47 protein-coding genes (1 of these 47 running past the window's edge) are annotated in these 47,248 nt (G+C 73.1%); 21 read left to right on the top strand and 26 right to left on the bottom strand.

The genetic code is table 11. The features are described from left to right. Nucleotides 1-12 precede the first annotated feature (12 nt). Together Q8W71_RS18365 and Q8W71_RS18360 are read right to left on the bottom strand one after the other, a co-directional pair. A protein-coding gene (locus Q8W71_RS18365) for an IS630 family transposase (protein WP_305526835.1) occupies nt 13-1,094 on the bottom strand; the annotation gives its coding sequence in 2 pieces (ribosomal slippage) (nt 13-608 and nt 608-1,094; 1,083 coding nt in all). A 307-nt stretch (nt 1,095-1,401) separates the two neighbouring features. Further along, on the bottom strand, nt 1,402-1,617 hold the full coding sequence (locus Q8W71_RS18360; protein ID WP_305526834.1) for a hypothetical protein: 216 nt from the start codon (nt 1,615-1,617) through the stop codon (nt 1,402-1,404). A gap of 367 nt (nt 1,618-1,984) precedes the next feature. On the opposite strand from Q8W71_RS18360, the gene Q8W71_RS18355 reads away from it, so the two are divergent. From Q8W71_RS18355 to Q8W71_RS18345, 3 genes are read left to right on the top strand one after another with little or no spacing between them, the layout of a single operon-like run. Next, a complete protein-coding gene (locus tag Q8W71_RS18355) occupies nt 1,985-3,109 on the top strand; it encodes a S1C family serine protease (RefSeq protein WP_305526833.1) in 1,125 nt (374 codons plus the stop codon). Continuing rightward, nucleotides 3,106-3,345, top strand: a complete 240-nt coding sequence (locus Q8W71_RS18350) for a hypothetical protein (protein WP_305526832.1) — start codon at nt 3,106-3,108, stop codon at nt 3,343-3,345. Before Q8W71_RS18355 ends, Q8W71_RS18350 begins: the two co-directional genes overlap by 4 nt. Before the next feature lies 1 nt (nt 3,346). After that, nucleotides 3,347-4,063, top strand: a complete 717-nt coding sequence (locus Q8W71_RS18345) for a J domain-containing protein (protein WP_305526831.1) — start codon at nt 3,347-3,349, stop codon at nt 4,061-4,063. Nucleotides 4,064-4,184: 121 nt separating this feature from the next. Here the strand turns inward: Q8W71_RS18345 and Q8W71_RS18340 are convergent, their stop codons facing one another. After that, nucleotides 4,185-5,645 carry a D-alanyl-D-alanine carboxypeptidase gene (locus Q8W71_RS18340; protein ID WP_305526830.1) on the bottom strand — a complete coding sequence of 487 codons (1,461 nt, stop codon included), beginning with the start codon at nt 5,643-5,645 and terminating at the stop codon, nt 4,185-4,187. Between the two features lie 261 nt (nt 5,646-5,906). Here Q8W71_RS18340 and Q8W71_RS18335 point away from each other — a divergent pair, with 261 nt between their 5' ends. From Q8W71_RS18335 to Q8W71_RS18315, 5 genes are all read left to right on the top strand, one after another. Further along, the gene (locus Q8W71_RS18335; protein WP_305526829.1) at nt 5,907-6,218 is read left to right on the top strand and encodes a phasin family protein; all 312 of its coding nucleotides are present in this window, start codon (nt 5,907-5,909) and stop codon (nt 6,216-6,218) included. Between the two features lie 181 nt (nt 6,219-6,399). Beyond that, complete coding sequence (clpS, locus tag Q8W71_RS18330) at nt 6,400-6,789, top strand: ATP-dependent Clp protease adapter ClpS (protein WP_370875460.1); 390 nt, start codon at nt 6,400-6,402, stop codon at nt 6,787-6,789. Nucleotides 6,790-6,826: 37 nt separating this feature from the next. Next, the gene (gene clpA / locus Q8W71_RS18325; RefSeq protein WP_305526827.1) at nt 6,827-9,310 is read left to right on the top strand and encodes an ATP-dependent Clp protease ATP-binding subunit ClpA; all 2,484 of its coding nucleotides are present in this window, start codon (nt 6,827-6,829) and stop codon (nt 9,308-9,310) included. 92 nt (nt 9,311-9,402) lie between these two features. Further along, a complete protein-coding gene (locus Q8W71_RS18320) occupies nt 9,403-9,666 on the top strand; it encodes a hypothetical protein (RefSeq protein ID WP_305526826.1) in 264 nt (87 codons plus the stop codon). 55 nt (nt 9,667-9,721) lie between these two features. Further along, nucleotides 9,722-11,023: a flavin monoamine oxidase family protein gene (locus Q8W71_RS18315; RefSeq protein WP_305526825.1), complete on the top strand. Its 1,302-nt coding sequence runs from the start codon at nt 9,722-9,724 to the stop codon at nt 11,021-11,023. Nucleotides 11,024-11,084: 61 nt separating this feature from the next. On the opposite strand, the gene egtD is transcribed toward Q8W71_RS18315, so the two are convergent. Further along, on the bottom strand, nt 11,085-12,044 hold the full coding sequence (gene egtD / locus Q8W71_RS18310) for an L-histidine N(alpha)-methyltransferase (protein WP_305526824.1): 960 nt from the start codon (nt 12,042-12,044) through the stop codon (nt 11,085-11,087). A gap of 28 nt (nt 12,045-12,072) precedes the next feature. Next, nucleotides 12,073-13,338, bottom strand: a complete 1,266-nt coding sequence (gene egtB / locus Q8W71_RS18305) for an ergothioneine biosynthesis protein EgtB (RefSeq protein WP_305526823.1) — start codon at nt 13,336-13,338, stop codon at nt 12,073-12,075. A 226-nt stretch (nt 13,339-13,564) separates the two neighbouring features. On the opposite strand from egtB, the gene murI reads away from it, so the two are divergent. Next, on the top strand, nt 13,565-14,440 hold the full coding sequence (murI, locus tag Q8W71_RS18300; RefSeq protein ID WP_305526822.1) for a glutamate racemase: 876 nt from the start codon (nt 13,565-13,567) through the stop codon (nt 14,438-14,440). Nucleotides 14,441-14,530: 90 nt separating this feature from the next. On the opposite strand, the gene Q8W71_RS18295 is transcribed toward murI, so the two are convergent. The 4 genes from Q8W71_RS18295 to coaBC form a co-directional block, all read right to left on the bottom strand. Further along, nucleotides 14,531-15,154, bottom strand: coding sequence for a DUF4194 domain-containing protein (locus Q8W71_RS18295; protein ID WP_305526821.1), 624 nt, complete (start codon nt 15,152-15,154; stop codon nt 14,531-14,533). Then, on the bottom strand, nt 15,147-16,517 hold the full coding sequence (locus Q8W71_RS18290) for a Wadjet anti-phage system protein JetA family protein (RefSeq protein ID WP_305526820.1): 1,371 nt from the start codon (nt 16,515-16,517) through the stop codon (nt 15,147-15,149). The genes Q8W71_RS18295 and Q8W71_RS18290 overlap by 8 nt, the downstream gene beginning before the upstream one ends. Before the next feature lie 35 nt (nt 16,518-16,552). Continuing rightward, the gene (locus Q8W71_RS18285) at nt 16,553-16,972 is read right to left on the bottom strand and encodes an FKBP-type peptidyl-prolyl cis-trans isomerase (RefSeq protein ID WP_305526819.1); all 420 of its coding nucleotides are present in this window, start codon (nt 16,970-16,972) and stop codon (nt 16,553-16,555) included. Between the two features lie 62 nt (nt 16,973-17,034). Next, on the bottom strand, nt 17,035-18,297 hold the full coding sequence (gene coaBC, locus Q8W71_RS18280) for a bifunctional phosphopantothenoylcysteine decarboxylase/phosphopantothenate--cysteine ligase CoaBC (protein WP_305526818.1): 1,263 nt from the start codon (nt 18,295-18,297) through the stop codon (nt 17,035-17,037). A gap of 84 nt (nt 18,298-18,381) precedes the next feature. On the opposite strand from coaBC, the gene Q8W71_RS18275 reads away from it, so the two are divergent. After that, a complete protein-coding gene (locus Q8W71_RS18275) occupies nt 18,382-19,257 on the top strand; it encodes a GNAT family N-acetyltransferase (RefSeq protein WP_305526817.1) in 876 nt (291 codons plus the stop codon). 38 nt (nt 19,258-19,295) lie between these two features. Here the strand turns inward: Q8W71_RS18275 and Q8W71_RS18270 are convergent, their stop codons facing one another. From Q8W71_RS18270 to Q8W71_RS18250, 5 genes are all read right to left on the bottom strand, one after another. Then, a complete protein-coding gene (locus Q8W71_RS18270) occupies nt 19,296-20,030 on the bottom strand; it encodes a di-trans,poly-cis-decaprenylcistransferase (protein ID WP_305526816.1) in 735 nt (244 codons plus the stop codon). Between the two features lie 91 nt (nt 20,031-20,121). Beyond that, the gene (locus tag Q8W71_RS18265; protein ID WP_305526815.1) at nt 20,122-20,511 is read right to left on the bottom strand and encodes a transcriptional regulator; all 390 of its coding nucleotides are present in this window, start codon (nt 20,509-20,511) and stop codon (nt 20,122-20,124) included. Then, nucleotides 20,498-21,112 carry a hypothetical protein gene (locus tag Q8W71_RS18260; RefSeq protein ID WP_305526814.1) on the bottom strand — a complete coding sequence of 205 codons (615 nt, stop codon included), beginning with the start codon at nt 21,110-21,112 and terminating at the stop codon, nt 20,498-20,500. Before Q8W71_RS18260 ends, Q8W71_RS18265 begins: the two co-directional genes overlap by 14 nt. A gap of 196 nt (nt 21,113-21,308) precedes the next feature. After that, nucleotides 21,309-21,695 carry a type II toxin-antitoxin system VapC family toxin gene (locus tag Q8W71_RS18255; protein ID WP_305526813.1) on the bottom strand — a complete coding sequence of 129 codons (387 nt, stop codon included), beginning with the start codon at nt 21,693-21,695 and terminating at the stop codon, nt 21,309-21,311. Continuing rightward, nucleotides 21,692-21,931 (bottom strand): type II toxin-antitoxin system Phd/YefM family antitoxin, encoded by a 240-nt coding sequence (locus tag Q8W71_RS18250; RefSeq protein ID WP_305526812.1) that lies wholly within the window; start codon nt 21,929-21,931, stop codon nt 21,692-21,694. Before Q8W71_RS18250 ends, Q8W71_RS18255 begins: the two co-directional genes overlap by 4 nt. A 112-nt stretch (nt 21,932-22,043) precedes the next feature. Here Q8W71_RS18250 and uvrB point away from each other — a divergent pair, with 112 nt between their 5' ends. The 4 genes from uvrB (at nt 22,044) to Q8W71_RS18230 (ending at nt 29,309) form a co-directional block, all read left to right on the top strand. Continuing rightward, nucleotides 22,044-24,731 carry an excinuclease ABC subunit UvrB gene (gene uvrB, locus Q8W71_RS18245; protein ID WP_305526811.1) on the top strand — a complete coding sequence of 896 codons (2,688 nt, stop codon included), beginning with the start codon at nt 22,044-22,046 and terminating at the stop codon, nt 24,729-24,731. Between the two features lie 168 nt (nt 24,732-24,899). Continuing rightward, nucleotides 24,900-26,234 (top strand): MFS transporter, encoded by a 1,335-nt coding sequence (locus tag Q8W71_RS18240; protein WP_305526810.1) that lies wholly within the window; start codon nt 24,900-24,902, stop codon nt 26,232-26,234. Between the two features lie 70 nt (nt 26,235-26,304). Next, on the top strand, nt 26,305-26,850 hold the full coding sequence (locus tag Q8W71_RS18235; protein WP_305526809.1) for an ankyrin repeat domain-containing protein: 546 nt from the start codon (nt 26,305-26,307) through the stop codon (nt 26,848-26,850). Between the two features lie 722 nt (nt 26,851-27,572). Continuing rightward, nucleotides 27,573-29,309: a pyrroloquinoline quinone-dependent dehydrogenase gene (locus Q8W71_RS18230; protein WP_370875458.1), complete on the top strand. Its 1,737-nt coding sequence runs from the start codon at nt 27,573-27,575 to the stop codon at nt 29,307-29,309. A gap of 28 nt (nt 29,310-29,337) precedes the next feature. On the opposite strand, the gene Q8W71_RS18225 is transcribed toward Q8W71_RS18230, so the two are convergent. The 7 genes from Q8W71_RS18225 to flgF form a co-directional block, all read right to left on the bottom strand. Beyond that, nucleotides 29,338-29,865, bottom strand: a complete 528-nt coding sequence (locus Q8W71_RS18225; protein ID WP_305526808.1) for a GNAT family N-acetyltransferase — start codon at nt 29,863-29,865, stop codon at nt 29,338-29,340. After that, nucleotides 29,862-30,140: a type II toxin-antitoxin system TacA family antitoxin gene (locus Q8W71_RS18220; protein ID WP_305526807.1), complete on the bottom strand. Its 279-nt coding sequence runs from the start codon at nt 30,138-30,140 to the stop codon at nt 29,862-29,864. The genes Q8W71_RS18225 and Q8W71_RS18220 overlap by 4 nt, the downstream gene beginning before the upstream one ends. A gap of 271 nt (nt 30,141-30,411) precedes the next feature. After that, nucleotides 30,412-31,737, bottom strand: coding sequence for an O-antigen ligase family protein (locus Q8W71_RS18215; RefSeq protein WP_305526806.1), 1,326 nt, complete (start codon nt 31,735-31,737; stop codon nt 30,412-30,414). 186 nt (nt 31,738-31,923) lie between these two features. Further along, the gene (flgH, locus tag Q8W71_RS18210; protein ID WP_305526805.1) at nt 31,924-32,661 is read right to left on the bottom strand and encodes a flagellar basal body L-ring protein FlgH; all 738 of its coding nucleotides are present in this window, start codon (nt 32,659-32,661) and stop codon (nt 31,924-31,926) included. A gap of 29 nt (nt 32,662-32,690) precedes the next feature. Then, a complete protein-coding gene (flgA, locus tag Q8W71_RS18205) occupies nt 32,691-33,824 on the bottom strand; it encodes a flagellar basal body P-ring formation chaperone FlgA (protein ID WP_305526804.1) in 1,134 nt (377 codons plus the stop codon). Nucleotides 33,825-33,847: 23 nt separating this feature from the next. Continuing rightward, the gene (gene flgG / locus Q8W71_RS18200) at nt 33,848-34,639 is read right to left on the bottom strand and encodes a flagellar basal-body rod protein FlgG (RefSeq protein WP_305526803.1); all 792 of its coding nucleotides are present in this window, start codon (nt 34,637-34,639) and stop codon (nt 33,848-33,850) included. A 13-nt stretch (nt 34,640-34,652) separates the two neighbouring features. Beyond that, nucleotides 34,653-35,393: a flagellar basal-body rod protein FlgF gene (flgF, locus tag Q8W71_RS18195; RefSeq protein WP_305526802.1), complete on the bottom strand. Its 741-nt coding sequence runs from the start codon at nt 35,391-35,393 to the stop codon at nt 34,653-34,655. A gap of 251 nt (nt 35,394-35,644) precedes the next feature. Between flgF and fliL the strand changes: the two genes are divergently transcribed. The 4 genes from fliL to Q8W71_RS18175 are packed head-to-tail and all read left to right on the top strand — an operon-like array spanning nt 35,645 to nt 38,751. Next, entirely contained in the window at nt 35,645-36,154 is a 510-nt protein-coding gene (gene fliL / locus Q8W71_RS18190) for a flagellar basal body-associated protein FliL (RefSeq protein WP_305526801.1), read from the top strand. A gap of 7 nt (nt 36,155-36,161) precedes the next feature. Continuing rightward, on the top strand, nt 36,162-37,376 hold the full coding sequence (fliM, locus tag Q8W71_RS18185; RefSeq protein WP_370875455.1) for a flagellar motor switch protein FliM: 1,215 nt from the start codon (nt 36,162-36,164) through the stop codon (nt 37,374-37,376). 2 nt (nt 37,377-37,378) lie between these two features. Next, a complete protein-coding gene (locus Q8W71_RS18180) occupies nt 37,379-37,903 on the top strand; it encodes a DUF6468 domain-containing protein (protein ID WP_305526799.1) in 525 nt (174 codons plus the stop codon). Then, a complete protein-coding gene (locus Q8W71_RS18175) occupies nt 37,900-38,751 on the top strand; it encodes a MotE family protein (protein ID WP_305526798.1) in 852 nt (283 codons plus the stop codon). Before Q8W71_RS18180 ends, Q8W71_RS18175 begins: the two co-directional genes overlap by 4 nt. A 5-nt stretch (nt 38,752-38,756) precedes the next feature. On the opposite strand, the gene Q8W71_RS18170 is transcribed toward Q8W71_RS18175, so the two are convergent. From Q8W71_RS18170 to Q8W71_RS18155, 4 genes are read right to left on the bottom strand one after another with little or no spacing between them, the layout of a single operon-like run. Further along, on the bottom strand, nt 38,757-40,085 hold the full coding sequence (locus Q8W71_RS18170) for a leucine-rich repeat-containing protein kinase family protein (RefSeq protein ID WP_305526797.1): 1,329 nt from the start codon (nt 40,083-40,085) through the stop codon (nt 38,757-38,759). A 2-nt stretch (nt 40,086-40,087) separates the two neighbouring features. Beyond that, nucleotides 40,088-40,279, bottom strand: a complete 192-nt coding sequence (locus Q8W71_RS18165; protein ID WP_305526796.1) for a DUF1192 domain-containing protein — start codon at nt 40,277-40,279, stop codon at nt 40,088-40,090. A 17-nt stretch (nt 40,280-40,296) separates the two neighbouring features. Further along, a complete protein-coding gene (locus tag Q8W71_RS18160; protein WP_305526795.1) occupies nt 40,297-41,517 on the bottom strand; it encodes a phosphopentomutase in 1,221 nt (406 codons plus the stop codon). Nucleotides 41,518-41,520: 3 nt separating this feature from the next. Beyond that, nucleotides 41,521-43,170 (bottom strand): ABC transporter ATP-binding protein, encoded by a 1,650-nt coding sequence (locus Q8W71_RS18155; protein ID WP_305526794.1) that lies wholly within the window; start codon nt 43,168-43,170, stop codon nt 41,521-41,523. 86 nt (nt 43,171-43,256) lie between these two features. On the opposite strand from Q8W71_RS18155, the gene Q8W71_RS18150 reads away from it, so the two are divergent. Both Q8W71_RS18150 and Q8W71_RS18145 read left to right on the top strand, forming a co-directional pair. Then, on the top strand, nt 43,257-44,633 hold the full coding sequence (locus tag Q8W71_RS18150; RefSeq protein WP_305526793.1) for a CoA transferase: 1,377 nt from the start codon (nt 43,257-43,259) through the stop codon (nt 44,631-44,633). Nucleotides 44,634-45,105: 472 nt separating this feature from the next. After that, nucleotides 45,106-45,354, top strand: coding sequence for a hypothetical protein (locus Q8W71_RS18145; RefSeq protein ID WP_305526792.1), 249 nt, complete (start codon nt 45,106-45,108; stop codon nt 45,352-45,354). A gap of 18 nt (nt 45,355-45,372) precedes the next feature. Here the strand turns inward: Q8W71_RS18145 and Q8W71_RS18140 are convergent, their stop codons facing one another. Next, nucleotides 45,373-46,359, bottom strand: coding sequence for an alginate O-acetyltransferase AlgX-related protein (locus tag Q8W71_RS18140; protein ID WP_305526791.1), 987 nt, complete (start codon nt 46,357-46,359; stop codon nt 45,373-45,375). Nucleotides 46,360-46,431: 72 nt separating this feature from the next. Between Q8W71_RS18140 and Q8W71_RS18135 the strand changes: the two genes are divergently transcribed. Continuing rightward, nucleotides 46,432-47,248 carry the 5' portion of an SPL family radical SAM protein gene (locus tag Q8W71_RS18135; protein ID WP_305526790.1) on the top strand. It continues 302 nt past the right edge of the window, so the window shows 817 of its 1,119 coding nt (coding positions 1-817); it begins with the start codon at nt 46,432-46,434; its stop codon lies off the right edge, out of view.

Here is a 47,248-nt window from a genome sequence, read left to right as displayed (position 1 = left end):
ATACCAATGGCCCTAGATGTTGACCTGTGCCCAGTCACGCGAGGTCATGGATGTAACGAGGTCTGGGTCGTTGGCGAAGAAGTTCCAAGCGTCGCAGCAGGCGTCGACGATCTGTCGGTAGTCGCGGAAGACCCGGTTGGCGAGCTTGTTCTGGCGCAGGTACTGCCAGACCAGCTCCATCGGGTTCAGCTCGGGCGATGAGGCCGGCAGGTGGAGCAACGTGATGGTGTCCGGGACCACCAGGCCACGCGGTCGGCGCGTCTTGGCGGTGCCGTGATAGCCGGCACCGTCCAGAACCAGGATCGCGTGCGCGCCGGGCGCGACCTGCTTGCTGATCTCAGCCAGATGCAGCGACATCATCGTGGTGTTGACCGTCGGCAGCACCAGGGCCGCGCTGGTGCCGCGCGCTGGGCAGGCCGCCCCGAACACATACGTCCACTTGTAGCGTTGGTCGCGCGGCGCCCGCGGGCGCGTGCCCTTGCGCGCCCAGACCCGCGTCAGCGTGCCCTGCTGGCCGACGCGCGCCTCGTCCTGGAACCAGATCTCGAGCGGCTTGTCGCGGGCGGGCTCGGGCAGGATCTCCGCCACGCGCGCGGCGAAGTTTTTTTAAAAGCCTGCTGGGTCTCGTCGGTGGCCTTGGGATGCTGCGGGCGCACCGACAGCCGCACGAAGCCCAGTGCCGCCAGGTGCTTGCCGACCGTGCGCTCGTGCATCTCGACCCCGAACAACTCCTTGATCCGCGCCTGCAGGTCGACCCGGCGCCAGCGCACGACGCCATCCTTGTCGACGTCCGGCCCCGCCTCGACCAGGGCCGCCAGTTGCTGCTTCTGCTCGGGCGTCAGCTTGGCGGAGCGGCCCGGTGCCTGGCGGTCGCGCAGACCCGCCAGCCCCTCGGCGTTGTAGCGGTGCACCCAGTCGCGCAGGGTCTGGCGGTCCATGCCGCAGGCGCGGGCGGCGGTGGTGCGATCAGCGCCCTCCAGCACCAGGGCGAGCGCCAGCATGCGACGGGCCGCCGGGATGCTGGGCGCCTTGGAGGCGGCGGCGCGCAACCCCTCGGCGCTCAGATCCGTGCGGGTGATCGCGATCCCGGACATGGCGTGTCCTCCTGATCCGCCAAACGAATCAGAAGCCAGCTCAACCCGCAACCCGCCGAGTCACCCTCACAGGCCGTTGGTATGATCCTGTTCCCGGCTGAAGGGTTCGGGATCGCCTCTCTGCCGTCTTTGCGAGCGGAGCGACGCAACCCAGCGGCGCCACGTCCGGTGAGGTCGCGCTGCCCTGGGTCGCGTCGCTGCGCTCGCGATGACGGCGTGGTTCCGGATCACCGAACGGTGCAAACGGAAGCGATATGAGGGGGGACCGGGGAGGCGCGAGACGCGCCGTCCCCGGAATCCCCGTTGATCAGTTCAGGTAGGTGCGGATCCAGTTCGGGGAGAGGATCTCGCCCTCCTCGGTGATGATCCAGGGCTGCTTGGCCGGGTCGGTCAGGGCCGAGGCCGCGGCGGCGATCGCCTCGCGCAGGGTGTGGTACCGCTCGGGCTGCGCGAGCGGGGCGCTCGCCGGGGCCGTGCGCCAGATCGTGAGATCGGCCGGCCGTTCGAGGGCTTGGGTTTCCATCGCAGGTACTCTCTGTCTCCGAACCGTTTGGGACCGTTCAGACGCCCGGTCGCGGCCGGATGGGCCGCGGGGGCGCCGCATGGGTAGCGGCGAATGCAAGCATCTCTGCGGCAGATTTGCGATCAATTCGGGCCGCGGTACGGCCCGCGATTGCACCTTGTGCGCGAGATGATTGTTCAGCCGGGTCGATCATTGTCGCCATCGAAAGATGACCATTCCGTTATGCGGAGTGGTCGCCCCGCCGCGGTGCGCCGCGGCACATCGGCGGCCTCCGACCGCCCTGTGTTGACGCTTCCAGCCTGAACACGCACTTAAGGGATCGGCCCCGGGCCGCGCCGCCCGTCCCATCCCCTTGCCGGAGACCCCCGTGCCGGACCGCACCGTGCGCCTCGTGCTCGTGGCGGTCGTCGTCCTGCTGACGCTGGCCGTGGCGCAGCCCTACCTCGTGCCGCTGCTCTACGCGGTCGACACGCCGCGCGCGGTCACCGCCCGCGGCGACCTCGCCCCCGCCGAGCAGACCACGGTCGCCATGTTCGAGCGGGCGAGCCCGTCGGTGGTCCACGTCTTCGCCCAGGGCGCGGCGCAGGGCCGCGACCTGTTCGACCAGGAGGGCGAGGGCGAGGAGGGCGGCGGCACCCAGACCGGCACCGGCTTCGTCTGGGACGCGGCCGGCCACGTCGTGACCAACACCCACGTGGTTCAGGCCGCCGCCCAGGCCGGCGGCTCGGTCTCCGTCCGGCTGAGTTCCGGCGCGGTGGTGCCGGCCACGGTCGTCGGCATGGCCCCCGCCTACGACCTCGCGGTGCTCCAGCTCGGCCGGGCCGCCCGGGTGCCGCCGCCGCTGGCGATCGGCAGTTCCGCGGACCTCAAGGTCGGCCAGGCGACCTTCGCCATCGGCAACCCGTTCGGCCTCGACCACACGCTGACCACCGGCGTCATCTCCGCCGTGCGCCGCCGCCTGCCGACCAGCGCCGGCCGCGAGCTGCCGGGGGTGATCCAGACCGACGCCGCGATCAACCCGGGCAATTCCGGCGGGCCCCTGCTCGACTCCGCCGGGCGGCTGATCGGCGTCAACACCGCCATCGTCTCGCCCTCGGGCGCGGGGATCGGCTTCGCCATCCCCGTCGACGTGGTCAACCGGGTCGTGCCGGAGCTGATCCGGGCGGGCCGGGTGCGCAACCCCGGCATCGGCATCATCGCCGGGCAGGAGGCCACCGCCGCCCGGCTCGGGATCGACGGCGTCGTGGTGCTGCGGGTGCTGCCCGGCTCCCCCGCCGCCCGGGCCGGCCTGCGCGGGGTCGATGCGGCGACGGGCACGGTCGGCGACGTGATCGTCTCCGCGGGCGGCCAGCGGCTCCACCGGCTCGCCGACCTCACCACCGCCATCGCGGAGGCCGGGCTCGACGCCGCCGTGGAGCTCGGGATCCTGCGCGACGGGCGCCTGCGCCAGGTCCGCGTCACCACCGCCGACGTCGCGGAGAACCGCCGGTGAGATTTTTTTTGATACTCGGCGCCTTCGTGGTGGCGACCGCCGCCGGGGCGGCGGAGGCGCCGGCCCGCGCGCGCCTGTGCCCGGAGAACCTGCCCGAGGGCGTCCGCCTGCCCCCGCCGCCCGGCTGCGCGGCGGCCCCGGCGGCCAAGCGGCGCGACGACGGCTTCCGCGACCTCGGCGGCGTGTCGGTGCGCGTGACCGGCCGCGCCGCCGCCGAGTTCGGTGCCGGGCGGTAACATGAGCCTCGCCCTCGGACTGCTCGCCTGCCTCGCCCTGTGGTGGCTGTCGCGCAACCGCGGCCGGCTGCGGCCGCTGATCGGGACGTGGCCGACGCACCGCCTCGCCGGCTGGGCGGCGCTCGCCGCGGCGGCCTTCCTGCTGCTGCGCGGCAACGTCGTGCTCGCCGCCCTGCTCGGCCTCGGCGGCGTCTGGATGCTGGAGGGGGCGGAGGGCGTCGCGCGCCGGGCGCGGCGCACTTTCTCCTTCGCCGCGCGGCCCGCCCCGGGCCGCAGCTACCGCACGGCGCTGATCGCGGTGGAGCTGCGGCCCGACGGCAGCTTCGGTGAGGGCCGGGTGATCGGCGGACCCGCCGCGGGAGCCCGGCTCGACGACCTCGCCCCGGCGGCGACCGCGGAGCTGCTGCGCCTGTGCCGCGTCAACGATCCGGAGGGCGCCGCCCTCCTAGAGGCGTATCTCGACCGCCGGTCGCCCGGATGGCGTGTAGACGCTGAGGGCGACCGAGACCCGCGGCCGGGCCGTCCGGCGAAGCCAGGGACGATGACGGAGCAGGAGGCGCACGAGATCCTGGGGCTTCAGCGCGGGGCGTCCGCCGAGCAGATCCGGGCGGCCCACCGGGCGCTGATGAAGAGCGCCCACCCCGACCAGGGGGGCAGCGCCGAGCGGGCGGCCCGCGTCAACGCGGCCCGTGACAGGCTTCTGAACCGACATCGCTGAACTCCACGCGCGTTGTCAGATTTTTTCGAGGTGAACGTCCGCCGCGGCCGGCTCCGGTCGCGGCGCATCTCGGTTCTGTCCGTCCGGGCGTCCTCGAACGCGACGCCGGATCATGAGAAAACTAGCTGCGGGTGGCGAAGCAACTGAAGCCGTTGCGCTTCAGCGTCGAGCAGGCGCTCTGGGCCGCGTCCTGCTCGGAGAATCCGGAGAAGCGGGCGCGGTAGAGGGTGGCGCCGCCGTGCTCGACCTTGACGGTGTAGGGGGCGGCCTTCGACAGGCTGCCGCCGACCTTGGCGCGCGCCTCGCTCAGCATCGAGCGCGCCTTGTCCTCGTCGTCCATGGCGCCGAGCTGGATCACCCAGGCGGTGGGCGTCACCCGGCCGCCGCCCACGGGCTTCGGCGCCTCGTCCCGCTCGTTGGAGGCGACGCGGGCCTGCACCTTGCCGGCACCCGGGAACGACGCCGGGGCGGCGGAGCCCGCGTAGGCCTGGGCCGCCTTCGGCAGGGCCTGCGGGCCGGGCCGCCACGTGCCGCCGGGGGTCGTGGTGCGCGCGGGCGAGATGTCGAGCGGTTCACTCATGGCGCTCGTCGTCTCGACATCGTCCTCTTCGGCCGAGGCGACCTGGGTGCGGGTGCGCGAGACCGCGTCGGCGACCACCGCCGGGCGGGCGCGCTCGGCGACCTCGACGGTCGGCGCCGTCTGGCGGGCGCCGGCATAGGCGCGCGGCAGGTTGGCGCGCACGAGGTCGGCCATGATCCGGTCGCGGCTCGCCCCCGACTTGCCGCCGAGCACGATCGCCACGATCTGGCGCCCCTCCGACTTCGCCGCGGTCATCAGGTTGAAGCCGGAATCGCGGGTGTAGCCGGTCTTGATCCCGTCGACGCCCTCGACGTTGCCGAGCAGGCGATTGTGGTTGCCGATGGTGCGGCCGCGGAAGGCGAAGGCGCGGGTCTGGAAGTAGCGGTAGTAGCGCGGGAAGCGGTCCTGGATGGCGCGGGCGAGGATCGTCAGGTCGCGGGCGGTGGTGATCTGCTCCGCGTCCGGCAGGCCCGACGCGTTGGCGTAGCGCGTCCGGCTCATGCCGAGCGCGTGGGCCTTGACCGTCATCATCTGCGCGAACCGGTCCTCCGATCCGGCGATGTTCTCGCCGATGGCGCAGGCCACGTCGTTGGCCGACTTGGTGACGATCGCCTTGATCGCGTCCTCGACCGAGATGGTCTGGCCGGGGCGCAGGCCGAGCTTCGACGGCGCCTGGGCGGCGGCGTGGGCGGAGATGGTCAGGTCGGAATCCAGGGCGAACCGGCCGCGCTCCATCTGCTCGAACAGCATGTAGAGCGTCATCACCTTCGTGATCGAGGCCGGGTGGCGCAGGGCGTTCTCGTTGACGGCGTGCAGCGTCTGGCCGCTCTTCACGTCGACCACCATCGCCGCGTAGGGCGGGTTGTAGCCGCCGCCGGCCGGGCGGTGGTGCCGCCCGCGCCGCGCCTCGGCCGGGGAGGCCAGGGCGGTGAGCACCGCGGCCGCGAGCAGTGCGGCGGGGATCGCGGGAACCGCCGGAGGGCGGCCGACAACGCTACGCATCACGATCGATCGTCCCCGTCAGACCGGCGCCGGGCCGGGCGGATCCCTCGCGGGCCAGCCATCGGGCGTGGCGCCGCCGCATCGCCAGAGGATTAGGGGGGCGCAGTTACAGGCCCGTTAATGCGGTCCGCCCGCGGGCCCGATCCGCGCGCTCCGCCCGCGGCTTGACGCTGGCTGCTGCGGCGCACACAACTCGGCCACGCGGTTCCGGGCCGGAGCCGGCCTCCCGCGCCGGCGCGGCCCCCGATCTGGAGACCGGCCATGTTGCAGCCCCCCTTCGCCGTTCCCGTCGGGCCGGGGCGCGCGGCCCTGCGCGGCTTCGGTGCCTCGGTCCGCACAGCCCAGGCCATCGGGATCGAGTGGTTCGACTACCTGAAGCAGAGCTACGACGACGCCTCCTGCGCGGTCGAGCGCCTCTCCAGCGCCGCCACGCCGGCCGACGCGCTCGCGGTCCAGACCGCCTACCTGCGCACCGTCGCGGAGCGCTTCACCGCGCGCTCGGCGGTGTTCGGCGGCCTCTACGCGACCCTCTGGACCGAGCTGGCGGAGGCGGCCCGGCCGCGCTCGGCCTGAGTCCCGTGACCGCCGCCGGCCCGCGCGCGGACAAGTGCGCGCAGGCGTCTGGCGAAGTCGGCTCACGGTCTGTAGATTACCGCCGACGGATCCGAGGGCCCGGTCCGACGGGTCCGCGGACCGGGCCCGGATCACCCGCTCCGCGACAGGGATCGACGCGACGGACATGACACAGGTCCCGATGCAGGGCACCGCAGGCAGGCAGGGCGTCGGCGCGGCCGGGCCGAGGGCGCCGGTCACGGCCGCGGGCCAGCGCGGCCCGGGGGGCGACGATCGCGCCAACACCGCGATCATCACCCGCACCAAGCCGCGGACCAAGCGGCCGAACCTCTACCGCGTGCTGCTCCTGAACGACGACTACACGCCGATGGAGTTCGTCGTGCTCGTGGTCGAGCGGTTCTTCAACAAGAGCCACGAGGACGCCTACCACATCATGATGCACGTGCATCAGAACGGCGTGGGCGAGTGCGGCGTGTTCACCTACGAGGTGGCGGAGACCAAGGTGACGCAGGTCATGGACTTCGCCCGCAAGCACCAACATCCTCTCCAGTGCGTTATGGAAAAGAAATAGGCGCCGCACGCGGTAGGCACCCAGACAGAGGCCAGCTTTGCCCAGCTTCTCACGCAGCCTAGAACAAGCCCTCCACCGCGCCCTGGCGCTCGCCGGCGAGCGCCGTCACGAGTACGCGACGCTGGAGCATCTCCTCCTGGCCCTCGTCGACGACCAGGACGCCGCGGCGGTGATGCGGGCCTGCAACGTTGACATCGACACCCTCAAGCGCAGCCTGATCGAGTACGTCGACACCGAGCTGTCGAACCTCACCGGCGACGGGCGGCAGGACGCCAAGCCGACGGCGGGCTTCCAGCGGGTGATCCAGCGGGCGGTGATCCACGTCCAGTCCTCCGGTCGCGAGGAGGTGACGGGGGCGAACGTGCTGGTGGCGATCTTCGCCGAGCGCGAGAGCCACGCCGCCTACTTCCTGCAGGAGCAGGACATGACCCGCTACGACGCGGTCAACTACATCAGCCACGGCATCGCCAAGCGCCCCGGCGCCTCCGAGACGCGCCCGGTGCGCGGCGCCGAGGAGGAGAGCGCGGCCGAGCGGCCGAGCGACGAGGGCGAGGCCCGCGGCGCCAAGAAGAAGGGCGACGCGCTCGACGCCTACTGCGTCAACCTCAACAAGAAGGCCCGCGACGGCAAGATCGACCCGCTGATCGGCCGCGGCGCCGAGGTCGAGCGCACGATCCAGGTGCTCTGCCGCCGCCAGAAGAACAACCCGCTGCTGGTGGGCGACCCCGGCGTCGGCAAGACCGCGATCGCCGAGGGGCTCGCGCGCAAGATCATCCAGCACGAGGTGCCGGAGGTCCTGGCCGACGCCACCGTGTTCTCCCTCGACATGGGCACGCTGCTCGCCGGCACCCGCTACCGCGGCGACTTCGAGGAGCGCCTCAAGCAGGTGATGAAGGAGATCGAGGCGCACCCGAACGCGATCATGTTCATCGACGAGATCCACACCGTGATCGGTGCGGGCGCCACCTCCGGCGGCGCGATGGACGCCTCGAACCTGCTGAAGCCGGCGCTCGCCTCCGGCACCCTGCGCTGCATCGGCTCGACGACCTACAAGGAGTACCGCCAGTACTTCGAGAAGGACCGCGCCCTGGTGCGGCGGTTCCAGAAGATCGACGTCAACGAGCCCTCGATCCCCGACACGATCGAGATCGTGAAGGGCCTGCGCCCGTACTTCGAGGAGTTCCACAAGCTCAAGTACACGACCGACGCCGTGAAGGCGGCCGTCGAGCTGTCGGCGCGCTACATCAACGACCGCAAGCTGCCGGACAAGGCGATCGACGTGATCGACGAGACCGGTGCCTCGCAGATGCTGGTGCCGGAGGCACGGCGGAAACGCACCATCGGCGTGAAGGAGATCGAGGCGACCATCGCCACGATGGCCCGCATCCCCCCGAAGACCGTGTCGAAGGACGACGCGGTCGTGCTCCAGAACCTGACCGAGAACCTGAAGCGGGTGGTCTACGGCCAGACCGGCGCGATCGAGGCGCTGACCTCGGCGATCAAGCTGGCCCGCGCCGGCCTGCGCGACCCCGACAAGCCGATCGGCTCCTACCTGTTCGCCGGCCCGACCGGCGTCGGCAAGACCGAGGCCGCCAAGCAGCTCGCCGCCTCGCTCGGCGTCGAGATGCTGCGCTTCGACATGTCCGAGTACATGGAGCGCCACACGGTCTCGCGGCTGATCGGCGCCCCGCCCGGCTACGTCGGCTTCGACCAGGGCGGCCTGCTGACCGACGGGATCGACCAGCACCCGCACTGCGTGCTCCTCCTCGACGAGATCGAGAAGGCGCACCCGGACCTGTTCAACATCCTCCTGCAGGTGATGGACCACGGCAAGCTGACCGACCACAACGGCAAGCAGGTCGATTTCCGCAACGTCATCATCATCATGACCTCGAACGCGGGCGCCTCGGATCTGGCGAAGTCGGCCTACGGCTTCACGCAGACCAAGCGCTCGGGCGACGACGTGGAGGCGATCAACCGGCTGTTCGCGCCGGAATTCCGCAACCGCCTCGACGCGATCATCTCCTTCGGCCACCTGCCGAAGGAGGTCGTGGCCAAGGTGGTCGACAAGTTCGTCCTCCAGCTCGAGGCGCAGCTCGCCGACCGCAACGTCACGATCGAGCTGTCCGACGAGGCCCGCGACTGGCTGGTCGAGCACGGCTACGACGACGCGATGGGCGCCCGCCCGATGGCCCGCCTGATCCAGTCGACCATCAAGACGCCGCTCGCCGACGAGGTGCTGTTCGGCAAGCTGAAGGACGGCGGCGCGGTGCGCGTGGTGGTGCGCAAGCCCGAGGATGCCGAGGCCAAGGCCGGGGCGAAGGACAGCCTGGGCTTCGAGTTCCCGGCGGGTCCCGTCACCCCGAAGCCGGAGAAGGACGTCACCGCCGCCGCCAAGCGCCACAAGCGCGCCAAGCCGCGGACGGCCGCCCGCAAGAAGACGCCGAAGGACGGCAAGGGCGGTGGCGGCTCGGGCGGCGGCGTCCGCACTGTGCCCAAGGTGCCGCTGGTGCGGGCCTGATCGCCCGCCGTCCGGTCCCCGGGCTTCCCGAACGGAGCCCGCCCGGTCTATGACCGCCGCGACGCGAACGCGCCGCGGCGAGGAGGCGCCCGATGAACCACGACCTGCACGAGGAGTCCCTGACCCCCGTCGCGCATCCGGCGGCTCCGAAGCCCCTGACCCGGCGCGAGCAGCGCCGCCGCCGCCGCCAGCGCCGTCGGCGGGGCGAGGAGGTGCTGGCCTGGGTGCTCGTGCCGCTGATCTGCTTCGGGATCTACTGGGGCATCAGCGCCGGCTTCGAGGTCCTGGGCACGTCGCCGGGTCAGGTCTGGGACCAGCTCATGCAGGTCAAGGCGATGATGCAGAAGCGCACCTGACGCGCGCGGGCTGGGCCGGCGCGGGGTCTTCGCAGGGGCTCGCCGGGAAGGGAGCATGGGGCCGAATCGTCGCGCGCTGCTGATCGGGTCGGCGCTGCTGGCGGCGCCGGCCCTGCGCGCCGCGGCCCGCACCGGTCCCGTCGTGGTGGTCGGGGCCGGCGCGGCGGGTCTCGCCGCGGCCGACGTCCTGCGCCGTGCCGGCCGCGCGTTCCGGATCGTCGAGGCTCGCGACCGGATCGGCGGCCGGGCCTACACCGATCGCAGCCTCGGGGCGGACCTGCCGTTCGACGCGGGCGCCGAGTACATCCACTGGTCCGAGCGCAATCCCTGGGCGCCGATCGCCCGGGCGTCCGGCGCCCGCTTCGCCGGGCAGGAAGGCTGGGCGCGCACCCTGGTGATCGACGGCCGCCCGGCGACGGAGGCCGAGCGGGCGCGGCGGCGGGCCGGCTTCGCCGGGCTCGACGCGCTGCTCGTGCCCCAGGGGGCCGACACCTCCCTGGCCCAGGCCGCCCGGGCCGGCGGACCCGACGCCGAGACCGCCGCGGCCGGGCTCAGCCGGCTGTCGCTCGGCGAGGATCCCGAGCGGGTCTCGGCCGCCGATTACGGACGGCTGTGGTCCGGGGGCGATCTCTGGGTCGACGGCTACGGCGACCTCGTCGCCCGCCACTTCGCCGCCCTGCCCGTCGACCTCGGCTGCCCGGTCACCGGTCTCGACTGGTCCGGCGACGGCGTCCGTGTCGAGACCGCGCGCGGGCCGATCGCGGCGGCGGCGGCGATCGTCACGGTGCCGGTGGGCGTGCTGCGGGCCGGCGCGATCCGGTTCACCCCGGGGCTGCCCGACGCGGCGGAGGCGGCGCTCGCCGGCCTCGGGATGGGCGCCTACACCAAGATCGCCCTGCGCCTCGATCCCGCCCGGATCGATCCGGTCGCGCTCGGCGACGCGGTGTCCGTGGCCCGCGACGGGGCGACCCTGTACTTCGAGATGGCGCCGTTCGGCCGGCCGCTGGCGGTGGCCAATCTCGGCGGCGACCTCGCCCGCGACCTGTGCCGGGCGGGGGAGGACGCGGCGGTGGCGCTGGCCACCGAGCGGCTCGCCGCGATCCTCGGCGGGAACGCGCGCGGCGCCGTGACCGCCGGCCGGCTCGCGGGCTGGTGGACCGACCCGCACGCCCGCGGCTCCTACTCGGTGGCGCGGCCGGGCCACGCCGACGCCCGGGAGGCCCTGCGCCGGCCGATCGGCGACCGGATCTTCCTCGCGGGCGAGGCGCTCGGCGACGGCGGCGCGATGACGGTGGGCGGGGCGACCCTCGACGGCGAGCGCGCCGCCCGCGCGGTGCTGGCGGCACTGCCGGCCTGACGTCCGGTGTCACGCGCGCTCTTATCGCCGGACCGGCATCCGCTTCGGCGAAAGAGCGCTCTCAGCGCCTGCGCAGGGCGTGGACGGAGAACAGGCCCGCCGGGTCGGTCCAGGCGGTGGCGGGCTCCCAGCCGGCGCGCCGAGCCAGCGCCCCGAAGCTCGCGAGCGTGTACTTGTAGCTGCTCTCGGTGTGGATCGTCTCGCCGGCCGCAAAGGCGAAGCGGTCGCCTCCGACCCGCACGGTCTGGGCCACGCTGGCGACGAGGTGCATCTCGATCCGCGAGGCCTGGGCGTTGAACACCGCCCGGTGCGCGAAGGCGCCGAGATCGAAATCACCGCCCAGTTCGCGGTTGATCCGGGTCAGGAGGTTGAGGTTGAACCGGCCCGTCACCCCCGCGGCGTCGTCGTAGGCCGCCTCCAGCACCCCCGCATCCTTCACGAGGTCGATGCCGACGATCAGCATGGCCCCCGTCCCCAGGATCGCGCCGAACTGGCGCAGCAGCGCCTCGGCCTCCTCCGGCTCGAAGTTGCCGAGCGTCGAGCCCGGGAAGAACCCGGCCCGGGGCGCGGCGCCGAGCCCGTCCGGCAGCGCGAACGGCCGGGTGAAGTCGGCGACCACCGGCAGCACCGGCAGGTCGGGGAAATCGGCCCGCAGAACCTCCGCCTGATCGGCCAGGAATTCGCCGGACACGTCCACGGGCACGTAGGCGGCCAGATCCGGCCGGTGGCGCAGGAGCCGCCGGAGCTTGGCGGTCGAGCCGCTGCCGAACTCGACCAGGGCGGCGCCCGGCGGCAGCAGCGCCGCGATCTCGGGCCCGCGCGCGTCGAGGATGCCGATCTCGGTCCGGGTCGGGTAGTATTCCGGCAGCCGGGTGATCGCCTCGAACAGGTCGGAGCCGGCGGCGTCGTAGAAGTATTTCGGCGCGAGGTGCTTGCGCGGCGCCGAGAGGCCGGCGCGCACGTCCGCCAGGAAGGCCGGGTCGGTCGGCAGCGCCTCGGCGAAGGTCGGGTTGACGGTCAAGGGAGACTCCGGGGCGCGGGGGAGGGGGTCAGGCCTGCGGGTCGGCGAGCCGGACCCCGGTGAACTGCCAGCGCTGGTGCGGGTAGAAGAAGTTCCGGTAGGGCAGCCGGGCGTGGCCCTCCGGCGTGGCGACCGACGAGCCGCGCAGCACGAACTGGTTGGCCATGAACTTGCCGTTGTACTCGCCGAGCGCCCCCGGCAGCGGCCGGTAGCCCGGGTAGGCGACGTAGGGGCTGCGCGTCCATTGCCACACGAGGCCGAACGCGTCGGGCAGGCCGGCGGCGACGGTCTCCCACTCGAACTCGGTCGGCAGTACCCGGCCGGCCCAGCGGGCGTAGGCGTCGGCCTCGTAGTAGCTGACATGGGTGACGGGCGCGTCCGGATCGATTGGGCGGAGGCCGCCGAGCGTCATCGTCGCCCAGTCCCCGCCCTCCCGGCGCCAGTAGCCCGGCGCCTCCCAGCCGTCCCGCTGGCTCGCGTACCAGCCGTCGGAGAGCCACAGCTCGGGCTTGGCGTAGCCCCCGTCGGCCATGAAGGCGAGCCAGTCGCGGTTCGTCACCAGCCCGCGGTCGATCCGGCCGGGCTGGATCAGCGTCTCGTGGCGCGGAGACTCGTTGTCGTAGGAGAAGCCGTCGCCTGCGTGCCCGATCCGGGCGATGCCGCGGGGCAGTTCGACCTGCCCGGGCTCGGATACGGCCCGGGGGAAGCGCCAGCCGGCGTCGTAGACCGGCCCGAGCGGGCTCTGGGCGAAGGCATGGAGGATGTCGGTCCACAACAGCTCCTGGTGCTGCTGCTCGTGGTAGAGCCCGATCTCCAGGATCGGCAGCACCGCCTCCAGCGTGCCGTCGGCCGCCTGTCCCAGCAGCGCCTCCACCGCCCGGTCGACGTGGGCCCGGTAGGCGGTCACCTCGTCGAGCGTCGGCCGCGTGATCAGGCCGCGTTGCGTGCGCGGCTGCCGCGGCCCCGCGGCCACGTAGTACGAGTTGAACAGGTAGTGCAGCCGCTCGTCGTGGATGCGGTAGCCCGGCAGGTGCTCCCGCAGCAGGAACTGCTCGAAGAACCACGTCACGTGCGCCCGGTGCCACTTGGTCGGGCTCGCATCCTCCATCGACTGGACCTGCTGGTCCTCCGCCGACAGCGGCGCGGCCCGGCGCTCGGTCTCTGCGCGCACGTGCCGGTAGGCGGCGATCCAGGCCGCCCGGTCGATCGGCCGGGCGGTGACCGGCGGCGGGGGGAAGGCCGGCGCCGCGGGGGCGCGCGCGTCGTCCGTGCGGAGTGCCGCCGTCGCTGCCATGCGGATCTGTCCCTCTCCGGACGGCCCCGGGGAACCGTCTTCCGCCTGTAAGGCCGGGCGCAGCACATATGTTCCTCGCGGGCGCCGACAAGCTGTGCGCGACGCGCGCGCCCTCCGCGCCCGACGGTTGCCGAAATCCCGGGCCTTTCTCTCGCCGCAGTGAGGGGGCCTTAACCGTCGCGCCCGACACTCCTGCCGCCCGCGACGGGGAGAGCTGAGCGTTTCGATGCGGATCGATCTGATGGCCGGTGCCACCCTGTCCGCCGCCGCCCTCCGCGCCGCGCCGGAGCCGACGATCCTCGTGTTCGACAGCGGGATGGGCGGCCTCACCGTCCTCGACGCGGTGCGCCGCGCCCGGCCGGACGCCCGCTACGTCTACGCCGCCGACGACGCCGCCTTCCCCTACGGCCGCCTCACCGAGGCGACCCTGGTGGCCCGGGTGCTCGCGGTGATGGACCGCCTCGTCGCGACCCACCGGCCGGATCTCGTGGTCATCGCCTGCAACACCGCCTCGACCCTGGTGCTGCCGGCCCTGCGTCAGCGCTTCACCACGCCGTTCGTCGGGGTGGTGCCGCCGATCAAGCCGGCGGCGGAGGCGACCCGCTCGCGGCTCGTGACCCTGCTCGCCACCCCGGGCACGGTCGCCCGCTCCTACACCCGCGACCTGATCGCCACCTATGCCGGCGCCTGCGCGGTGACGCTCGTCGGCTCGCAGCGTCTGGCCGGGTTCGCCGAGGCCGAGATGGCCGGCGCGCCGGTCGACGACACGGCGCTCGCCGCCGAGATCGCCCCGTGCTTCGTCACCGCCGAGGACGGGCGGCGCACCGACGTAGTCTGCCTCGCCTGCACCCACTACCCGCTGCTGCTGCCGCGCTTCGAGGCGCTCGCCCCCTGGCCGGTGACCTGGATCGACCCCGCCCCAGCGATCGCCCGCCGGGTGGTGCAACTCCTCGGGCCCGCACCCCGGGAGGCCCCCCGCGACGGTAGCGTGCGCGCCGCCTTCACCGCCGGCACCGGCCTCACCGCACCGCTCCGCGACGGCCTCGCCGCCCGCGGCATCGGCGAGGTCGCCGTCGAGGCGATGCCGCTGCCGTTGCAGTGATCCTTCTCGGAGGCCGTCCGTCGTTGGGTGCGTGAGCGGCCCGCGCCGCGCAAGGACGATGGTGCCGGGCAGAACCGGTTCGCAGCCGCGTCATTCCCGCGCGTCCGACCACGCCCGCAGGCGCTCCAGCCACGCGTCGGAGGCGAGCACCGTCAGGCCCGGCAGCAGGGACAGCGGCGTGACGCGCTCGATCCGGTCGCGCTCGCCGAGCTTGAGGCCGCCGCGGCGGCCGAACAGGCGGAGGATGTCGGCGAGGCGCCCCTCCTCGGGGGGATCGTTTCGGGCGACGCCGCGAATCTTCTCGACGATCTCGTCGGTGGTGCACTCGACCACCCCGTCGGTGCCGACACGGCCCCCGCGCAGGCCCTCCTCGTACAGGAGGCGCAGCGCCAGCAGCACCAGGGTCTCGTCCTTGCGCAGGCGCTCGGAGACGATGTCGTGGCGCGGGGCGCCCGGGGCGGGGCTGAGGCTCACCATCTGGTCCCGGTGCGAGACGGCCAGCGCGTAGCCGAGACAGGCGAAGTAGTCGGTGAAGAACGGCGCGTAGTGCCGGGCCAGCTCGTAGGAGCGGCCGATGCCGGGGGTGTCGGCGTAGATCACCTGCGTTTTGAGCAGTACCTGGAGGGCCCGGCTCAACTCGTCCGCGTCGGGCGCGCGGGCGCCGGGCGGGGCCGGCTCGTCGCCGTCGACGATGGCGCGGAATCCCTCAAGCACCGGCGCGGCGCTCCAGCAGGAAGTCGGGGCAGTCGAGCCAGCCGTTGGCGAGGCGGTCGGTGAGATGGGTGACGCCGTAGCGGGCGCCGAGCCGCCCCTCGAACAGCAGGTCGATCTCGCGCAGGCGCTGGAACACCACGAAATCGTCCACGCCGTCGATCGCGATGCCGGAGCCGCGCAGGGCCCCGCGCCGGCCGAGCCGCGCCTCGACGAAGGCGGCCATGGTCTCGGGCGTCACCGTGGTCCGGCGGCGGAAGGCGGCCTTGGCCTCGGCGAAGCGGTCGATCGCCGGGTCGGGCTCCAGGTCGGGCAGCGGATCGATCGGGATCTCGGCCCGGCGCGCCCGGGGCGTCTGCAGATGCGCCTCGCCGAGCGGCGGGCGCAGCACCGTCAGCGCGGCGGCGACCAGCGGCGCGTCCTCGGCGGCGCCGACCGCGCGCAGCAGCGCGGCCACGCGCTCGACGGCGCCGGGATCGGGCGCGTCCATGAAGAGCACCGCCGCGCCGATGCGGCGTTCCAGCCGGGCGACCACCGCGTCGACGGCGTCGAGATGGCCGTCGAGGCCCTCGAACACGGACAGGATGCCGGCGAGGTCGCCGCGCACCGCCCGCTCGGCGGCGTCGAGGTCGGCGGCGCGGCCCTCGCGGATCAGCCCTTCCGCCAGCGCCCGCACGGTCAGGGCGTCGCGCAGGGCGCCGCTCGCCTCGCGGATCACGCTGGCGCGGAAGCGGAACGGGTTGAAGCGGGTGTGCAGCGTCCGGTAGTCGCTGATCAGGTGGCGCTCGACGAAGTCCTCGAAGAACAGCCGGACGCTCTTGGCCCGGTCGGGCTCGCGCAGGATGCGCTCCTCGACCTTGCGCATGCCGGCGGCGAGGCCGCGCACGTGGGCGAGGAAGGCGGAGGCGGCCCGGGCGGCGTTGGTCAGGGCCTCGGAGCGGTTGCCGGGATCGCCGAGCGCGCTCTCCAGCCCGCCCAGCACCTCCAGCACCGCGCCGCCGTAGCTGCGGGTCTCGCCCCGCTCCAGCCGCGACAGCTCTTCGAGCAGCAGCCGCGCCTCGGGGTCGAACTCGACCACCGGCACGTAGCGCTCGCGCCGCTCGATCAGCCAGCCGGACTCCGCCAGCCGGCGGTAGAGGGCGGCCCGGCGCTCGGCCGGATCCGGCGGCACCGGCTCGTCGCCCGCGACCTCCGGCTCGCTCCAGCCGGAGGCGAAGTCGCCGATCTCGGCCAGAAGCTCCGCCTTGCGCACCGGCTCCGCGCCCAGCACCCGTCGGTGCAGGTGCAGGAGGAGCGCCGCGTTGAAGGCCCGGCTCGGCGAGGCAAGCGGCCGGAACAGGTCGTCCGGAAGCTGCGCGAACAGCATTCTTTTGGGACTTTCGCCGTCGCGCAGCCGGACCGTTACTTCGCGCCGAGCAGCTCGACGTCGAAGATCAGGGTGGCGTTCGGCGGGATGACGCCGCCGGCGCCGCGGGCGCCGTAGCCGAGCTCCGGCGGGATGATCAGAGTGCGCTTGCCGCCCTGCTTCATGGTCGCGACGCCGAGGTCCCAGCCCTGGATGACCTGGCCGGCGCCGAGCGGGAAGGAGAAGGGCTGGTTGCGGTCGCGCGACGAGTCGAACTTCTTGCCCTTCTTGCCGCCCTCGTCGAGCCAGCCGGTGTACTGCACGGTGACCTGCTGCCCCGGCTTGGGCTGCGGGCCGGTGCCGACCACCTCGTCCTGGTACTTCAGGCCCGAGGGCAGGGTGACGGTCTCGGCGGCTTGAGCGGAAGCGGTCATGGCGATCAGCGCGGCTCCGGCGATCAGGGACAGGCGAGGCATGGATTCTCCCCGTGGCCGGCAGGGCGCCGGCCGTCGCGGGCCTTCTAGCTGTCCGGGCCGCCTCAGGCCAGCAGCCCGGCCAGATGCGCGACGAGGCGGGCGGCGACCGCGTCCTTGCCGGCCCGCGGCCAGGATTCCACCGCGCCGTCGCGGTCGATCAGGTGGACGGCGTTCTCGGTGCCGCCCATCACCGCCCCCGCGGCGGAGACGTCGTTGGCGACGATCAGGTCGCAGCCCTTGCGGGCGATCTTGGCCCGGGCGTGCTCCAGCACGGAATCGGTCTCGGCGGCGAAGCCGACCACGAGGCGCGGCCGCCCGGCCGCCATCCGGGCGACGGTGGCGAGGATGTCCGGGTTCTCGGCGAGCGCCAGGGGGGCGGGGCCGCTGCCGTCCTTCTTGATCTTCTTCGTCCCGGCCTCGACCTCCGGCCGCCAGTCGGCGACCGCGGCGGCGAAGATCGCGAGGTCGACGGGCAGGGCCGCCTCGACCGCGGCCAGCATCTCCCGCGCGGTCTCGACCCGCACGACCGTCACCCCCTCCGGATCCGGGATCGACACCGGTCCGGAGACCAGGGTGACCGCGGCGCCGGCCCGCGCCGCGGCGGCGGCGATGGCATGTCCCTGCCGGCCCGAGGAGCGGTTGGCGATGTAGCGGACCGGGTCGATCGGCTCGTGGGTCGGGCCCGAGGTGACGAGCACCCGCCGCCCCGCCAGCGGGCGCGGCGCGGCGTCCCGGCCGGCGAGGAAGCCGAAGCCCGGTGCGTCGGCGGCGGCCTCGGCCAGCATCCGCTCGACGGCGTCGGCGATCTCGGTCGGCTCGGCCATGCGGCCTGGGCCGGATTCGGGCTCGGCCATCGCCCCGGCATTGGGGCCCACGACGCGGACGCCGTCGCCCTCCAGGGTCGCGAGGTTCCGGCGCGTGGCCGGATGCGCCCACATCCGCACGTTCATCGCCGGGGCGATCAGGATCGGCAGGGTGGTGGCGAGCAGCACCGTCGAGGCGAGGTCGGGCGCGTGTCCGCCTGCCATCCGCGCCATCAGGTTGGCGGTGGCCGGCGCCACCACCACCGCGTCGGCCTGCCGGGCGAGCTTGATGTGGCCGATGTCGGCCTCCTCCGCCCGGTCGAACAGGTCGGTGTGCGCGCGCTCCCCGGCGAGCGCGGCGGCGGCGAGCGGCGTCACGAATTCCTGCGCCCCTTGCGTCAGCAGCGGGCAGACGCTGGCGCCGCGCTCGCGCAGGCGCCGGATCAGGTCGAGGCTCTTGTAGGCCGCGATGCCCCCGCCGATGACAAGGAGGATCCGGCGGCGGGCGAGGGCGGTGGTCATGGCGCGACTTCGGCGCGCCGCGGCCGCCCCGTCAAGCGCTTGCCGGGATTGATCGCGCGGGATGCCTGACTTAGGTCAGAGATCATGACCGCCGACGCCGTCGCCCGCTTCCGCCGCTTCAGCCGGGCCGTGACCCGTGAGGTCGGTGCGCTGGACGAGTCGTTCCTCGGCCGCGGCCGGCCGCTCGGCGTGGCGCGGGTGCTGAACGCCGTCGGGCGGGGGCGGACGGACCTGTCCGGGCTGCGCGACGAGCTGAACCTCGACTCCGGTCTGCTCAGCCGGCTGCTGCGCGGGCTGGAGGCCGAGGGCTTGGTCGACACCCAGGTGCAGCGGGGCGACGGGCGGCGCCGAGTCGCGACGCTGACGCGAGTGGGCCGGAGCGAGTTCGAGGCCTACGAGGCGCTGTCGGACGCGCGGGCGGCGGAGGTGCTGGGCCGGGCGCCGCGACCGGAGGCGCTGCTCGCCGCCATGGACCTCGTCGCCACAGTGCTCGGCCGCGAGCGGATCGTCCTGCGGACGGTCTCGCCCGACGACCCGGCCGCCGTCCACTGCCTGCGGGCCTACTACGCCGAACTCGCCGCGCGCTTCTCGGGCGGCTTCGACGTCGCGTCATCGCGCGATCCGGCGGTGGCGGACATGGTGGCGCCGCGCGGCGCCTTCGTGGTCGCGCTGTCGGACGGTTTGCCGATCGGCTGCGTCGCCCTGAAGGGCGACGGCGGCGCGCATGCGGAGATCAAGCGGCTGTGGGTCGCGCCGAGCGCCCGCGGGCTGGGCCTCGCTCGGCGCCTGATGGCGGCGACCGAGGACGCGGCCCGGGAACTGGGCGTCGCGCGCCTGCGCCTCGATTCCAACAGCGCCCTGACCGAGGCGCTCGCGCTCTACCGGGCCACCGGCTGGACGGAGATCGACCGGTTCAACGACGATCCCTACCCGGACCTGTTCTTCGAGAAGCGGCTGTAGGGGCGTCGTCGTCCGGTGCCCGCATCCCGGCGCCCGCGTCAGGCGGCCGCGGGTACTGCCGGGGCCTTCAGGCCGCCGAACCGCCGGTCGCGGGCCGAGAAGTCGGATACCGCCGCGGCGAGATCCTCCGGCCCGAAATCCGGCCACATCCGCTCGGTGAAGTGCAGCTCGGCGTAGGCCGCCTCCCACAGCAGGAAGTCGGACAGGCGCTTCTCGCCGCCGGTGCGGATCAGCAGGTCGACCTCCACCGGCGAGCCGTGCAGGTCCCCGGCCACCAGCGCGCCGAAGGCGTCGCGCGAGACCTCTTCTCCGTGCAGACGCCGGGCGGCGGCGACGATCGCGTCGCGGGCGGAGTAGTCCACGCAGATCCGCAGGTGCAGGCGCGTGCCTGCGGCGGTCGCAGCCTCGGCGGCGGCGATCGCTTCGGGGATGCCGGCGGGCAGCCGGTCGCGGCGGCCCACCACGGTGAGGCGGGTGCCCGTGCGGGCGAGACGCGCCGTCTCGTTGCGGAGATAGGCGCGCAGCAGCCGCATCAATCCGCCGACCTCGTCGGCCGGGCGCTGCCAGTTGTCGGCGGAGAAGGCGTAGAGGGTCAGCGTGCCGATCCCGAAGTCCGGGCACGCCTCGGCCGTGCGCCGGATCGCCTCGACCCCGCGGCGGTGGCCGGCGAGGCGGGGCAGGCCGCGCCGGGTCGCCCAGCGGCCGTTGCCGTCCATGATGATCGCGGCGTGCAGGGCAGCCGGGCGGCCGCCGGGCTCCGCTTCGCTTTGCATCGTAAAGTCTCCGCGCGCAGGCGTGTCGGACTGGGCTATCGAAACAGGGTTAACGGGCGATGTAGGGGCAGACCCCGGCGCGCCGATCCTCTCACGCCGGCTTCGTGGCCGGATCGAGGCCGCGGTGCCCGGAATCCGCGGCCCGGTCGGCACCTTTGGCAGCGTCGCGCACCACCTGCTCCAGAACCGCGAGATAGTCGAGGAACCGGGCCTGCCCGTTGGCCGTGAGCCGGCAGACCGTCTGGGTCCGGTTCTGGGCGACGCCCTTCTCCAGGCTGACGAGGTCCGCCTCGCTGAGCACCGCGAGGTGGCGGCTGAGATTGCCGTCGGTCAGGCCGCACAGGCGCTTGAGGTCCGGGAAGGGGAGGCCCTTGGGATGGGCGACCAGGGAGGTGAGCACGCTGAGGCGCGCCTTCTCGTGGATCACCCGGTCGAGCCCCTCGTAGGAGAAGCGGCCGGCGGCACGGTCAGAGATCGCCATCGGGGCCTCCGGCGCCGCGCAGGACCAGGGCGAGCCACGCTTGGCCGACCGCGAAGGGCAGGCCCATCGTCCAGGGCGAGAGCGCGTGCCCCTCGGCCGAGACGGCCAGGACCGCGAGGCCGGCGAGCAGATACCACGCCCCGACCCCCTGCACCGCCCGCGGCAGCATCCGCGCCGCGGCGAACAGCCCGAGGCCGACCAGCACCTGCCACAGGCCCGGCAGCATCCACACTGCCTCGGGGGCGAAGCGGGCGATCACCAGGGCGAGGCAGGCGCCGGCGCCGGCCGCCGGCAGGAACACCTCGATGGCGCTCCACACCATCGCGTCGCCGAGGCCCGAATGCAGGCGGCGCGAGCGGCGCACCGCCTCGACGCCGATCATCGCGAAGGCGAGCAGCGCCGCCGCGATCCACACGCCGAAGAACAGGCCCGGCCGCGCCATCGGGTCGCCGAGCCACAGGACCTGCCCGCACGCGGTCGCCAGCGCGACGCCGCCGGTCGCCGCCACCGTCGCCGCGCCGAAGCCGCGGAAGGTGGTGTCCCGCGCGATCTGCGATCGGATCGCCACGATGTCGGCCAGCGCCTTATCGAGATCGTGCATCTGCCCCCTCGAACCGCGGCGTGCTTTGCACTGCAAAGTATCGGGCGGGTGTCCCGGCCGCAAGACACCGCGGACGATCGATTCTGCAACTTTCGGTACGAAACCGCGGCGCGTGCCCGACGGATCCTCGCGGGACGCGGCGGATTGTGCGTAGAAGTTGTAAGATGGCGACAGGCCCGCAGCGGAGCGCCGCGGCTCACGCGAGCCGGACAGGCCCCGGATAGCGCGCCAAAGTCGCGTCGGCTGTGAGCAGGGTGAGGTTCTCGACGATCGCCTGCGCCAGGAGGAGGCGGTCGAACGGGTCCTTGTGGAGCGGGGGGAGGGTGGCGACGGCCCTCGCGTGTGTGCTCAGGACGGGAAGTTCTATGAACCCATCCCTGAGAAGCGTGCGATGCAGCAGATCCGCGTCGACGTGCAGCTTCGTGCGGCCGAGCCCTTGCTTGATCGCCACCTCCCAGATGCTCGCCGCGCTGAAGAATACCTCCTCGGCCGTCGCTTCGATCAGCGCGGCGCATCCCGACGGTAGCCTACCGGGTGCGGTGACGATCCAGAGCAGCAAGTGCGTATCGAGCAGAAGTCTCACGTTCCCTCGAAGAGCCGGATGATCTCGTCCTCCCCCATGCGGTCGAAATCATCAGGCACCGAAAATTGCCCGGCCAGGCTGCCCAGCCGACGCCTCGCAGGCGGCGAACGATCGGCAGCCTCGACCTTCACGAGAGGTTGTCCGGCCTCGGTAATCAAGAAGGGCTCACCGCGCGCGGCGCGCGCGACGAGGTTCGGTAGGTCCGCGCGCGCGTCGTCCAGGCTGACTGTCTTCATGAGGCGGCCCTCTTTCGGTTCGCAGAACGTAATGCGGACGGTCGCGGGCGGACAAGCGGCACGAGGACACGAGCGGGTTTCCTGCCAACGTACCAGCCTCCATATTCCCCCCATGCCCGCACCGAAGAAACCGCGCGTCGCCCCGGCCAAGGCCGACAAGCCGGAGTTGCAGCCCCTCGACGCCCATCTCGCGGCGCTGCTCAACCCCGCTCTGAACCGGAACCGGCCGGCGCCGGAGCGCCCGGGAAAGCCCGCGGGCAAGCCGAAGAAGGCCGCCACGCGCCGGTCCGAGATCGCCCGCGACGGCTTCGGCGAGGCGCCGCAGGCGGGCTACGCCGTGGGCGACGCGGCGATCGACCCGCGGCTGGCCCAGGCGCTCGGGCTGACGCCGCCGGAGGACGGTCCGGCCTCGGAGGCGCAGGCCGCACCGGAGACGGTCGGGGTCGAGGGCGCCTCGGCCACCGTCGCGGCGCTGGAACGGCTGCTCACAGAGGGCAACCCGCTGTTCAAGGGCGGGGAGACCTGGACGCCGCACCGCCCGGAGCGCCCGCAGAAGTCGGAGGGCGGCGTGACGTTCACGCTGAAGTCCGAGTTCACCCCGGCCGGCGACCAGCCCACCGCCATCGCCGACCTCGTGGCGGGCGTGCAGGCGCACGAGCGCGACCAAGTGCTGCTCGGCGTCACCGGCTCGGGCAAGACCTTCACGATGGCCAAGATCATCGAGGAGACCCAGCGCCCCGCCCTGATCCTCGCCCCGAACAAGACGCTCGCCGCGCAGCTCTACGGCGAGTTCAAGGCGTTCTTCCCAGACAACGCGGTCGAGTATTTCGTATCGTACTACGACTATTACCAGCCGGAGGCCTACGTTCCGCGCTCGGACACGTTCATCGAGAAGGAATCGTCGATCAACGAGCAGATCGACCGGATGCGCCACGCCGCCACCCGCGCCCTGCTGGAGCGGGACGACGTGATCATCGTCGCCTCGGTGTCGTGCATCTACGGCATCGGCTCGGTCGAGACCTACACGGCGATGTCGTTCACCGTCACCCTCGGCGAGCGCATCGAGCAGCGCCAGCTCGTCGCCGATCTCGTGGCGCTCCAGTACAAGCGCATCCAGTCCGACTTCGCCCGCGGCACGTTCCGGGTGCGCGGCGACGTGATCGAGCTGTGGCCCGCCCACCTGGAGGATCGCGGCTGGCGCATCGGCCTGTTCGGCGACGAGGTCGAATCCATCGTCGAGTTCGACCCGCTGACCGGCAAGAAGATCTCCGAGCTGAAATTCGTGAAGATCTACGCCAACTCGCACTACGTGACGCCGCGCCCGACGCTCCAGCAGGCGATCAAGGGCATCAAGCACGAGCTGACCGGCCGGATCGAGGAGCTGACCCGGATGGGCCGGCTGATCGAGGCGCAGCGCATCGACCAGCGCTGCACCTTCGACATCGAGATGATCGAGGCCACCGGCTCCTGCAACGGCATCGAGAATTATTCCCGGTATCTTACCGGCCGGAAGCCGGGCGAGCCGCCGCCGACCCTGTTCGAGTACCTGCCCGACAACGCCCTGGTCTTCACCGACGAGAGCCACGTCACCGTGCCGCAGATCGGCGGCATGTACCGGGGCGACTTCCGCCGGAAGGCGACGCTCGCCGAGTACGGCTTCCGGCTGCCCTCCTGCCTCGACAACCGGCCCCTGCGCTTCGAGGAATGGGACGCGATGCGCCCGCAGACGGTCCACGTCTCGGCCACCCCCGGTAAGTGGGAGATGGAGCGGACCGACGGCGTCTTCGCCGAGCAGGTGATCCGCCCCACGGGCCTCGTCGATCCGGTGATCGAGGTGCGCCCGGCCCGCTCCCAGGTCGACGACCTCCTGGGCGAGGTCCGGGCCGTGGCGCAGTCCGGCTACCGGACGCTGGTGACGACGCTGACCAAGCGCATGGCCGAGGATCTGACCGAGTACCTGCACGAGAACGCAGTGCGGGTGCGCTACATGCACTCGGACATCGACACCCTGGAGCGGATCGAGATCATCCGCGACCTGCGGCTCGGCGCCTTCGACGTGCTGATCGGCATCAACCTGCTGCGCGAGGGGCTCGACATCCCCGAATGCGCGCTGGTGGCGATCCTCGACGCCGACAAGGAGGGGTTTCTGCGCTCGGAGACCTCGCTCGTGCAGACCATCGGCCGCGCCGCCCGCAACGCCGAGGCGCGCTGCATCCTCTACGCGGACACCGTCACCGGCTCGATGGAGCGGGCGATGGCCGAGACCGAGCGGCGCCGCCAGAAGCAGCTCGCCTACAACGAGGAGCACGGCATCACCCCGCAGAGCGTCAAGCGCGGGATCAGCGACATCCTCAACAGCGTCTACGAGCGCGACCACGTGCAGGTGGATACCGGGCTGGCCCGGGACGCGGTGACGGTGGGCCACAACCTCAAGGCGGTGATGGCCGACCTCGAGAAGCGGATGCGCGCCGCCGCGGCCGATCTCGACTTCGAGGAGGCGGCGCGCCTGCGCGACGAGCTGAAGCGCCTCCAGGCCACCGAGCTGATGGTCGCCGACGACCCGATGGCCCGCCAGGGCGACGTGGAGCGCGAGGCCGGGCGGTTCGGGGCCAAGCGTCCGCGGCCGGCGGGCGGCAGCCGCATCAGCGCGCCCGACCTCGACGACATGGGCCCCGGCACCGACCGGGAGCTGCCCGCTGCCGCCGTGCCTTGGCAGGAGCGGCCCAAGCCGCGCTCGACGCAGGGGCTCGGCGGGCAGAAGCCGAAGTACAAGGGCGGCGGCGGGCGGCGGCGCGGCTGACCGTTACGCACCGGCGACAGATTACTGACACCCGCTGTAGGCGAAGACGGGCGAGAGATACGCGCTCAGAATGTATTTCTACTTCGTGATACAGATCAGACTGGACTTTCGACCCCCGGAAACTCTTTACTCCCTCGCGGGCTGCGCAGCCCACAGGGGAGGATCGTCATGGCGGTCACCGGGACCATCGCATCGACGCGTCCGGCGTCGGCCCTGTCCGAGGCGGAGCACCGCGGCCAGCTCCGCCGCGCCATCCTCGCCGGCATGATCGGCACGACGATCGAGTGGTACGACTTCTTCCTCTACAGCACCGTCACCGGCCTCGTCTTCGCCAAGCTGTTCTTCCCGGAATCGGACCGGCTGGTCGGCACGCTGGAGGCTTTCTCGGTCTACGCCCTCGGCTTCGTCGCCCGGCCTTTGGGCGCGGCGATCTTCGGCCATTACGGCGACCGGATCGGCCGCAAGTCGGCGCTGATCGCCACGCTGCTGCTGATGGGGATCGCCACGTTCCTCGTCGCCTTCGTGCCGGGCTACGAGATCATCGGCATCTGGGGCGCGGTCATCCTCACGATCCTGCGGGTGGTGCAGGGCATCGGCGTCGGCGGGGAATGGGGCGGGTCGGTGCTGCTGGCGATGGAGTGGGCCCGCACCAACCAGCACCGCGGCTTCGTCGCCTCCTGGCCGCAACTCGGCGTGCCGGCAGGCCTGTTCCTCGCCAACTTCGCGGTGCTGGGCTTCAGCGCGCTGTCCGGCGACGGCTTCGCGAGCTGGGGCTGGCGGGTCCCCTTCGCCATCAGCATCGTGCTGGTCGGGCTGGGCCTCTGGATCCGCCTCGGCATCCAGGAGACGCCGGCCTTCCGCGCCGTGAGGGAGAAGGGCTCCGTCGAGCGCGCGCCGGTGGCCGAGGTGCTGCGCCGCCACCCCCGGGAGGTGGTGCTCACCGCGCTCGCGCGCATGGGCGAGCAGGCGCCGTTCTACATCTTCACCGCGTTCGTGTTCAGCTACGGCGTCGGCGAGCTGAAGCTGTCGCGGGACCTGCTGCTCAGCGCAGTTCTCGGCGCGTCGCTCGTCTCGCTGGTGACGATCCCGCTGAGCGGCTGGCTGTCCGACCGCTTCGGGCGCCGCCGCATCTACATGGTCGGCGCGGCGCTCACGGGACTCTACGCCTTCGTCTACTTCGCCCTGCTGCAAACCCTGTCGCCGCCGCTGGTCTTCGTCGCCATCGTGCTGTCGCTGGTCCCGCACGACCTGATGTACGGGCCGCAGGCCGCCCTGATCGCCGAGTGCTTCCCCGGGCGGCTGCGCTACAGCGGCGCCTCCCTCGGCTACCAGCTCGCCTCGATCCTCGCGGGCGGGCCGGCGCCGCTGATCGCGACCGCGCTGCTCGCGCAGACCCATTCCGGCTACGCCATCGCCGCCTTCATCGCGATCTGCGCGGTGATCAGCCTGATCGCCACCGCGCTGCTCGCCGACCACACCAACCGGGACATTGATTCGCGCTGAGGGCCGCCTTCACGGTCGCGTCGGGCGCCCCATCTTGGGGGCGTCCCCGCACACGCGTTCCGGCCCGAGCATGACCACCCCCGAGCCCGCCCCCGGGTCCAAGCCCGCCCTCGACGACGAGACCCTGGCCTTCGCCGCCCGCGTCTTCCAGTACGCCCGCATGGGCCACGCCGAGGAACTGGCCGAGCTGTTCGGGCAGGGCCTGCCGGCGAACCTGCGCAACGACAAGGGTGACAGCCTGCTGATGCTGGCCGCCTACAACGGCCAGGAGGCCGCCGCCCGCGCCATCCTGGAGGCCGGCGGCGACCCGGAGCTCGCCAACGACCACGGCCAGACGCCGCTCGCCGGCGCCGCCTTCAAGAACGACCTCGCGGTCGCCCGGCTTCTGCTCGATCACGGCGCGCAGGTCGACGGCACGGGCGGCGGCTCGCGCACGGCGCTGATGACCGCCGCGATGTTCGACCGCACGGAGATGGTCGCGCTGCTGCTCGCCCGCGGCGCCGACCCGGACCGGCGCGACGCCGACGGCCGGGGCGCGGCCGACCTCGCCCGGCAGATGGGCGCGCAGGCCACACCGGCCCAGCTCGACGCGGCGACCCGGCCGGCCGGTGCGTGATCCCGTCTTCGGCCGACCCGTCCGGTTCGCCGCGCCCGCGCCGTCATCGCGAGCCGGAGGCGAAGCGACCCAGGGCAGCGCGCGGCCGGCCGGCGCGGCTCTGGATTGCCTCGCTCCGCTCGCGATGACGGGCGGCGCGATGGCTGGCCCCACGGCCCACGACAGTGCGTGCCGGGCGGCGCATCCGACCCTGTTCCTCATCCTGAGGTGCCGCGGAGCGGCCTCGAAGGAGGGCTCCAGGGATCGCGGCGCTCTCTGGAAGGCTCCTTCGAGGCACCTTGCCACGGCAAGGGGTGCCTCAGGATGAGGGGGTCTGATGGGATCCGCGGGGCTGCACCCCGGACTGTCGTGTACTCTGGGCCGGCCCTCAGAGCGGGCGCAGGTTGCGCGCCTGCATGAGTTCGTAGGCCGCGAGGCCGAGCGGCGTACCGATCAGGATCAGAGCGAGGATGAGGCCCATGACGTGACTCCTCCATGCGGCGGGACGAGTGGTCTTGCGCGGCGCGAGGCGTCCCGCATGTCCCCGCGACTCACCCGGTATAACCCGGGCCGCCCTCCCGGGGCGATGCGCGCGGCGCAAACCGCGTGAGGCTCTTGCCTTCCGCCGCAGGCCGCCCGAGGGAACGGGACCGAGAGGTGGGGGAGGGGACGCCGTGCTGCAACCGACCGAGACGCGGGGCGCCGCCGCGCGCCCGTCGCAGCCCCGGGGCCCGGCCGCGCGCCTGTGCACCCTGGCAGCCGCGGGCCTCCTGCTCGCGGGCGGTGCCCGGGCGGCGGAGACCGACTGGCCCGCCTTCGGCCACGATCCCAGCAACCGCAACTTCTCGGAGCTGACCCAGATCGACCGGAGCAGCGTGGCCCGGCTGCGCCCGGCCTGGATGTTCCAGAGCGGGGTGACCGGCTACTTCCAGGCGCAGCCGGTGATGATCGACGGAACCCTCTATCTCTCGACCACGCAGAACAACGTCGCCGCCCTCGACGCGCGCACCGGCCGGGTGCTCTGGACCTACACGCACCGCCCGCGCACGGAGAAGATCTTCGGGCCGCCCTCGAACCGGGGCGTGGCCGTGTCCGGCGGCCTCGTCTACCAGGCGACGATGGACGGGCGGGTGATCGCCCTCGACGCCAAGACCGGCCGGATCGTCTGGGACCGGGAGGCGGTGCGCCCGGAGGAGGGCGAGAGCGAGACCGCGTCGGGGCTGGCGGACAAGCTCGGCGGCAAGCCGGTCCAGGGGTCGAGCCGGCTCGGCTTCAAGATGCCGCCGCTGGTGGCCGACGGCTCGGTGATCGTCGGCGTCACCGGGGCGGGCTACGGCCTGCACATCGAGGACGAGGCCGGCGGCCTCGACGGCGGCGCGGTGGTCGGGATCGAGGGCGGCTACGGCCGGCGCGGCTGGCTCGCCGCCTACGATGCGCGGACCGGCGAGGAGCGCTGGCGCTGGTACGTCACACCCTCCGAGGGTTGGGAGGGCGGCTTCGTCGAGCGGACCGCGGACGGGGTGCCGCTGCACCGGGACATCGCCGCCGAAAAGGCGGCCGCGCCTGCCAACCGCGAGGCGTGGCGGGTCGGCGGCGGCTCGCTGTGGATGACGCCGGCCTACGACCCGGCGCTCGGCCTGATCTTCCTCGGCACCGGCAACCCGGCGCCGCAGAATTTCGGCCTCAGCCGCCCGGGCGACAACCTCTACACGATGTGCCTCGTGGCGCTCGACGTGAAGACCGGAGCGCTGCGCTGGTACTACCAGCAGGTGCCGCACGACGAGTGGGGCTACGACGTGGCCGCGCCGCCCTTCCTGCTGGACATGCCCGGGGGCGCCAAGGCGGTGGCCTCGGCGAGCAAGACCGGCTGGATCTACGTCCACGACCGCGCCACGGGGAAGCTGCTGGAGCGCTCCGCGCCGCTGGTCGAGCAGAAGAACCTGTTCGCGCCGCCGACCCCGCAGGGCACCGTCGTCGCCCCCGGCCCCCTCGGGGCGGTGTCCTGGCCGCCCACCGCCTATGACGGCCGCCGGGCCTACGTGCAGGTGCGGCACGGGGCGACCACCTACACGGTCAAGACCGTCCCGGCCGCGGGCGGGCGGCCGGAGATCCGCTACACCGAGACGGGGGAGGCCAAGGGCGAGCCGAGCTTCAGCACGCTCACCGCCGTCGACCTCGCCGCGGGCGGGACGATCGCGTGGTCCGTGCGCGGCGCGAGCCGCCTGTCGGGGGGCACGCTCGCCACGGCCGGCGGCCTCGTCTTCTCCGGAGAGGAGGACGGGCACTTCGACGCCCACGACGCCGACACGGGGCGGATCCTCTGGCGCTTCCAGTGCGGCGCCGGGATCAGCGGCCCGGCGATGACCTACGCGCTGGACGGCCGGCAGTACGTGGCGGTGGCGGCCGGCGGCGCCTCCTTCACCAAGGCGTCCGGCTTCGGCACCGGCGACGCGCTGGTCGTCTTCGCCCTGCCGGAGTGAACGGCCCGAACGGCGGCAGGCCGCGGGGCTATAGCTGCCCGGCCGCGCCCAGTTCGCATCGAAGAGTCGCCAACGACAGTGCGAGCGTCAGCGGCTTGTCAGTGAGCGGCACGGCGCCGTAGTCCGCATACCAATCGGCCGCTCGCTCGTTCTTGGCGTCGATGATGAGCATCACGCCCCCGACTTCGGCCGCGACGCGAAGGCAGCGTCGCCCGACCGCGCCGAGTAGCTGCCCGCCAAGCCCCTGACCTTGCACCCGCGTCTGCGTGGCGAGACGGGCGAGGCGGAAGCCCGGCACGTCATGCTTGGCGAGGCCGCGCCGCACCAACTCGGGGGTGTCGGCATGGCTGAGACTGCCGGGGGCGATGCTGTAGAAGCCGAGGATGGTCCGGTCGTCGGTGTCCTCGATGGCGAGAAACGTCTTTGCGCCCCCGGACTCGTGGCTCTGTCGAGCGTAACGCTGCAAGAAGACGTTCAAGTCCGTGTCGCCGCAGTCGAACGACGCTCGGTCGTGTGCCCTGGTGATCGCTTCCTCATGCCAAGCCGGCAACGTCATCGCAGCTTCGGCATGGCGGCAATGGCGGCGCGGAGTTTGGCGTTGGCCGGTGGGGGATTTTCCAAGAGGTCGAGCACGAGCAGGCTGTCGCGTTCCGACAGCTTGGTGCGCTCCGCCTCTTCGACGACGATCTCCGCTTCACGCAGAGCCGATCGGGTGACGAAGGTCGTGAGGTCGGTCTGCCGGAGCGCGGCCGCGCGGGCGAGCAGTGCTTTCTGCTCGGGCCTGATCCGCAGGCTCATGCGGGGATTCTCTTCCATGACAGCTCGAGGCATATGCCGTCTTTCCGTTTGTACGCCTTGAAGTAGTACGCGCTCTCCTTCCCGTCAACGAGACGCGCTTCGTGGGCGCACGCGCGGCTTCCACGAAATGTCGGAACACGCGTCCTCTTCGACGGATGTCTGCCCTCGGCGAGCAGCCGTCACGCTTTCGGAACGCGAGTATCGGGAGACAGACCGGGTCGAGCGAACCTGCGTCCCCGCTCGCCCGCAGAGGCGAGAGCAGGATGCGCCGGCACCGCGGTGCCGGCCCGCGATGTGCGACCGCTCACTCCGCCGCGACGGCGTAGCGGGTGCGCAGGCGCAGGCCGAACACCGCCATCATGAACATGCAGCAGGTGGCGCTGTTGCCGTTGTAGAGCACCGTCTCGAACGAGGCCGAGGCGAGGCCGAGGAACCACAGGCGCAAGAACAGCAGCGTCTCGGCATCGAGCCCGCGGCCGCCCGCGACCCGCTGGAGGTCGCGCAGGGGAGCGATCACGAAGGCGGCGAGCGTCAGGACGAGGAAGGGCAGGCCGCCGATCAGCGCCGTGTCGAGATAGGCGTTGTGGGAGTGGATGGCGGTGTTGACCCAGGTCAGCTCCTCCGAGCCCGCGTACATGGTCCGCTCGGTCATCCAGAACGCGCCGATGCCCCAGCCCCGCCACGGGCGGACCAGGATGTTGTCGATCGCGAACTCCCAGATCTGGGTCCGGCCGGTGAAGGTCGTGTCGCGCATCACCCCGCCGAGGGCGTCGCCGATCGACGGCACGAGGACCGAGCCCACGGAGACCACCGTGAAGGCGACGACCGGGCCGACCAGCAGCAGGCTGCGCATCGCGCCGCCGGTGAACAGGCGGCACAGGGTTGTCACCGCGAGCACCACCGGCAGGAGCAGCAACGCCGTCTTCGAGCCGCTGGCCACGAGGAAGCCGGCGGCGAGGAGGATCACGGCCCAGCCGAGCCAGCGGTTCGCCACCGCGGCGACGTAGAGGCCGACGACGATCAGGATCACCATCGCGGCGCTGGCGTCGTTCTTGTGCGGGAAGGTGCCGCGCCACAGGCCGGCATGGTCGGGATCGGCGTTCACGTCGAAGGCCGAGTGGACGGCGAGATCCGGCACGAGCGCCACCGCGAGGTAGCAGGTCACGAGGATCACCCCGGCGCTGCCCGCGAGCGTCAGGGCGAGTTGCCGCGGCGAGCGCGCCACCACGAGCACGCCCGCCGACAGCAGCGCGGCGATGGCGAACAGGGTGAGCCGCCGCAGCGACAGCATCGGGTCCACCGACAGGAGGCTGGTGGCCCCCAGCCACAGGGCGCAGAGCGCGAGAGACGGCGTCGCGAGCGGGCGGAGGTGGCGCAGGCCGATCCGCCACACGGCGAGCGCCATGCCGACGCCGGCCGCGAGGAACAGGGCCTGGGTCACCGGGCTGCCGCCCTCGGCGGCGGCGAGGGACGAGCGGTCGCTCAGGTCCTTGAACCAGAGGTGGTTCCAGAGCAGCACGAGCACCGCGCCGTTGAGGAGGACGCGCACGGCGTCCGGCAGGTCGCGGGTCCGCGTCTCGCCCTCCGACCGGCCGGCCGTTCGCCGGATCGCCGCGCTCGACGACACCATCCCGCCCCCGTCTTCCCTCCGCCTGCCGGGTCCGGCGCATCGTCGCGACGCGCTCTCCCGCGCCGAGCCGGCATCCGCCCCGGCGCAGAGCGCGACAGCATAACCCCGAAGCGGCGCCGACAGGCGCGGGATTCTACCGAGTCCGCCCCACGATCGCGCGATAACCTTGACGCAGGGCTCCCGGGCTCAGAACGGCAGCAGGATGTCGACGATCTGCTGGCCGTAGCGCGGCTGCTGCACGTCGGTGATCTGGCCGCGGCCGCCGTAGGCGATGCGGGCCTGGGCGATCTTGGTCGAGGCGATGGTGTTGTCGGACTCGATGTCCTCCGGCCTAACCACGCCGGCCACCACCAGCTCGCGCACCTCGAAGTTGATGCGGATCTCCTGCTTGCCCTCGACCACGAGGTTGCCGTTGGGCAGCACCTGGGTGACGACGGCCGCCACGTTGGTGTTCACCGACTCGGCCCGCTTGATCGAGCCCGCTCCCTCGTTCGACGTGTCGGAGGTCAGGTTCAGCAGCGCGCTGCCGCCGACGCCGAACGTCTTGCCGATCACGTTGTTCTCCAGCCCCAGGGCGTTGGGCAGGCCGAAGCTCTCGGTGGCGGCGCGGGAGCGCTTGGTCTCGTTGGCGAGGTTGGCTTGGTCGGTGACGTTGACCTTGACGGTCAGCAGGTCGCCGAGCTTGGCGGCGCGCTGGTCCTTGAAGAAGGCGCGCGAGCCGGTGCGCCAGAGCGAGTTCGGCGCGTAGGAGACCGGCTGGATGTCGGGCATCGGCATCCGCACCGGCTTGTAGCCGGGCTGGCTGGTCGGGTCCTCGATGGCCGAGAGCACCGGCGCCACGCCGACATTGGCGAGACGGTCGGCGGTGTTGCAGGCGCCGAGGCCGGCCACGAGCGCGGCGGCGAGGAGCGGGCGGCGAAGCATCGCGGGACTCTGCACAGGGAGGAGGACGGTCAGCGGAGCGCGGCGGCGCTCGCCTGGAGCTGCGGGCCCCGGGTGGGGCCGACGGAGACCCGGCCCGGCCCGATCACGGTGGCCTGGAGGATCTTCTTCGAGGCGACGTTGGTGACCGCGACGGTGGCGCCCAGGCGGCCGCTGTCGCCGGCGACCCCGCGCATCGACAGGCTGATGCCCGGCGCCTCGTAGACGATGGTGACGGCCTCGTTGCGGGCGACGAGTTCCGGGGGGGCGGTGTCGGCCGTGCGCAGCACCGTGCCGGCGGGAAGCGCGCGTTGCGCCGCCTCGCCGAGCACCGCCGCGACGACGCCCTGCGTGTCGGCGGGCAGGCCCTCCCGCGGCCGGCGCTCCAGGCCGACATCGCCCTCCTTGACGGTCTCGCCGCGGTTGAGCGCGCGGCTCAGCACGGCCACCTCGCGCATCTCGACCACGACGCCGGTGACGCGCAGCGAGGCCTGCCGGTCGCCCAGCGCGATCAGGCCGGTGACCCGGTGCGAGCGGGCATCGTAGGCCAGATCGAGGGCCTTCGCCTCGCCCGCGAGATCGACCGGCGCCAGCAGGGCCGGCCCCTCGCCGTCGAGGCGGATCGAGACGGTCCGCGGGTCGAGGGCGTAGCCCGCCTCCAGGCCGCGCTTGAGCGCCGCCTCGATCTCGGCGGCGGCCACCCGGCGGGCGGCGCGCTGCACGACGATCTGGGCGCGGCCGCCGGTCTCGAGCGCCGCCAGCCCCAGGGCGGCGACCGCCTCGGCGATGCGGCGGGCCTGGATCGTCCCGGTGGCGCCGAGGGCGGGCGCGCGGAACATCGGCCGGGCGGCGAGGTCGGAGGGGGCGTTCTCCAGGAGGTCGCCGAGCGTCAGCACGTCGCCGCGGGCGGTCACGTCGCCGCGCAGCCGCAGCGCCTCGGCGGGCGGGGGCAGGCGCAGGCCGGGCTCGGCCATGGCGGGGAACACGAACGCGCCGAGCGCCGCGAACGCGAGGAACGCGAGCGCCGCTCGAACGACGACCCCGAGGCCGGGCGGCGCCACCCGCGCCCGCTCGCCCCGCAGGATCGGGCTGAGATCGGCCCCGGCCTCGGGGACGCTGGACAGGGGCGAAGGCAGGTCGCTGTCGAGGCGCGCGCTGGCGAACATGGTGGCGGGTCCGGATGGCGGCGTCAGCCGCGGAACATCTGCGAGGTGGTGGAGAGCATCTGGTCGGCGGCGGTCACGACCTTCGAGTTCATCTCGTAGGCGCGCTGGGCGGCGATCAGCGACGAGATCTCGGTCACCGCGTTGACGTTGGCCTCCTCCAGGTAGCTCTGCTGGAGGTTGCCGAAGCCGTCGGCCCCGGCGAGCCCGCTGATCGCCGGACCCGACGCGGCGGTCTCGATGAACAGGTTGTCGCCGATCGATTCGAGGCCGACCTTGTTGACGAAGCGCGAGAGCTGGAACTGGCCGAGCGCCTGCGGCGCGGTCTGGCCCGGCAGCGTCGCCTGGACCGCGCCGGTGGCGCTGATCGTCACCGAGGTCGCGGTGTTCGGAACCGTGATCGCCGGGTCGACGAGGTAGCCGTCGCGGGTGACGAGCTGGCCCGACGCCGACAGGTCGAAGGAGCCGTCCCGCGTGTAGGCGGTGCGCCCGTCCGGCAGCGTCACCCGGAAGAAGCCCTCGCCGCGGATGGCGACGTCGTAGTCCTTCTCCGTCGAGGTCAGGGTGCCCTGCGCCATCACCCGGGCGGTGGAGGTGGTCTTGACGCCCGAGCCCAGCGCCAGCCCGGCCGGGAGCTGGGTGTTCTGCTCCGAGGTCGAGGTGCCGGCCCGGCGCAGGTTCTGGTAGAGCAGATCCTGAAAATGCACCTGCTGGCGCTTGTACCCGGTGGTCCGCAGGTTGGCGATGTTGTTCGAGATGACCTGGACGTTGAGTTCCTGGGCCGCCATGCCGGTGGCGGCGGAGTAGAGGGCGCGCATCGGCTCCTCCCCCTCAGGCGATGTCGGCGAGGCGGCGGATCGCCGTGCCCCGCAGGTCGTCGAGGCGCGCGATCACGCTCGACACCGTCGTGTAGGAGCGGTTCACGTCCATCAGGCGGGTCATCTCCAGGACCGGCTGGACGTTCGAGCGCTCCAGCGCGCCGGGCTCCAGCCGCCCGTCGCGGCCGGCCGGCCGGGCCGGATCGCGCGAGGCGTAGAGGTTCCCCCCCTCGTTGGTCAGCCGGCGCGGATCGGGGAAGGTCACGAGCTTGATCCGGCCGCGGATGCCGAGATTCGTGGAGACGGTGCCGTCCGGCCCGATCGCCAGCCCGGTCTCCTGCGAGTTGATCGCGATCGGACCGCCCTCGCCGACCACGGGGTAGCCGTCGCTCGTCACGATCTGCCCCTGGGCGTTCAGTTCCAGGGCGCCGTTGCGGGTGTAGCGCTCGCCGCCCGCCGCCTGGACGGCGATGAAGGCCGGCCCCTTCACCGCGACGTTGAGCGGGTTGCCGGTCTGCTCGATCGGGCCCTGGCTGAGATCGAGGGTGGTGCCCTGGTCGACCACGTAGGAGACGCGCCGGTCCGGCGCCTGGAACGAGTCCGCGCTCGCCACCGGCATGAGGTATTCCTCGAACCGGGTGTTGCGGGCCTTGAAGCCCGTGGTCGACAGGTTCGCCATGTTGTTGGCGATCACGTCGAGTTCGCGCTGGAGGGCGACCTGGCTCGACACGCCGACGAAGAGGGCATTCTGCATCGTGAACTCTTGGACCGGCGCACTCACGGAGCGGCAACCATCCCGTCAGCATGCGCCGTGCCAGCCGACCGCCCGGAGAATTGTCGTTACCGGAGCGTCACTTGGCTTCCCTGAGCGCCCCCGCGGGCCGGGGCCGGAGCGCGCCGGCGGCAAACCTCGCCCGGCAGGATTTGCCCGCTTAACGGCGCGTTAACCGTGGCCGTCGATATCCTCGGCCACCGCCCCTCCGGGCCGGCGAGAGATCCGCGCGCATGGCCAAGAAGCCGAAGACGGCGCCCGCCGAGGAGGGCGAGGGCGCGGACGCCCCCCCGAAGAGCAAGAAGAAGCTCGTGATGATCGCCGGCGCGGCGGTGCTGGTGCTGGGCGGCGGCGCGGGCTTCTACGTGATGAAGAGCCGCGGCGCCCACGCCGACGCGGCCCACGCGCGCCCCGCCGAGGAGGCCAAGAAGCCCGTCGTGTTCCTCGAAGTGCGGGAGCTGGTCCTGAACCTCAGCACCGAGACCCAGCAGGACAAGGCCAAGTTCGCCAAGCTGCGCATCTCGCTGGAGCTGAAGGACGCCAAGGTCGAGAGCGAGGTGAAGCCGCTGATGCCGCGGGTCGAGGACGCCCTCCAGGTCTACCTGCGCGAATTGCGGGCGAGCGACCTGTCGGGTTCGGTCGGCCTCTACCGCCTGCGCGAGGAGCTGCTGCGGCGGGTCAACGTGGCGGTGTACCCCGTCAAGGTCGACGCGGTCCTGTTCAAGGACCTCGTGATCCAGTGAGGCGGTGATGGACCCGGAGGATCAGGTCACCGAGGACGACTGGTCGGCGGCCCTGCTGGAGCAGGGGGCCGAGGGCGGCGACACGTCGCTCGCCGAGGAATGGGGCGCCGCGCTCGCCGAGCAGGGCACGACGCGCAACGCCAGCGACGTCGCCGCCGAGTGGGCGACGATGATCGAGGACGGGGAGAGCGACAATCTCCCCGAGCTGGCCGGCAACGACCGCATCCTCAACCAGGACGAGATCGACGGCGTCCTCGGCTTCTCCATGCGCGAGCTCTCGGCCTCCGGGGCCGGGGGCGTGCGCGCCATCGTCGATTCGGGCGTCGTCCAGTACGAACGCCTGCCGATGCTGGAGATCGTCTTCGACCGGATGATCCGGTTGCTGTCGACGAGCCTGCGCAACCTGTTCCAGGACAACGTCGAGGTCACCCTCGACAACATCACCTCGGTCCGCTTCGGCGACTACCTGAACGCCATCCCGCTGCCGACCCTGCTCGGGGTGTTCCGGGCCGAGCAGTGGGAGAATTCGGGGCTCGTCACCGTCGAGTCGAACCTCGCCTACACCACCTTCGACCTCCTGCTCGGCGGCAAGCGCGGCGGCTCGTCGAGCCGGCTCGACGGCCGCCCGTTCACGGCGATCGAGATGACGCTGGTGCGCCGCCTCGTCGAGATCGTCCTGGGCGACCTCGAACTCTCGTTCCAGCCGCTCTCCCCGGTCACCTTCGGCATCGACCGGATCGAGACCAACCCGCGCTTCGCGACGATCACGCGGCCCGGCAACGCGGCGATCCTGATCAGCCTGCGCCTGGACGTCGACGGCCGCGGCGGCCTCCTCCAGATCCTGTTCCCCTACGCCACGATCGAGCCGATCCGCGAGCTGCTCACCCAGAGCTTCATGGGCGAGAAGCTCGGGCGCGATCAGATCTGGGAGGGCCACCTCGCCACCGAGATCTGGCAGGCCGACCTCACCATGCAGGCGGTGCTGCACGAGATGATGCTGCCGCTGAAGCGCGTCATGCGCCTCAAGGTCGGCGACACGCTGATGTTCGACGCCAAGCCCACCGACCTCGTCACCGTGCGCTGCGGCGACTGGGCGCTGACCCAGGGGCGGATCGGCCGGGTCGACGGCAACATCGCGGTGCAGGTGACGCGGCCGCTGCGCCGCTCCCGCACGACGCTCCAGGCCTACGAGGCCGCCCTGAACAACCGGTCGGACGGGTAGCCATGTCTCTGTTCGTCACCCTCTTCGCCGACCTGCTGGTGGCGGTGCTGCTGGCGGCGACGATCGTCAGCTCGGTGCGCCTGTCGCGCCGGATCGGCCAGCTCAAGGGCGACGAGGCGGCCCTGCGCGGGACGATCGGCGACCTGATGGTCGCCACCGGCACCGCGGAGCGGGCGATCGCCGGCCTGCGCGCGGCGATCGACGAGTGCGACCGCACCCTCAACGCGCGCATCGAGACGGCGGGCGTCCGCGCCGCCGAGCTCGCCGCGCAGGTCGAGGCCGGGGAGGGCGTGATCGCCCGCGTCGGCGCCATCGTCGCGCAGATGCAGGGCGCGCGCGCCCAGCCGCCGCAGGGCGCCCCCGCGCAGGCGCACGCGGCCCGGGTCGAGCCTCCGGCGCCGCCGCGGCGCCCCGAGCCGCCGCCCGAGCCCGAGAGCCCGAACGGCGAGCGCCTCGGCGCCGCCGCCGCCGCCGCCCTGGCGATGACCGAGCGTGCCCTGGCGCGCGTGCGGGCGCGCGCGGCGTGACCGGCGTTCCAGCCCCTAAGCCGCCCGCGCCCCCGGCCCGGCCGGCGGCGCCCCGCGCCGGATCGGCGCTGCGCCGCTCGCGCCTGAAGCCCGCCCGGCCACTGAAGCTGCGCCTGATGGACGCCGTGGCCCTGTCGGCGGGCGGGCTGCTGCTGCTGAAGGTCCTGACCCTGAGCCAGACCGGCCTGCCGATCGACGGCAACCTGCCGGATTTCGGCCGGGCGCTGGCCAAGGCCCGCACCGGCTACGAGATTCCGGACCCGGCCACGACCGGCTCGGTCGCGGCCAAGGAGTCGCCGAAGGAGGGCGCCAAGCCGCCGGAGCGGCCGCCGGAGCCGCCCCAGGCGCAGCCCGCCCTGCCGGACCCGGTCTCCCCGGCCGAGCGGGCCCTGCTGGAGAAGCTCGGCGCCCGACGCGATGCGCTCAGGCAGCGCAGCGACGAACTCGACCTGCGCGAGAAGATGCTGAACGATGCCGAGCGCAAGCTGGAGACCGGTCTCGGCGACCTGAAGCAGGCCGAGGACAAGGTCGACGCCGCGGCCAAGGCCAAGGAGGCCGCGCAGCGGGACGGGCTGAAGAGCATCGTCACGATGTACGAGACCATGAAGCCGAAGGAGGCCGCGCGGGTGTTCGACCGGCTCGGCCACGACGTGCTGGTGCCGCTCGTGGTGGCGATGAACCCGCGCAAGATGGCCGAGATCCTGGCGGTGATGCAGCCCGAGACGGCCGAACGGCTCACCGTCGCGCTCGCCAACCGCGCCCGCGGGGTCGGCGGCGCGCAGGCCCAGACGGCCGCCGGCCTGCCGCCGGGCGAGCTGCCGGCGATCGACCCGTCCGCGATCCGGTAGACGCGCTACCCACCGGCGCGGTCGAGGGTGTCCACAACCTCGGCCATCGGCGGCCTGGCGGCCGGATCGGGCCCGGTGCAGGCCCGCTCCAGGGCGCGCAGGCCGTCGAGGCCGTCGGCGCAGCGGTCCAGCAGCTCGCCGAGCAGGATGCCGAAGGCGCGCGTCTCCACCCGCGCCAGCGCCTCGCCCGCGGCACCCGCGGGGAGCGCCGAGGCGGCGCCGAAATCGCCGAGCACGGCCGCGCCCGCGGCGGCGTCCCACAGGATGTTGTGGGCGTAGACGTCGCCGTGGAGCAGCCGGCGGCCGTGCAGGTGGGTGACCGCGGCGGCGATACCCCGCGCGAGGCGCAGGGCCACCGCCGGTTCGAGCGCCAGATCGGCGGCGTAGACGTCGCGGCTGCAACTCGCGAGGCTCGGCGGCCCGGCGAGCACCGGCCAGTCCGGCGGCATCAGCCGCAGCAGCAGCCCCGGCGCCCCGTCCGGGCCGCCGTCGAGCCGGCCCAGCGCGCCGGTGAGGCCGGGATGCGTGCCGGCGGCGAGGCAGGCCTCCATCTCCCGCTCGGGCAGCCCGTCGCTGGTCATCGCGCCCTTGAACAGCTTGAGCGCCACGTCCCGGTCGCCCTCCGGCCCGCGCCACAGGGCCCGGTGCACCCGGCCCGAGGCGCCCTCGCCGAGGAGCGGGCCGATCTCCACCGCCGAGCGGGGGACGCGCGGGGCGGCAGCCTCCGTCGCGGGCTCCGCCTCGGGCTGCGACTTGGTCTGCGACTTGGGCTCGGCAGGGTTGCCGGCATAGGCGACCCAGGCGAGGCGGGGCAGGCGGGTCAGCCACGGCGGCAGCGCGTCGAGGCGGTTGCAGGCCAGCCGGATCAGCTCCAGGTTCTCCGCCCCCGCGAGGCTGTCCGGCAGGGCCGCGAGCCGGTTGCCGGCGAGCATCAGCTTCCGGAGCGCCGGCCGCTCGCCGAGCGCGGCGGGCAGGGTCTCGATCCGGTTGTCGGTGAGCGTCGCCCAGCGCAGCAGCGGCGGCAGGGACTCGGCGGGCACCTCGCGGATGCCGCAGCCGCGGAAGCCGATCTGGCTGAGCGCCGGGCAGCCGCCGAGCGCCGGGGGCAGGCGCTCGAACGGGTTGCCGGAGCAGAACAGCACCCGCAGGCGCTTGAGCCGGCCGAGGTCGTCCGGCAGGGCGAAGCGCCCGACGCCGAGGTCGAGCACCTCCAGCGTGTCGGCGAGCCCGAACACCTCGTCCGGGAAGGCGGTGAGGCCTGCGGGCAGGCGGATTTCCCGGGCGCCCGCGAGGTCGCCGCGCCGCAGGGCGCGCAGGGTCTCGTCGCGGTCCACGCTCAGCCCCGCTTGAAGAACGCGTCGGCCGCGCCCTGGGCGGCCTGCTTGGCGGCCCGGGCCGCCTCGATCCGGGCGATCTCGGCGCGCAGCAGCGCCACCCGCTCGTCGAGGTCGGCGAGCGACAGCGTGTCGAGCGGCTGCCCGATCTCGTGGGCCACGCGCTTGCGCGGCCGGTCGTCCTCGTCCCGCATCGCTTTCGACGGCCTCCCTACAGGAACGGATGCCCGGCCCCGTCCCAGGTCAGGCCGAGGTGGCGGGCGAGCGTGGCGCCGATGTCGGCGAACGTGTCGCGGCGGCCGATCCCGCCGGGGGCGAGGCCCGGCCCGAAGGCCAGGATCGGGACCTGCTCGCGGGTGTGGTCGGTGCCGGCCCAGGTCGGATCGTTGCCGTGATCGGCAGTGATCACCGCGAGGTCGCCCGGACTCAGGGCCGACAGGATCCCGGGCACGCGGGCGTCGAACGCCTCCAGCTCGGCCGCGTAGCCCGGCACGTCCCTGCGGTGGCCGTGCTCGGTGTCGAAATCGACGAGGTTGACGAAGACGAGGCCGCCGTCCGGGAGGTCCGCCATGGCCTCGAGCGCGGCGTCGAGGCAGGCCGCGTTGCCGCCGGGCTTGATCTCGCGGCCGGTGGCGCGGTGGGCGAAGATGTCGCCGATCTTGCCGACGCTGACGGTCGCCCGGCCCGCCGCCCCGGCCCGGTCGAGAAGCGTCGGCCCCGGAGGCGGCACGGCGAAATCCCTGCGGTTGGCCGTGCGCCGGAAGCCCGTTTCCGCGGAGCCGACGAAGGGGCGGGCGATGACGCGGCAGACCCGGTAGGGGTCGCACAGCTCCCGGGCGATCCGGCACAGGTCGGTGAGCCGGTCGAGCCCGAAGACGTCCTCGTGGACGGCGATCTGGAACACGCTGTCGGCGGAGGTGTAGCAGATCGGCTTGCCCGTCCGGACGTGCTCGGCGCCGAGTGCGTCGATCAGCGCGACGCCCGCGGCGTGGCGGTCGCCGAGGATCCCTGGCAGGCCGCCCCGCGCGATCAGCGCCGCCGTCAGCTCGGACGGGAAGCAGGGCCGCGCGTCGGGGAAGTGGCCCCAGGGCTCGGTCAGGGCGAGGCCGGCGATCTCCCAGTGGCCGGACGGGGTGTCCTTGCCCGCCGCCCGCTCGACCGCGTGGCCGTAGGCGGCGCGCGGTTCGCCCCGCTGTTCGAGGCCCGGCGGCACCCGGCCCGTCGCCCCCGCGCAGGCCAGCCCGAGGCCGAGACCGGAGAGATGCGGCAGCCGCAGCGGGCCGGCGCGCAGGCCCGGCCGGTCGCCGCGGCCCTCGGCGCAGGCCTCGGCGATGTGGCCGAGCGTGTCGGCGCCCGCGTCCCCGTAGGCGCCCGCGTCCGGGGCCCCGCCGATGCCCACCGAATCGAGCACGATGAGGAGGGCGCGCGGCACGGCTCAGGCCGGCTCCAGCTCGGCCGGCGCGTCGCTGTCGAGGGCGAAGGCCGCCTTGAACAGGGTGCGGGTGTAGTCGGTGCGGGGGTTCGCGAAGATCGTTTCGGCCGGCCCCTCCTCGACCACCCGGCCGTTCTGCATGACGAGCACGTAGTTGGCGAGCGCGCGGACCACCTTCAGGTCGTGGCTGATGAACAGGTAGGCGAGGCCGCGCTCGCGCTGGAAGTCGCGCAGCAGGGTGACGATCTGCGCCTGCACCGAGCGGTCCAGCGCCGAGGTCGGCTCGTCGAGGACGACGAATTTCGGGTTGAGCACCATCGCCCGGGCGATGGCGATGCGCTGCCGCTGGCCGCCGGAGAACTCGTGCGGGTAGCGGTCCATCGCCGCCGGGTCGAGGCCGACATCGGCGAGCGCCTTGGCGACCACCGCCCGCCGCTCGGCCCGGCCCTTCACCGCGCCCTGCACCACCAGACCCTCGGCGACGATGTCGGCGACCGACATCCGCGGCGAGAGCGAGCCGTAGGGGTCCTGGAAGACCACCTGCATGTCGCGCCGCAGGGGCCGCATCTGCGCGGCGCCGAAGCGCTCGATGTCGCGCCCGAGGAAGACGATCGGGCCCTCCGACCCCGTGAGCCGCAGCAGCGCCAGCCCGAGCGTGGTCTTGCCGGAGCCCGATTCGCCGACCACGCCCACCGTCTCGCCCGCCCGCACCCGCACGGAGACGCCGTCGACCGCCTTGACGTGGCCGGTCACGCGCCGGAACAGCCCGGATTTCAAGGGGAACCACACCTTGAGCGGTCCGGCCTCGACCAGCGGCGCGGCGTCGGGCGGCAGCGGGTTCGCCCGTCCTCTCGGCTCGGAGGCGATCAGCCGCCGGGTGTAGTCGTGCTGTGGGTCGCGGAAGACCTGCGCGGTCGGCCCGGCCTCGACGATGCGGCCCTTGAGCATCACGCAGACCCGGTCGGCGATCCGCTCGACGATGCCGAGGTCGTGGGTGATGAACAGCATCGCCATGCCGAGCCGCTTCTGGAGGTCGGCGAGCAGCGCCAGGATCTGCGCCTGGACGGTCACGTCGAGGGCGGTGGTCGGCTCGTCGGCCACCAGCAGGTCGGGCTCGCAGGCGAGCGCCATGGCGATCATCACCCGCTGCCGCTGGCCGCCGGACAATTCGTGCGGGTAGGCGCCCATCCGCCGCTCGGCGTCGCGCAGGCCGACGAGGTCGAGGAGTTCGAGGATCCGTCGGCGCGCGGCCTTGCCCGACAGGCCGCGGTGGAGCTGGAGAACCTCGCCGATCTGCCGCGCGATGGTGTGCAGCGGATTGAGCGAGGTCATCGGCTCCTGGAACACCATGGTGATGTCGGCGCCGCGGACCGCGCGCATCTCCCGCTCAGGCAGGGCGGCGAGGTCGCGCCCCGCGAAAACGATGCGTCCGGACTGCACCGCCGCCCCGTCGAGCAGCCGCAGGATCGCCAGCGCCGTGACCGACTTGCCGGAGCCGGATTCGCCGACCAGGGCGAGGGTCTCGCCCCGGGCGATGGTGAAGCCGATCCGGTCGACGGCGACCGTCTCGCTCTCCCGCCCGCGGAAGACGACGGACAGGTCCTCGACGGACAGGAGCGGCGGGGTTTCGGCCGCGGGCGTGGCGCGTGTCATGGGCGCTCTTATAGCGCGCCCGCGGGCGGACCCTAGTATACCGCCCGAGATAAGGCTTCCGGTGCAGGCAGGAGCCGGGGAGGGCCATGCAGCAGGCCGCACGCGTCGCCGCCGAGATCTGGGCGGCGCTCGACGGGCCACCCGGCGCCCTCGACCGGCTGGGCATCTCCGGCGACGGCGCCCTGTCGTCCGCCTTCGCCGTCACCGATCTCGCCGCGGGCTCGATCGCGGCGGCGGGGCTGGCGCTCGCCGAGGTCGCGGGCGTGGAGGCGGTCGCGGGCGCGGAGGCGACTGTGCAGGTCGACCGGCGGCTCGCGTCGTTCTGGTTCGCCACCTCGGTGCGGCCCGAGGGCTGGAGCGTCCCGCCCCCCTGGGATCCGGTGGCCGGCGATTACCGCGCCCGCGACGGCTGGATCCGCCTCCACACCAACGCGCCGCGTCACCGCGCGGCGGCCGAGCGGGTGCTCGGACCGCAGGTGGACCGGGACGGCATGGCGCGGGCGGTCGCGGGCTGGGAGACCGGCGCGCTGGAGGGGGCGATCCTCGCCGAGGGCGGCGCCGCGGCCGAGATGCGCGACGGTCCGGCCTGGGCGGCGCACCCGCAGGGCCGGGCGGTGGCGGCCGAGCCGCTGGTCACCTTCGACGCCGAGCCCAGCCGCGGGCCCGTTCCTCGGGAATCGTGTCCCGGCAGGCCACTCGCCGGGTTGCGCGTCCTGGACCTCACCCGCGTGCTCGCGGGCCCGGTGGCGAGCCGCTTCCTCGCCGGCTACGGCGCGGACGTGCTGCGGATCGACCCGCCGGACTGGGACGAGCCGGCGCTCGCGCCCGAGGTGACGGTCGGCAAGGCCTGCGCCCGTCTCGACCTGCGAACTCCTGAAGACCGCGCGACCTTCGAGCGGCTGCTCGCCGGAGCCGACGTGCTGCTGCACGGCTACCGGCCCGGCGCCCTGGAGGGGCTCGGCTACGGCGCGGCGGAGCGCCGCCGGATCGCACCGGGACTGATCGATGTCGGCCTCGACGCCTACGGCTGGACCGGCCCCTGGGCCCGGCGGCGCGGCTTCGACAGCCTCGTGCAGATGAGCACGGGGATCGCCGCCGCGGGACAGGCGTGGCGCGAGGCCGTTCGGCCGGTGCCGCTGCCGGTCCAGGCGCTCGACCACGCCACGGGCTACATCGCGGCCGCCGCCGCCCTACGCCTGCTGGCACGCAGGACCAGCGGGGACGCGCGCCTGTCGCTGGCCCGCACGGCCGCGCTGCTGGCTGCGGCGGGGCCCGCGGCGGCCGCAGAGCCGCCGGCCCCGGAGACTGCTGCCGACCTCGCACAGGCCGTCGAGGCGACCGCCTGGGGGCCGGCGCGGCGGCTCCGGCCGCCCCTCTCGGTCGCGGGTGCGGCGATGCGCTGGGACCGCCCGGCGCGGCGGCTCGGATCCGACGCGCCGGCCTGGAGCGCGGGGCCGGGCTGACGACGGGCACGGGACCTCCGGGGGGCACGAGACCTGCGGGGGGCATAAGGGCGACACCCCTCGCGGGGCGGACCGGCCGCATCGGTCCGCCCGGCGCGGTCCCGGCGGCGGTGCACGGCCCTCAGTCGAGGGGGCTGCCGGACCGTCCTCCGTTCTTCGCCCGGCCCAGACCCTGTTTCACGAGGACAAACAACAGCATTCGCAGGACGTCTTACAGGGCGAGCAAGTTACAATTGGCAATAATTTCGGAAATACAGATGTAATATCTCGCGCGTGTATCGAATATTTCTGAGACGATCATCTTGCCGTGAAGTCCTGAGAAGGATCCACCGGATGCCACCGACGCCACTCGACTTTCCGTCTGCGCCATCGGTCCACCGAACCACAACCTATGTAGGCGACCAGATCAATCCGGGCTCCGTATCGGCGAGCTTCGGACGACCGCGAGGCCGGGTCGCCCGGGGAGGCGCGCGTGCCGGACGATTTCCCCCGCGACGACGGTGATCGACGCCGCGCCGCCAGCACCCTGGCACGCATCGCCGAAGTCCTGAGTCAGCCCCGGCACGCCTTCCTCGACGCGGACGCGCCGGCCGACCTCGCCGGCGCCACGGAGCTGCTGCGGCACTGGTCCGGGCTGGCGGAGGCGGAACGCCGCGAGGTTCTGGCCTTCGTGCGCGCCGTCGCCGCGGCCAAGTCCGTCCAGGACGGGGCTCGCGAGTAGGGCGCGCGGGCGCCGGCCTCAAAACCCGGGCGCGGCCTCGTCCGGCGAGGGCGGAGCCGCGCCGTCCGCTCCAAGCCGCCCCGCCGTGCCGCGCCGCCCGGCAACCGCCACGTCGTAATCGTCGGCGGGGAGGCGCGCGAGGAAGCGCTCGGCGATCTCGAACAGGAGAATGTCGGGGCGGACGCGCTCGATATAGGCCCAATCGAGGGCGGACGACCAGACGAAGTGCACTTCGCGGAAGCTCTCGGCGAGCAGCCCGGTGAGCATGAACGGGTCGAAATGGGCGCAGGAATCGCCGAACAGGACGAGGCGGCGCGGATCGGCCCCGTCCCCGGCGTTGCGGTAGACCACGTGCGCGCCGACGTGGAGCTGGCGGTCGCGCCCCTCGGCCTCGTAGCGCGCCTGGAGCGGGCCGACCTCGACCCGGCTCGCGTCGCGCAGCAGGGTGATCCGCTCCACCGCCTCGCGGGGCCGGTCCGGCAGCTTGTCGCCGAGGTCCATCACCTGCTTGGTGCGGTTGCGCGGCCGCGCGGCGATGTCGGCCGGCGGCAGCGCGCCCAGCGCCCGCATGATGGCGCGGTAGGCCAGCAGGCAGCCCTCCACGGTCCAGTGCGTGTCGGTGCGCAGGTAGAGCGGCACCGGCCCGTCGCGGCCGGCGCGCAGCGGGGCCAGCAGGTCGAGATAGGCCGGGTTGCGCGCGAGCCGCCGGGCGAGTTGCCGGGTCGAGGCGTTGCGCGGGTCGTAGCGCAGGCCGTCGGTCATGTTGTCGTAGACCGAGAGCTTCTCCGGGACGACCACGTGCAGGCAGCGGATGCCGAGCCGGTCGGCCCGGGCGGCGCGCTGCGCGATCAGACGCGCCCAGCCGCGCAGCAGCCGCCACTGGCGCAGGCCGCTCCGGTAGCGATCCAGGACGCGGTTCGTGCCGCCGGTGAGGAAGAGCCAGCCGTCCCGCCCGACATGCACGCCGTCGCCGTCGAATGCCCCGCCTGTGCGCCTGCCGACCATGGCGGACCATTAGCCGCCTCCGGCCAAGCCGCATAGGGCGGAGCCGGGCGGGTCGCTCCGCGTTCCCGAGGCATGCAAGGTGCGCCCGAACTCGCCCCCAAAGATTGTGCACCCGCACAGGGTCCACGCCGGTCCGTCCGGCTGTGGCGCCCGCGCCGCGTCCTGGCCACGCCCGCCGCGCTGGAGCACGCGCACGGGCGGGCGATGCTGGCCCGGGCGGAGGCGCTGGGGATCCCCGTCGAGCGCCTGCGCGCGAACCGGCTCGCGGGCCTCGGCGGCCCCGACCCGCGCCGGGCCTACGCCGAGGCCAAGGCGACCCTGGCACTGACCGTGGCGCCGCCGACCAAGCTGCGGCTCCAGCCGATCCCGCCCTCGGCCGACTGGCGCTTCGACCTCGCCGAGGGATGCCCGGCCCATTGCCAGTACTGCTACCTCGCGGGCTCGCTGTCGGGACCGCCGGTGACCCGCGCCTACGCCAACCTCGACGCGATCCTCGGCAACCTCGCCGGCTATCTCGGCCGCGGCGCCGTGACCTCGGGCTCCGACGCCCGCGCGCACGAGGGCACCACCTTCGAGGCCTCCTGCTACACCGACCCGCTGGGCATCGAGCACCTCACCGGGTCGCTCTCGGCGGCGATCCGGCATTTCGGCGCCTGGGAGGCGCCGGTGCAACTGCGCTTCACCACCAAGTTCGCCGCCATCGAGCCCCTGCTCGGCCTCGCCCACAACCGACGCACCCGCATCCGGTTCTCGGTCAACGCCCGCCCCGCCGCCCGCTACGAGGGCGGCACCGACGGGCTCGACGCGCGGCTCGGGGCGTTGCGGGCGGCGGCGCTGGCCGGCTACCCGGTCGGCCTGACGATCGCGCCGATCCTGCCGATGGCGGATT

Origin of the sequence: Methylobacterium amylolyticum, assembly GCF_030700245.1 — a bacterium.
Classification (GTDB): Bacteria; Pseudomonadota; Alphaproteobacteria; order Rhizobiales; family Beijerinckiaceae; genus Methylobacterium.
Note: the sequence above shows the minus strand (reverse complement) of the source record. Positions and strands in the feature narration are given on the sequence as shown.

What these genes read in the sequence shown, in the direction of transcription:
- Q8W71_RS18360 (WP_305526834.1), bottom strand. Translation starts at nt 1,617, where the DNA reads ATGGAAACCCAAGCCCTCGAACGGCCGGCCGATCTCACGATCTGGCGC.
- Q8W71_RS18345 (WP_305526831.1), top strand. Translation starts at nt 3,347, where the DNA reads ATGAGCCTCGCCCTCGGACTGCTCGCCTGCCTCGCCCTGTGGTGGCTG.
- Q8W71_RS18340 (WP_305526830.1), bottom strand. Translation starts at nt 5,645, where the DNA reads ATGCGTAGCGTTGTCGGCCGCCCTCCGGCGGTTCCCGCGATCCCCGCC.
- Q8W71_RS18335 (WP_305526829.1), top strand. Translation starts at nt 5,907, where the DNA reads ATGTTGCAGCCCCCCTTCGCCGTTCCCGTCGGGCCGGGGCGCGCGGCC.
- clpS (WP_370875460.1), top strand. Translation starts at nt 6,400, where the DNA reads ATGCAGGGCACCGCAGGCAGGCAGGGCGTCGGCGCGGCCGGGCCGAGG.
- Q8W71_RS18320 (WP_305526826.1), top strand. Translation starts at nt 9,403, where the DNA reads ATGAACCACGACCTGCACGAGGAGTCCCTGACCCCCGTCGCGCATCCG.
- Q8W71_RS18315 (WP_305526825.1), top strand. Translation starts at nt 9,722, where the DNA reads ATGGGGCCGAATCGTCGCGCGCTGCTGATCGGGTCGGCGCTGCTGGCG.
- egtB (WP_305526823.1), bottom strand. Translation starts at nt 13,338, where the DNA reads ATGGCAGCGACGGCGGCACTCCGCACGGACGACGCGCGCGCCCCCGCG.
- murI (WP_305526822.1), top strand. Translation starts at nt 13,565, where the DNA reads ATGCGGATCGATCTGATGGCCGGTGCCACCCTGTCCGCCGCCGCCCTC.
- Q8W71_RS18290 (WP_305526820.1), bottom strand. Translation starts at nt 16,517, where the DNA reads ATGCTGTTCGCGCAGCTTCCGGACGACCTGTTCCGGCCGCTTGCCTCG.
- Q8W71_RS18285 (WP_305526819.1), bottom strand. Translation starts at nt 16,972, where the DNA reads ATGCCTCGCCTGTCCCTGATCGCCGGAGCCGCGCTGATCGCCATGACC.
- coaBC (WP_305526818.1), bottom strand. Translation starts at nt 18,297, where the DNA reads ATGACCACCGCCCTCGCCCGCCGCCGGATCCTCCTTGTCATCGGCGGG.
- Q8W71_RS18275 (WP_305526817.1), top strand. Translation starts at nt 18,382, where the DNA reads ATGACCGCCGACGCCGTCGCCCGCTTCCGCCGCTTCAGCCGGGCCGTG.
- Q8W71_RS18270 (WP_305526816.1), bottom strand. Translation starts at nt 20,030, where the DNA reads ATGCAAAGCGAAGCGGAGCCCGGCGGCCGCCCGGCTGCCCTGCACGCC.
- Q8W71_RS18265 (WP_305526815.1), bottom strand. Translation starts at nt 20,511, where the DNA reads ATGGCGATCTCTGACCGTGCCGCCGGCCGCTTCTCCTACGAGGGGCTC.
- Q8W71_RS18260 (WP_305526814.1), bottom strand. Translation starts at nt 21,112, where the DNA reads ATGCACGATCTCGATAAGGCGCTGGCCGACATCGTGGCGATCCGATCG.
- Q8W71_RS18250 (WP_305526812.1), bottom strand. Translation starts at nt 21,931, where the DNA reads ATGAAGACAGTCAGCCTGGACGACGCGCGCGCGGACCTACCGAACCTC.
- uvrB (WP_305526811.1), top strand. Translation starts at nt 22,044, where the DNA reads ATGCCCGCACCGAAGAAACCGCGCGTCGCCCCGGCCAAGGCCGACAAG.
- Q8W71_RS18240 (WP_305526810.1), top strand. Translation starts at nt 24,900, where the DNA reads ATGGCGGTCACCGGGACCATCGCATCGACGCGTCCGGCGTCGGCCCTG.
- Q8W71_RS18235 (WP_305526809.1), top strand. Translation starts at nt 26,305, where the DNA reads ATGACCACCCCCGAGCCCGCCCCCGGGTCCAAGCCCGCCCTCGACGAC.
- Q8W71_RS18225 (WP_305526808.1), bottom strand. Translation starts at nt 29,865, where the DNA reads ATGACGTTGCCGGCTTGGCATGAGGAAGCGATCACCAGGGCACACGAC.
- Q8W71_RS18220 (WP_305526807.1), bottom strand. Translation starts at nt 30,140, where the DNA reads ATGCCTCGAGCTGTCATGGAAGAGAATCCCCGCATGAGCCTGCGGATC.
- Q8W71_RS18215 (WP_305526806.1), bottom strand. Translation starts at nt 31,737, where the DNA reads ATGGTGTCGTCGAGCGCGGCGATCCGGCGAACGGCCGGCCGGTCGGAG.
- flgH (WP_305526805.1), bottom strand. Translation starts at nt 32,661, where the DNA reads ATGCTTCGCCGCCCGCTCCTCGCCGCCGCGCTCGTGGCCGGCCTCGGC.
- flgA (WP_305526804.1), bottom strand. Translation starts at nt 33,824, where the DNA reads ATGTTCGCCAGCGCGCGCCTCGACAGCGACCTGCCTTCGCCCCTGTCC.
- flgG (WP_305526803.1), bottom strand. Translation starts at nt 34,639, where the DNA reads ATGCGCGCCCTCTACTCCGCCGCCACCGGCATGGCGGCCCAGGAACTC.
- flgF (WP_305526802.1), bottom strand. Translation starts at nt 35,393, where the DNA reads ATGCAGAATGCCCTCTTCGTCGGCGTGTCGAGCCAGGTCGCCCTCCAG.
- fliL (WP_305526801.1), top strand. Translation starts at nt 35,645, where the DNA reads ATGGCCAAGAAGCCGAAGACGGCGCCCGCCGAGGAGGGCGAGGGCGCG.
- fliM (WP_370875455.1), top strand. Translation starts at nt 36,162, where the DNA reads ATGGACCCGGAGGATCAGGTCACCGAGGACGACTGGTCGGCGGCCCTG.
- Q8W71_RS18180 (WP_305526799.1), top strand. Translation starts at nt 37,379, where the DNA reads ATGTCTCTGTTCGTCACCCTCTTCGCCGACCTGCTGGTGGCGGTGCTG.
- Q8W71_RS18165 (WP_305526796.1), bottom strand. Translation starts at nt 40,279, where the DNA reads ATGCGGGACGAGGACGACCGGCCGCGCAAGCGCGTGGCCCACGAGATC.
- Q8W71_RS18155 (WP_305526794.1), bottom strand. Translation starts at nt 43,170, where the DNA reads ATGACACGCGCCACGCCCGCGGCCGAAACCCCGCCGCTCCTGTCCGTC.
- Q8W71_RS18150 (WP_305526793.1), top strand. Translation starts at nt 43,257, where the DNA reads ATGCAGCAGGCCGCACGCGTCGCCGCCGAGATCTGGGCGGCGCTCGAC.
- Q8W71_RS18140 (WP_305526791.1), bottom strand. Translation starts at nt 46,359, where the DNA reads ATGGTCGGCAGGCGCACAGGCGGGGCATTCGACGGCGACGGCGTGCAT.